Origin of the sequence: Shewanella aestuarii, from assembly GCF_014647215.1 — a bacterium.
In the GTDB taxonomy this organism is placed as follows: Bacteria; Pseudomonadota; Gammaproteobacteria; order Enterobacterales; family Shewanellaceae; genus Shewanella; species Shewanella aestuarii.
In genome coordinates this window covers 1-57,671 of record NZ_BMOT01000003.1, presented here as the reverse complement: position 1 = coordinate 57,671, position 57,671 = coordinate 1, and the positions used below count along the sequence as shown (strand labels likewise).

General features: G+C 42.4%; 51 protein-coding genes and 9 tRNA genes. 34 read left to right on the top strand and 26 right to left on the bottom strand.

Annotated features, from left to right (window positions below; translation table 11 throughout):
* Nucleotides 1-99 precede the first annotated feature (99 nt).
* From IEY03_RS06230 to hemA, 5 genes are all read right to left on the bottom strand, one after another.
* Nucleotides 100-888: a transglutaminase family protein gene (locus tag IEY03_RS06230; RefSeq protein WP_188840498.1), complete on the bottom strand. Its 789-nt coding sequence runs from the start codon at nt 886-888 to the stop codon at nt 100-102.
* 10 nt (nt 889-898) lie between these two features.
* Complete coding sequence (locus IEY03_RS06225; RefSeq protein ID WP_188840497.1) at nt 899-1,294, bottom strand: SirB2 family protein; 396 nt, start codon at nt 1,292-1,294, stop codon at nt 899-901.
* A gap of 87 nt (nt 1,295-1,381) precedes the next feature.
* Nucleotides 1,382-2,236, bottom strand: coding sequence for a peptide chain release factor N(5)-glutamine methyltransferase (gene prmC / locus IEY03_RS06220; protein ID WP_188840496.1), 855 nt, complete (start codon nt 2,234-2,236; stop codon nt 1,382-1,384).
* Nucleotides 2,237-2,245: 9 nt separating this feature from the next.
* Entirely contained in the window at nt 2,246-3,331 is a 1,086-nt protein-coding gene (gene prfA / locus IEY03_RS06215) for a peptide chain release factor 1 (protein ID WP_188840495.1), read from the bottom strand.
* Nucleotides 3,332-3,345: 14 nt separating this feature from the next.
* The gene (hemA, locus tag IEY03_RS06210) at nt 3,346-4,596 is read right to left on the bottom strand and encodes a glutamyl-tRNA reductase (protein ID WP_188840494.1); all 1,251 of its coding nucleotides are present in this window, start codon (nt 4,594-4,596) and stop codon (nt 3,346-3,348) included.
* Between the two features lie 212 nt (nt 4,597-4,808).
* On the opposite strand from hemA, the gene lolB reads away from it, so the two are divergent.
* From lolB to IEY03_RS06190, 4 genes are all read left to right on the top strand, one after another.
* Nucleotides 4,809-5,414 carry a lipoprotein insertase outer membrane protein LolB gene (gene lolB / locus IEY03_RS06205; protein WP_188840493.1) on the top strand — a complete coding sequence of 202 codons (606 nt, stop codon included), beginning with the start codon at nt 4,809-4,811 and terminating at the stop codon, nt 5,412-5,414.
* A 32-nt stretch (nt 5,415-5,446) separates the two neighbouring features.
* Nucleotides 5,447-6,310 (top strand): 4-(cytidine 5'-diphospho)-2-C-methyl-D-erythritol kinase, encoded by an 864-nt coding sequence (gene ispE / locus IEY03_RS06200; RefSeq protein ID WP_188840492.1) that lies wholly within the window; start codon nt 5,447-5,449, stop codon nt 6,308-6,310.
* Nucleotides 6,311-6,392: 82 nt separating this feature from the next.
* On the top strand, nt 6,393-7,340 hold the full coding sequence (locus IEY03_RS06195) for a ribose-phosphate pyrophosphokinase (RefSeq protein ID WP_188840714.1): 948 nt from the start codon (nt 6,393-6,395) through the stop codon (nt 7,338-7,340).
* Between the two features lie 176 nt (nt 7,341-7,516).
* Nucleotides 7,517-9,661, top strand: coding sequence for a M3 family metallopeptidase (locus IEY03_RS06190; protein ID WP_188840491.1), 2,145 nt, complete (start codon nt 7,517-7,519; stop codon nt 9,659-9,661).
* Between the two features lie 72 nt (nt 9,662-9,733).
* Here IEY03_RS06190 and IEY03_RS06185 read toward each other — a convergent pair whose 3' ends face one another.
* From IEY03_RS06185 to IEY03_RS06135, 11 genes are all read right to left on the bottom strand, one after another.
* A complete protein-coding gene (locus IEY03_RS06185; RefSeq protein WP_188840490.1) occupies nt 9,734-10,024 on the bottom strand; it encodes a YkgJ family cysteine cluster protein in 291 nt (96 codons plus the stop codon).
* A 429-nt stretch (nt 10,025-10,453) separates the two neighbouring features.
* Nucleotides 10,454-10,528, bottom strand: a tRNA-Gln gene (locus IEY03_RS06180).
* Nucleotides 10,529-10,570: 42 nt separating this feature from the next.
* A tRNA-Leu gene (locus tag IEY03_RS06175) sits at nt 10,571-10,655 on the bottom strand.
* 91 nt (nt 10,656-10,746) lie between these two features.
* A tRNA-Met gene (locus IEY03_RS06170) sits at nt 10,747-10,823 on the bottom strand.
* A gap of 21 nt (nt 10,824-10,844) precedes the next feature.
* Nucleotides 10,845-10,919 (bottom strand) — tRNA-Gln (locus tag IEY03_RS06165).
* Nucleotides 10,920-10,977: 58 nt separating this feature from the next.
* Nucleotides 10,978-11,052, bottom strand: a tRNA-Gln gene (locus IEY03_RS06160).
* A 45-nt stretch (nt 11,053-11,097) separates the two neighbouring features.
* A tRNA-Leu gene (locus tag IEY03_RS06155) sits at nt 11,098-11,182 on the bottom strand.
* 44 nt (nt 11,183-11,226) lie between these two features.
* A tRNA-Met gene (locus IEY03_RS06150) sits at nt 11,227-11,303 on the bottom strand.
* Nucleotides 11,304-11,592: 289 nt separating this feature from the next.
* Nucleotides 11,593-12,684: a redox-regulated ATPase YchF gene (ychF, locus tag IEY03_RS06145; protein ID WP_188840489.1), complete on the bottom strand. Its 1,092-nt coding sequence runs from the start codon at nt 12,682-12,684 to the stop codon at nt 11,593-11,595.
* Between the two features lie 62 nt (nt 12,685-12,746).
* Nucleotides 12,747-13,334: an aminoacyl-tRNA hydrolase gene (gene pth, locus IEY03_RS06140; RefSeq protein WP_188840488.1), complete on the bottom strand. Its 588-nt coding sequence runs from the start codon at nt 13,332-13,334 to the stop codon at nt 12,747-12,749.
* Between the two features lie 391 nt (nt 13,335-13,725).
* Nucleotides 13,726-14,973, bottom strand: a complete 1,248-nt coding sequence (locus tag IEY03_RS06135; RefSeq protein ID WP_188840487.1) for an FAD-dependent monooxygenase — start codon at nt 14,971-14,973, stop codon at nt 13,726-13,728.
* Between the two features lie 285 nt (nt 14,974-15,258).
* Here IEY03_RS06135 and IEY03_RS06130 point away from each other — a divergent pair, with 285 nt between their 5' ends.
* From IEY03_RS06130 to IEY03_RS06095, 8 genes are all read left to right on the top strand, one after another.
* Nucleotides 15,259-15,645 (top strand): hypothetical protein, encoded by a 387-nt coding sequence (locus tag IEY03_RS06130; protein ID WP_188840486.1) that lies wholly within the window; start codon nt 15,259-15,261, stop codon nt 15,643-15,645.
* A gap of 91 nt (nt 15,646-15,736) precedes the next feature.
* Nucleotides 15,737-17,161: a tRNA (N6-isopentenyl adenosine(37)-C2)-methylthiotransferase MiaB gene (miaB, locus tag IEY03_RS06125; RefSeq protein ID WP_188840485.1), complete on the top strand. Its 1,425-nt coding sequence runs from the start codon at nt 15,737-15,739 to the stop codon at nt 17,159-17,161.
* Between the two features lie 144 nt (nt 17,162-17,305).
* Entirely contained in the window at nt 17,306-18,376 is a 1,071-nt protein-coding gene (locus IEY03_RS06120; RefSeq protein WP_188840484.1) for a PhoH family protein, read from the top strand.
* Nucleotides 18,377-18,378: 2 nt separating this feature from the next.
* Entirely contained in the window at nt 18,379-18,837 is a 459-nt protein-coding gene (ybeY, locus tag IEY03_RS06115) for an rRNA maturation RNase YbeY (RefSeq protein ID WP_373290843.1), read from the top strand.
* A 59-nt stretch (nt 18,838-18,896) separates the two neighbouring features.
* The gene (corC, locus tag IEY03_RS06110; protein WP_188840482.1) at nt 18,897-19,775 is read left to right on the top strand and encodes a CNNM family magnesium/cobalt transport protein CorC; all 879 of its coding nucleotides are present in this window, start codon (nt 18,897-18,899) and stop codon (nt 19,773-19,775) included.
* Between the two features lie 182 nt (nt 19,776-19,957).
* Nucleotides 19,958-21,541, top strand: a complete 1,584-nt coding sequence (lnt, locus tag IEY03_RS06105) for an apolipoprotein N-acyltransferase (protein ID WP_346055629.1) — start codon at nt 19,958-19,960, stop codon at nt 21,539-21,541.
* Nucleotides 21,531-22,052, top strand: a complete 522-nt coding sequence (locus IEY03_RS06100) for a pilus assembly FimT family protein (RefSeq protein WP_188840481.1) — start codon at nt 21,531-21,533, stop codon at nt 22,050-22,052. The genes lnt and IEY03_RS06100 overlap by 11 nt, the downstream gene beginning before the upstream one ends.
* Nucleotides 22,053-22,390: 338 nt before the next feature.
* Nucleotides 22,391-22,681 carry a DUF6482 family protein gene (locus IEY03_RS06095; RefSeq protein ID WP_188840480.1) on the top strand — a complete coding sequence of 97 codons (291 nt, stop codon included), beginning with the start codon at nt 22,391-22,393 and terminating at the stop codon, nt 22,679-22,681.
* An 8-nt stretch (nt 22,682-22,689) separates the two neighbouring features.
* On the opposite strand, the gene IEY03_RS06090 is transcribed toward IEY03_RS06095, so the two are convergent.
* Complete coding sequence (locus IEY03_RS06090) at nt 22,690-23,190, bottom strand: zinc ribbon-containing protein (RefSeq protein ID WP_188840479.1); 501 nt, start codon at nt 23,188-23,190, stop codon at nt 22,690-22,692.
* A 138-nt stretch (nt 23,191-23,328) separates the two neighbouring features.
* Here IEY03_RS06090 and leuS point away from each other — a divergent pair, with 138 nt between their 5' ends.
* The 16 genes from leuS (at nt 23,329) to IEY03_RS06010 (ending at nt 41,109) form a co-directional block, all read left to right on the top strand.
* Nucleotides 23,329-25,908 (top strand): leucine--tRNA ligase, encoded by a 2,580-nt coding sequence (leuS, locus tag IEY03_RS06085; protein WP_188840478.1) that lies wholly within the window; start codon nt 23,329-23,331, stop codon nt 25,906-25,908.
* A 127-nt stretch (nt 25,909-26,035) separates the two neighbouring features.
* Nucleotides 26,036-26,530: an LPS-assembly lipoprotein LptE gene (locus IEY03_RS06080; RefSeq protein WP_188840712.1), complete on the top strand. Its 495-nt coding sequence runs from the start codon at nt 26,036-26,038 to the stop codon at nt 26,528-26,530.
* The gene (gene holA / locus IEY03_RS06075) at nt 26,531-27,562 is read left to right on the top strand and encodes a DNA polymerase III subunit delta (RefSeq protein ID WP_188840477.1); all 1,032 of its coding nucleotides are present in this window, start codon (nt 26,531-26,533) and stop codon (nt 27,560-27,562) included. It begins immediately after the preceding gene.
* A gap of 16 nt (nt 27,563-27,578) precedes the next feature.
* On the top strand, nt 27,579-28,232 hold the full coding sequence (gene nadD, locus IEY03_RS06070; protein WP_188840476.1) for a nicotinate-nucleotide adenylyltransferase: 654 nt from the start codon (nt 27,579-27,581) through the stop codon (nt 28,230-28,232).
* Between the two features lie 131 nt (nt 28,233-28,363).
* A complete protein-coding gene (gene rsfS, locus IEY03_RS06065; protein ID WP_188840475.1) occupies nt 28,364-28,693 on the top strand; it encodes a ribosome silencing factor in 330 nt (109 codons plus the stop codon).
* Nucleotides 28,693-29,163 (top strand): 23S rRNA (pseudouridine(1915)-N(3))-methyltransferase RlmH, encoded by a 471-nt coding sequence (gene rlmH / locus IEY03_RS06060; protein WP_188840474.1) that lies wholly within the window; start codon nt 28,693-28,695, stop codon nt 29,161-29,163. Before rsfS ends, rlmH begins: the two co-directional genes overlap by 1 nt.
* A gap of 98 nt (nt 29,164-29,261) precedes the next feature.
* Complete coding sequence (mrdA, locus tag IEY03_RS06055) at nt 29,262-31,121, top strand: penicillin-binding protein 2 (protein ID WP_188840473.1); 1,860 nt, start codon at nt 29,262-29,264, stop codon at nt 31,119-31,121.
* Complete coding sequence (rodA, locus tag IEY03_RS06050) at nt 31,114-32,238, top strand: rod shape-determining protein RodA (RefSeq protein WP_229778215.1); 1,125 nt, start codon at nt 31,114-31,116, stop codon at nt 32,236-32,238. Before mrdA ends, rodA begins: the two co-directional genes overlap by 8 nt.
* A gap of 9 nt (nt 32,239-32,247) precedes the next feature.
* Entirely contained in the window at nt 32,248-33,243 is a 996-nt protein-coding gene (gene mltB, locus IEY03_RS06045) for a lytic murein transglycosylase B (protein WP_188840472.1), read from the top strand.
* Nucleotides 33,233-34,063 (top strand): septal ring lytic transglycosylase RlpA family protein, encoded by an 831-nt coding sequence (locus tag IEY03_RS06040; RefSeq protein ID WP_188840471.1) that lies wholly within the window; start codon nt 33,233-33,235, stop codon nt 34,061-34,063. The genes mltB and IEY03_RS06040 overlap by 11 nt, the downstream gene beginning before the upstream one ends.
* 121 nt (nt 34,064-34,184) lie before the next feature.
* Nucleotides 34,185-35,399, top strand: a complete 1,215-nt coding sequence (locus IEY03_RS06035; protein ID WP_188840470.1) for a serine hydrolase — start codon at nt 34,185-34,187, stop codon at nt 35,397-35,399.
* A gap of 133 nt (nt 35,400-35,532) precedes the next feature.
* On the top strand, nt 35,533-35,799 hold the full coding sequence (ybeD, locus tag IEY03_RS06030) for a DUF493 family protein YbeD (RefSeq protein ID WP_188840469.1): 267 nt from the start codon (nt 35,533-35,535) through the stop codon (nt 35,797-35,799).
* Nucleotides 35,800-35,898: 99 nt separating this feature from the next.
* Entirely contained in the window at nt 35,899-36,549 is a 651-nt protein-coding gene (gene lipB / locus IEY03_RS06025) for a lipoyl(octanoyl) transferase LipB (protein WP_188840468.1), read from the top strand.
* Nucleotides 36,549-37,514 (top strand): lipoyl synthase, encoded by a 966-nt coding sequence (gene lipA / locus IEY03_RS06020; protein WP_188840467.1) that lies wholly within the window; start codon nt 36,549-36,551, stop codon nt 37,512-37,514. The genes lipB and lipA overlap by 1 nt, the downstream gene beginning before the upstream one ends.
* A gap of 704 nt (nt 37,515-38,218) precedes the next feature.
* Nucleotides 38,219-40,642, top strand: a complete 2,424-nt coding sequence (locus IEY03_RS06015; protein WP_188840466.1) for a winged helix-turn-helix domain-containing protein — start codon at nt 38,219-38,221, stop codon at nt 40,640-40,642.
* A 26-nt stretch (nt 40,643-40,668) separates the two neighbouring features.
* A complete protein-coding gene (locus IEY03_RS06010; protein WP_188840465.1) occupies nt 40,669-41,109 on the top strand; it encodes a hypothetical protein in 441 nt (146 codons plus the stop codon).
* 79 nt (nt 41,110-41,188) lie between these two features.
* Here the strand turns inward: IEY03_RS06010 and rimI are convergent, their stop codons facing one another.
* Entirely contained in the window at nt 41,189-41,632 is a 444-nt protein-coding gene (gene rimI, locus IEY03_RS06005; protein WP_188840464.1) for a ribosomal protein S18-alanine N-acetyltransferase, read from the bottom strand.
* Nucleotides 41,633-41,869: 237 nt separating this feature from the next.
* On the opposite strand from rimI, the gene IEY03_RS06000 reads away from it, so the two are divergent.
* The 4 genes from IEY03_RS06000 to torD all read left to right on the top strand — a co-directional run bounded on the left by IEY03_RS06000 (nt 41,870) and on the right by torD (nt 46,503).
* On the top strand, nt 41,870-42,040 hold the full coding sequence (locus IEY03_RS06000; RefSeq protein ID WP_188840463.1) for a periplasmic nitrate reductase, NapE protein: 171 nt from the start codon (nt 41,870-41,872) through the stop codon (nt 42,038-42,040).
* Nucleotides 42,041-42,079: 39 nt separating this feature from the next.
* Entirely contained in the window at nt 42,080-43,258 is a 1,179-nt protein-coding gene (gene torC, locus IEY03_RS05995; RefSeq protein ID WP_188840462.1) for a pentaheme c-type cytochrome TorC, read from the top strand.
* 12 nt (nt 43,259-43,270) lie between these two features.
* Nucleotides 43,271-45,760, top strand: coding sequence for a trimethylamine-N-oxide reductase TorA (gene torA / locus IEY03_RS05990; RefSeq protein WP_188840461.1), 2,490 nt, complete (start codon nt 43,271-43,273; stop codon nt 45,758-45,760).
* 104 nt (nt 45,761-45,864) lie between these two features.
* On the top strand, nt 45,865-46,503 hold the full coding sequence (torD, locus tag IEY03_RS05985) for a molecular chaperone TorD (RefSeq protein WP_188840460.1): 639 nt from the start codon (nt 45,865-45,867) through the stop codon (nt 46,501-46,503).
* A 203-nt stretch (nt 46,504-46,706) separates the two neighbouring features.
* Here torD and torS read toward each other — a convergent pair whose 3' ends face one another.
* A complete protein-coding gene (gene torS / locus IEY03_RS05980; RefSeq protein WP_188840459.1) occupies nt 46,707-49,829 on the bottom strand; it encodes a TMAO reductase system sensor histidine kinase/response regulator TorS in 3,123 nt (1,040 codons plus the stop codon).
* An 87-nt stretch (nt 49,830-49,916) separates the two neighbouring features.
* Between torS and torT the strand changes: the two genes are divergently transcribed.
* On the top strand, nt 49,917-50,993 hold the full coding sequence (torT, locus tag IEY03_RS05975) for a TMAO reductase system periplasmic protein TorT (protein WP_188840458.1): 1,077 nt from the start codon (nt 49,917-49,919) through the stop codon (nt 50,991-50,993).
* On the opposite strand, the gene torR is transcribed toward torT, so the two are convergent.
* From torR to nagB, 4 genes are all read right to left on the bottom strand, one after another.
* Entirely contained in the window at nt 50,977-51,702 is a 726-nt protein-coding gene (torR, locus tag IEY03_RS05970) for a two-component system response regulator TorR (protein ID WP_188840457.1), read from the bottom strand. The two genes, torT and torR, sit on opposite strands and share 17 nt — an antisense overlap.
* A 173-nt stretch (nt 51,703-51,875) precedes the next feature.
* Nucleotides 51,876-52,625, bottom strand: coding sequence for a TorF family putative porin (locus IEY03_RS05965; RefSeq protein WP_188840456.1), 750 nt, complete (start codon nt 52,623-52,625; stop codon nt 51,876-51,878).
* Between the two features lie 156 nt (nt 52,626-52,781).
* On the bottom strand, nt 52,782-53,132 hold the full coding sequence (locus IEY03_RS05960) for a DNA polymerase III subunit psi (RefSeq protein ID WP_188840455.1): 351 nt from the start codon (nt 53,130-53,132) through the stop codon (nt 52,782-52,784).
* 364 nt (nt 53,133-53,496) lie between these two features.
* Complete coding sequence (gene nagB / locus IEY03_RS05955) at nt 53,497-54,297, bottom strand: glucosamine-6-phosphate deaminase (protein WP_188840454.1); 801 nt, start codon at nt 54,295-54,297, stop codon at nt 53,497-53,499.
* 1,022 nt (nt 54,298-55,319) lie between these two features.
* Between nagB and IEY03_RS05950 the strand changes: the two genes are divergently transcribed.
* Nucleotides 55,320-55,562: a type II toxin-antitoxin system Phd/YefM family antitoxin gene (locus IEY03_RS05950; RefSeq protein ID WP_188840453.1), complete on the top strand. Its 243-nt coding sequence runs from the start codon at nt 55,320-55,322 to the stop codon at nt 55,560-55,562.
* A gap of 345 nt (nt 55,563-55,907) precedes the next feature.
* Here IEY03_RS05950 and IEY03_RS05945 read toward each other — a convergent pair.
* The 3 genes from IEY03_RS05945 to IEY03_RS05935 form a co-directional block, all read right to left on the bottom strand.
* Nucleotides 55,908-55,984 (bottom strand) — tRNA-Trp (locus IEY03_RS05945).
* 97 nt (nt 55,985-56,081) lie between these two features.
* Nucleotides 56,082-57,071, bottom strand: a complete 990-nt coding sequence (dmeF, locus tag IEY03_RS05940) for a CDF family Co(II)/Ni(II) efflux transporter DmeF (protein ID WP_188840452.1) — start codon at nt 57,069-57,071, stop codon at nt 56,082-56,084.
* 303 nt (nt 57,072-57,374) lie between these two features.
* A tRNA-Thr gene (locus IEY03_RS05935) sits at nt 57,375-57,450 on the bottom strand.
* Between the last annotated feature and the right edge of the window lie 221 nt (nt 57,451-57,671).

The window sequence follows — 57,671 nt, the reverse complement described above, 5'->3', positions numbered from 1 at the left end:
ACAAGCTGACCCGTTTCCTTTTTCAAATACAGGGTATTGATACATGTGTATATTGAACCGACGTATCATAACAAATCAGGCTCAAAAGAGCCTGATTTGTTAATGATAAATTTGCGAGTGTTGGCTCAATTCCTTTAATTGCATTTTAACCAATTCGATAACAGGATCATGCGGGCTATTATCAATAAAGTGCTGCAAATCAGACATCGCCACTTTTATGCACCCAAGTTGCTGAGCAATAAAAGCACGCTCGCGATTAAGATGCACGTCATCTGGATGCCATTGCAACAATAAATTACAGCACTCCATCGCTTGCTCAAATTTTTGGCTAACAATACAACCCGCTTTTAATTCATGCAGCATACGACTAATTAAGCGCTTAAGTGTGGCAGGCTTAATATGGCTCGGTTTCAATTTAGCGGCATTACCAAGCTCACCACGCACTAAAGAGTGTAACTGATGTCGGCTTAACTCTTTACCCGTTAATGGGTCAAAGTAGCTGATTTTATCATTCAATAAGCTACGTAATACCGTTTGCCCTGGCAGTAACACTGCATCTAAAGGTAAATCTAGCTGCTTTGCCAAAAGCACCAATAAGGTTGCAAGCGTAGTACTGTTACCCTGCCTTTTTAACACACAAAAACACAGATCTGCGGCTTCCACGCTGAAGTAATCTTCCCGTGCTTGAAAACCTAAATCATTATAAAACCAGTTGAATAGTCTTTGTAAGCGCGCGTTTTGATCCACAACATAATGGCTCAATACTGAGCCAGCAATTTCATACCATGCCCATAAGGCAGGTTGAGCGCGAGAAAAACCTAAATGTTCAGAAAGCTCAAATGCAGTTTCAGGTATAGAAACTGCATCATCAAGTTGAAGTTTTGCCATTAAAAATCAATTAACCCATTAATACGACTTGTTTAAAATGAGCCAGCTTGGCCGCTAACACTAACCAACCGATTGCACCAATAAAGGCAAAAAACTTGAACAGTTTATTTCGGTTAGATTTAAGTGCCATGATCCCTAATACAATGTATGCCACAACACAGATGATTTTTTCGGTCATCCATGGATCCACAAACGGATACTGCTTGATCATAAAGCAAAGGGTAAAGCCTGACACTAATAAGAAAGTATCAATTACATGCGGTGCCACTTTAAGAAATTTTCTGTCCATAAGCGGCGATTGGCGAATATGCAGTACAAAGCGCAAAATAAAAAACGCGACGCTCAAAGCAATAAACATTAAATGAGTATGCTTTACCGCTGGATATAAACTGTAAAATGTTTCCATTATTGTTGTTCTCAGTTGGGCATAAATAAAATAGCGGCTAGTTTACTCGATAAACTAACCGCTTTCCAATAGCATCAGCTACGATCGCTATTCAGTCCATGTTCCTATGGTGCAGCGATCATTGCTGCCAAAGTCGCGCACAGTTGCTACGTCTTGGTATCCTAAATCAATCAATTTCTGTCTCACTTTTATCGCTTGCTGATAACCATGTTCAAGCAATAAGAAACCGCCAGGTAATAAATGTTCACGAGCTTTATCAGCAATATGATAAAGATCGGCAAAGCCTTCGTCCGCAGCAGTTAAGGCACTTTGCGGTTCAAAGCGAACATCACCCATGTGCAAATGCTCGTCTTGCTCATCAATATATGGCGGGTTAGAGACAATCAAATCAAAGTCTCTATCTTTGACCGCACTAAACCAATCTGATTGTAAAATCTCAACTTGTTCAAGGTTAAGATTGGCACGATTGGCTTTGGCTAGCGCTACCGCTTCAGGCACTTTATCAATCGCAGTAATTCGCCATTTAGGCCTTTCATGGGCAATGGATAATGCAATTGCCCCCGTCCCTGTGCCTAAATCCAGCACTCTAGCATTAAAACGCACGTCAAGATTAAGTGCTGTTTCAACTAAAATCTCAGTATCTGGGCGCGGAATGAGTGTCGACTCATTAACAATAAAAGGTAACGACCAAAATTCACGCTCGCCAATAATATGCGCGACAGGCATGCCTTGTTGACGTTTTTTGACCATTTGCTGAAAGTTTTTAAATTGCTCGACCGTCAATGTTTTTTCAGGCCAAGTATATAAGAAACTACGCGATTTATTGAGACAATGAACCAGCAATGCCTCTGCATCTACGTGGGCAGATTCAGAGGTTGCTGCTAGTTGTGAAAAAGCCCATTGTTGGGCTTCAACTATGGTTGAATAAGATGACTGGGGCAAAAGATGTCCTTAGTCGCCAGACAAGGCTGCAAGTAAGTCCGCTTGATGCTCTTGCATAATCGGATCTAGTAATGCATTCAAATCACCTTCCATCACTTCACCTAAGCGATAAAGCGTTAAGTTGATGCGATGGTCACTGACTCGACCTTGTGGGTAATTGTAAGTTCTAATACGCTCAGAGCGATCGCCACTAGCCACTAGGCTACGACGCGTCGATTCTTCTTCACTGCGACGTTTTTCATCTTCAACGGCTTGAATTCGAGCCGCCAAAACACTCATCGCTTGCGCACGGTTTTTGTGCTGCGAACGTTGATCCTGACACTCAACAATAATACCCGATGGAATATGGGTAATACGAATCGCGGAGTCAGTTTTGTTAACGTGCTGCCCACCGGCACCAGATGCGCGGAACGTATCTACTTTTAAATCAGCTGGGTTAATTGAAATCGCTTCGGCTTCAGGCACTTCATGCATCACAACCACGGTACATGCTGAGGTATGCACACGCCCCTGAGATTCGGTTTCAGGAACACGCTGTACACGGTGTCCACCAGATTCATACTTCAAGCGGCCGTAAACGCTTTCACCACTGACTTTAACGATTATCTCTTTAAAGCCGCCATGTTCGCCTTCGTTGACGCTCATGATTTCCATCTGCCAACGATTTGCTTCTGCATACTTGCTGTACATACGATATAGATCGCCAGCAAAAATAGCCGCTTCATCACCACCTGCTCCGGCACGAATTTCCATAAACGCATTGGTATCATCGTTGGGATCTTTAGGCAGTAACAGAATTTGCAATTCATCTTCTAAACGGACTAATTCAACTTTCGCCTGTTTGATTTCTTCTTGGGCCATTTCACGCATTTCGGCGTCATCTTCTTCAAGCATTTCCTTTGCAGACTCAAGGTCTACTTGGGCTTGTTGAAAATCTTTGAAACCTTTTACGACATCTTCAAGTTGAGAATATTCTTTTGATAGTGCGCGAAAACGCTCTTGATCGGCGATCACGCCAGCATCAGATAATAAAGCCAGTACTTCTTCATTTCGCTCAAGCAAGCCTTCAAGCTTGCGGATAACGGATTCTTTCATTTAGCTCGCTAACCTTAATTTTTATCGAGTCCGAGCGCTATTCTTAATTGTCCTAACGTATTCAAATCGCCTTGACGGCTTGCTGCCGTTAACGCTTGTGTGGGTGCGTGGATCAGGCGATTGGTTAATCTATTCGCTAATTCCAATAATACTTGCTCGCCATCGCCACCTTGAGCCAATTTGTTCAAGGCACGTTCAACTAACTCGTCTTTAATTGCCACACTTTGGCTGCGATACTCACGAATACTGTCAACAGACTCTAAAGAACGAACCCATTCCATAAATATATGGGATTGTTCTTCAGTTATTAATTCAGCTTGCTCGGCCGCTTCCTTTCGGGAAGCCATGTTCTGTTCAATGATACTATGTAAATCGTCCACAGTATAAAGGAAAGCGTCGTCTAACTCACCGACTTCCGCTTCAATATCTCTTGGCACAGCAATATCGACAAGCAACATAGGTTGGTGACGACGTTGTTTGAGTGCCTTTTCGACCATACCTTTACCTAAAATGGGTAATGGGCTGGCGGTAGAGGATATCACAATATCCGCCTTTGCAAGGTAATCAGGAATTTGCTGCAGTGTAATTGCAGTCGCATTGAACTCTTCACACATGGCCTGTGCGCGTTCAATAGTTCGATTGGCGACAACAATAGAGGCAACTTCATTATCTTTAAGGTGCTTAGCCACAAGTTCTATTGTCTCACCAGCACCAATTAACAGGACTTTTGTGCGACTTAAACTGGAGAAAATATGTTTCGCCATGCTCACTGCGGCGAATGCAACCGATACTGCTGCCGCACCGATTTCTGTTTCTGTACGAACTTTTTTAGCCACTGAGAAGGTATTTTGAAACAATCTGTCGATGGTAATTGCGGTTGTGCCCGCCTCTTTGGCTTTGGCAAAAGCTTGTTTTACCTGGCCGAGAATTTGCGGTTCACCCAACACCAAAGAATCTAAGCCTGACGATACTCGCATCAAATGTTTTACCGCAACTTGCTCTTTATAGGCGTAAATACAGGGCATCAATTCTTCATGGCTTAAACCATGATAATCCTGCAGCCATTCAATAATGTCTGTTTCGCTGGCGTTATTGCAATAAAGTTCGGTACGGTTACAGGTAGACACGATCACAGCTTCACCCGTTGAGGTGCGACTGGCCAAGCTTTTCATCGCATCGTGTATTCTGTCTGGCGAAAAAGCGACTTTCTCACGCAAATCTACCGTGGCGGTTTTATGGTTTATCCCGATTGCTACTAGGCTCATCTGACTCGTTCTAAGTTCTTCTCGGTATCGTTAATTAGGCCATTCTACTTAATCAGCCCGATTAAAAACACAATAGGGTTAACAAAACCGAATATATGTCTAATTTTTTCTTTCTGGTAACAGTATCTTAATTTGAATCGCAAAAGCATTTTTACAACTTTGCTAATGAGCAGTATTATAGAGACATCCTCTGTTTTGTATACGAGCCTCTTTTGCCACGTTTTATAAAATCATACTATTTTGCCTTAGCCACGGCTTTACTGCTGTTAAGTGGATGTAGCACCTTACCGACTCAAGAATACCAGCCAATTGAAGTCACAAATACTCAAGAAGCGAATAACTGGGAGCTTCAAGGCAAGATTGCATTCAAGTCTTCAACTGACAAATTCAGCACTAACCTATATTGGTTTCATCATCTTCAAGGTAACGAACTTCGTCTCACAACGCCGCTAGGTACCAATGTGCTTACGTTAAAAAATATTCAAGGTCTGGCGACACTGGAGGTAGAGGGTAAGACCTACCACGATAATGACGCCCAAGCCTTACTAGAAGGTATCAGTGGTATCACCATTCCCTTTAGTGATATTCCTTTATGGCTGACAGGAAGAGTCGGCAAGAACGATAAAGTTATCAGCTATGATTCACTAGGCCAAATTAAGCAGTTCAGCAGTCCTGATGCGCAATCAGACTGGAAGGTAAGTTTTATTAACTGGCAGCAGCAAAGTGGTACCTTAGTGCCAAGGCAGTTAAAGATAGAACGTGATGACATTCAGATCAAAATACAAACCAATTTATGGCAGGCTTTGACGCCAAAATAAAAAGCCCACATGAGAATAAATAGGATAATAATGTGAAAACCTCTTTTCCGGTCTCCAAGCGCTGGCCTGCGCCTGCAAAATTAAATTTATTTTTACACGTTACCGGCCAACGTGAAGACGGTTATCACGAGTTGCAAACCCTGTTTCAATTTATCGATCGCTGCGACTACCTTGATTTTCAAATTACTGAAACCGCAGAAATTCAACTGCATTCAAATATGTCTGATTCTGTCCCTGACAGCGATAACTTAATTCTTAAGGCTGCAAAATCGTTAAAAGATTACAGCGGATATCATGGTGGCGCTGTCATCTGGTTAGAAAAATTATTGCCAATGGGTGGCGGTCTTGGTGGCGGTTCATCGGATGCTGCAACCACACTCGTGGCGCTAAATGCACTGTGGAATACGCGCCTATCGAATGCAAAACTGGCCGAACTAGGATTAGCGCTAGGTGCTGATGTACCTGTATTTATTAATGGTTTAGCCGCTTTTGCAGAAGGTGTGGGTGAAAAACTTCAACGCGCTACACCAGAAGAACATTGGTACTTGGTGATTACCCCCGACACCCATGTTTGCACCCGCAGTATTTTCCAACACCCAGATTTGCCCCGTTGTACACCAAAGCTTCACTTGGACACATTAATGTCCAATAAATGGACAAATGATTGTCAAAATTTAGTTATCAAAGAGCACCCTCAAGTTGCCAATGCCTTAAGCTGGCTGGTAGAATATGCGCCGTCGAGAATGACCGGAACAGGCGCATGTGTGTTTGGGGAATTCAAGCATTCGCAACAAGCATTTGACGTATTAGCGCAATTACCGGCTGACATGAAAGGCTTTGTCGCAAAAGGGCTCAATACATCGCCGCTATTAGCGCGATTAAGTAAGCTCGATTAATATTCTTCTGAGTCAATTTTGAGTGCAAACACGTAAAATTGATTTAGCCACTAATTTTAAGCAAACACCTGAGGTTCATAAAGTGCCCGACATCAAGCTCTTTGCTGGTAACGCTACCCCAAATCTAGCCGCCAAGATTGCCGACCGTTTATTTTGCAAACTTGGAGACGCAGTTGTAGGCCGTTTCAGCGACGGTGAAATCAGTGTTCAAATTAACGAAAACGTGCGTGGTGCAGATGTATTTATCATCCAATCTACCTGTGCACCAACCAACGATAACCTAATGGAATTAATCGTGATGGTTGATGCACTACGTCGTGCTTCTGCTGGCCGTATTACCGCAGTAATTCCTTACTTTGGTTACGCTCGCCAAGACCGTCGTGTACGCAGCGCTCGTGTACCTATTACCGCTAAAGTGGTTGCCGACTTCTTATCAAGTGTTGGTGTTGACCGTGTTTTAACCTGTGATTTACATGCAGAGCAAATTCAAGGTTTCTTTGATGTGCCTGTCGATAACGTATTTGGTAGCCCAGTGTTACTAGAAGATATGTTAGCGAAGAAATTAGACAACCCAGTTGTGGTGTCGCCAGACATCGGTGGTGTTGTGCGTGCCCGTGCTGTTGCTAAATTATTAGATGATTCAGATCTAGCGATCATAGATAAACGTCGTCCACAGGCAAACGTTGCTCAGGTAATGCATATCATTGGTGACGTTCAAGGCCGTGACTGTATTATTGTCGACGACATGATTGATACCGGTGGCACCTTATGTAAAGCGGCTGAGGCACTAAAAGAACATGGCGCTAACCGCGTGTTTGCTTATGCGACTCACCCAGTTTTCTCTGGTAATGCTGCTCAAAACATTGCTAACTCAGTGATTGATGAAGTCATAGTAACTGATACTGTACCATTAAGCCCTGAAATGCTTAAAGTTGATAAAGTTTCACAGCTAACTATGTCAGCTGTACTTGCTGAAGCGATTCGTCGTGTAAGCAACGAAGAATCGATCTCAGCAATGTTCCGCCACTAAATACGACGCGAATCATTTACTGATACCGCTTTATGAATGCCGTTTGTATAACTACAAACGGCATTTTTTTATACTCTAAAATCCAAATATTCGACCGATTAAGTCACTTTTAAGATTGGATTGCTACCTTGTCAGCACAAAAATAATAGGCACTATTTATTCAAGGTATAGATAATATGCGTAAAGCATTACTGGCGGCATCAATAGCCACATCGTTAATGGCAACAGGTTGTTCAATCGCGAATGACACATCAACAGCTCAAACCACTCTCACTCAAAATATCCAAATGCAGAACCCGCTTCTAACACCCAGTTCATTGCAGTACCAAGCGCCCGACTTCAGCATTATCAAGGATGCACATTTTCAGCCGGCATTAGAACAAGGCATAAAAGAGCATTACCAGCAGGTTTTAGATATTGCAAATAATCCGGAAGAAGCAAGCTTCAATAACACCATTGTCGCGTTGGAAACCAGCGGTGAATTACTTACCCGAACCTCACAAATTTTCTATAATTTAACGGGTTCAAATAGCAATCCCCAATTACTTGAAATACAAGCCAATATGGCACCAGTTATGGCGGCGCATTCAGATAATATTCATCTCAATAGTGCACTGTTCAACCGTATTGACAGCCTTCATGTACAGCGTCACGCACTTAACTTGACCGCCGAAGAAGTGAGATTGATTGAAGTTTATCATCAACGCTTTGTGCTGGCAGGGGCAAAGTTAACCGACTCACAAAAAGCTAAAATACGCTTATTAAACGAAGAACAATCGACTTTAACCAATGAGTTTAGCCAGCGTCTGATGACATTAACTAAGCAAAATGCGGTAGTCATCGATTCTGTTGAAGAATTAGCTGGGTTATCAGATAGCAGTATTCGAGCCGCTAAAGTGGATGCTGAGGCACAAGGCTATCCTGGTAAGTACTTACTCAATATCACAAACACGACTCGCCAACCGGTATTAGCGAAACTTGAAAACCGTCAACTGCGTGAGCGTATCTGGTTAGCCTCTGCTAATCGCGGTTTAAGTGGTGAAAACGAAACCGCATCATTAGTTTCTCGATTAGCACAACTTCGCGCCGAACGAGCAGCATTATTAGGCTTTAAAAGTTGGGCCGATTACCAATTAGCGCCGCAAATGGCAAAAACGCCTGAAGCAGTTTACAGCATGTTTGGGTCTATGGTGCCTGCGGTTGTCGCGAATACCGAAAAAGAAGCTGCCGACATACAAGCGATGATCACCAAAACCGGTGGTGACTTTACGCTAGCCCCATGGGATTGGGAGTTTTACGCAGAAAAGGTACGCCAGGATAAATTTGATTTAGATTCAGCGTCCATTAAACCGTACTTCGAATTTGAACGTGTGTTACAAGATGGGGTGTTTTTTACCCTTGAAAAACTTTATGGCGTAACCCTGAAGCCGCGTCCAGATTTACCTGTCTATCATGAAGATGTCAAAGCATATGAAATGTTTGATGTTGATGGTAGTTCAATGGCCATTTTCTACGCCGACTATTTCGCCCGTGAAGGGAAACGTGGTGGCGCATGGATGAGCTCTTTCGTCGGTCAATCTACATTGTTAGAGACCAAGCCAGTGGTGGTTAATGTGATGAACATTAAAAAAGCCCCTGACGGTGAGCCAACGTTTGTCAGCTATGATGAAGTCACGACTATGTTTCATGAGATGGGGCATGGCACTCATGGTATGTTCTCCAAAGTGACATATCCAAGCTTAGCTGGCACGTCTGTTTCTCGTGATTTTGTTGAATTTCCATCAACGTTTGAAGAAGACTGGGCAGCTCATCCCGAAGTGCTAGCTAACTATGCTAAACATTATCAAACAGGTGAAGTGATCCCAGAACCTCTGCTGCAAAAGTTACTTAACTCACGCAGCTTTAACCAAGGGTTCGATACCTTGGAATACATGGCTGCAGCTTTAGTGGACCTAGAATGGCATTCATTGCCCGCTGATGCGCCACTGCAAGATGTCGCCAGCTTTGAAACCGCGGCTCTCAAAAAGCATGGCGTTGATATTGCTGCGGTTCCACCACGTTACAAATCAAGCTTCTTTGCGCATTCATTCCCTGGTGGGTATTCTGCCAGTTACTATGCCTATATGTGGAGTGAGATCTTAGCGGCTGATGCTTTCGCTTATGTACAAACACAAGGCGGTTTAAACCGTGAAATAGGCATGAAGTATCGTAAAACGATCCGCGAAGTAGGCAATAGCGTGCCACCAATGGAAGCTTACCAATCCTTTAGAGGACAAGCTCCTACAACAGATGCTTTGCTAAAGCGCCGTGGTTTAAACTAGCACTCATCAAAATGACAATGCCGCTAATAATTAGCGGCATTTTTTATTTTGATACCAATGAAACAGTGAAAATTAACTCACCTCGGCTCTTTGAGTGACACACTCATATGAACCCATTTCAAATTCACGGCAAATCCAGGGGCGATTTTCATAAATGGTGCACATCATAGACTCTCTATCTAATGCAGAGCACCAGCCATCAGACAAACGCAACATGGTTTCTCCTCCCCACTTATCAAATGCTATATATTTCTTCGGTACACCCGTGTCAGAAATAATCATCACTTCTAAGCGGCAGCAACACGCCTGGCAATTTGAGCAGCTCACAGTTTCAGTGGTAATGTCTTTTATTTCAATTTTCATGTCAGTCTAAGTTTAAACTCGTTACGCAGCATTAAAAGCATCAAGCTGGGTATTAGCGCTATATTTAGCTATCTCGCACGGCATTTACTTGAAGCTTACACCTAAACACCATCTTCTATGTTGAATCAACCGGTCAAAAACACCTAAAGCAGAAAACTGAATCACCAGAAAGTATGGCAACAGGATACTGGAAAAGCTGAATCATTATCACATGTTTTATTCGAATGGGGTTTTTATACCAATCACAGTAAATAAGTGGCCCGAAATAGCGTAGGAAAAATGCGTGATAACAAGGCAGATTTTTTTGATAAGTAGTTATTCTACAATCAAAAATCTAACGCCGTTATCAGGTATTATCACAAGCTAGAATGATCAGTTATTTATTACGATTGATATTAATACGATTTGAGAATAGCAAGACAGAGTAAATGGCTGGGGTACCAGGATTCGAACCTGGGAATGCCGAGATCAAAACCCGGTGCCTTACCACTTGGCGATACCCCAATTATTTTAATTTCGAAAGGAAGTACTTTTAGAAGAATTTGATGGTACGGGAAGAGAGACTTGAACTCTCACACCTTGCGGCACCAGAACCTAAATCTGGCGTGTCTACCAATTTCACCATTCCCGCATCAAACTTTTACGAGTATACCCTAATTTATATTAGAGTAAACTTTGATATTAACTAACTGAACTGGCTTTACCATTCCACCTAGAAAATATGGTAGCAATGGCGGGACTTGAACCTGCGACCCCAGCATTATGAGTGCTGTGCTCTAACCAGCTGAGCTACATTGCCACATTTTTTCTTACAAAAAAATGGCTGGGGTACCAGGATTCGAACCTGGGGATGCCGAGATCAAAACCCGGTGCCTTACCACTTGGCGATACCCCAATAATCTTCAAAGATTATCAAACTAACTTTTAAACTTTTGTAACTGTACAGCTTAATATGGCTGGGGTACCAGGATTCGAACCTGGGGATGCCGAGATCAAAACCCGGTGCCTTACCACTTGGCGATACCCCAAACAAACTTTTTGAAAAACCCGCCTTAGCCAGTCTTTCTAATAAATGGTACGGGAAGAGAGACTTGAACTCTCACACCTTGCGGCACCAGAACCTAAATCTGGCGTGTCTACCAATTTCACCATTCCCGCACAACTGTTCATGTTTTACATCTTGAACTCACTTAAAGTGAAGATGGTAGCAATGGCGGGACTTGAACCTGCGACCCCAGCATTATGAGTGCTGTGCTCTAACCAGCTGAGCTACATTGCCACTATATTTTCGCTGCCCTCTTAGCGAGGAACGGGGCGTATTATGCTTATTCGATGTATCTAGGTCAACTGCTTTTTTTCGCTATTTTCATCATTCTTGCTTATTCGGCTATTACTTCACCAAACTGAATAATGTTCCAACGAATTATTACCCTAAAAAGCACTTTTTTATAGCAAACCCCAAAATAGCAATTCAATTTCATATTGTGGCGTAGCGATTTCAGCTTACTTACGACGTATAAAATCTATACAAACAAGCAAATTAATGAATAAGCTACGCCAAATATTTTTTATACGTTGAACAAGAAATGCATTACATCGCCATCTTTAACGACGTATGTTTTACCTTCTACACGTAATTTACCCGCTTCTTTGGCACCCGCTTCACCTTTGAAGGTAATAAAGTCTTCGTACGCCATCACTTGAGCACGAATAAAACCTTTTTCAAAGTCAGTGTGAATCACGCCAGCAGCTTGTGGCGCCGATGCTCCTACAGGCACTGTCCAGGCACGCACTTCTTTTACACCTGCGGTAAAGTAGGTTTGTAAATTAAGTAAGCTATAGCCGCCACGAATAACGCGATCAAGGCCTGGCTCTTCAATGCCTAAATCAGCCATAAACTCTTCACGTTCATCCGCTTCCATTTCAGCAAGCTCTGACTCAATCGCAGCACACACTGCCACGACGACTGCGTTTTCTTTTGCAGCAATCGCTTTAACAACATCTAAATGCGGATTGTTTTCGAAACCATCTTCCGACACGTTAGCAATATACATGGTAGGCTTTAAGGTCAAAAAGTTTAAGTAAGCAACGGCTGCTAACTCTTCTTTTGCCAAGTCTAACGAACGTAGCATATGGCCTTCATCTAAAGTTGGACGCATTTTTTCTAATACTTCCACTTCAAACTTAGCGTCTTTATCGCCACCTTTAGCTTTCTTTTGCTGACGGAATATCGCACGCTCTAAACTGTCTAAATCCGCTAATGCTAATTCGGTGTTGATCACTTCAATATCGCCAGCTGGATCAATTTTATTAGCCACATGGACAATGTTAGGGTCTTCAAAACAACGAACAACATGACCAATCGCATCGGTTTCACGAATGTTAGCCAAAAACTTATTGCCTAAGCCTTCACCTTTCGATGCTCCCGCAACCAAACCAGCAATATCAACAAATTCCATTGTGGTCGGCAATATACGCTGGGGTTTAACAATGGCGGCTAACGCATCAAGACGCGGATCCGGCACTGGCACAACACCTGTGTTTGGCTCAATAGTACAAAACGGAAAGTTTGCCGCTTCGATACCTGCTTGTGTAAGTGCATTAAACAGCGTTGACTTACCGACGTTTGGCAAACCAACAATGCCGCATTTAAAACCCATATGCATACCTTTATATGTAAAATTATCACATTGATAATGACGTTCGAATTGGTATCGTTCAGCTATTCAGCTTTAAACGAATGTAGTCTGGTCATGGCTTTCGCCATGTTTTCTTTATATAAAATATCTGTTGATCGTACAGCTTCATCTATCGCCGCAGTGATTAACTCTTGCTCACTTGCTGGCGCTTTGCCTAACACATACCCAGAGACTCGATTTTTATCACCAGGATGGCCAATGCCAATCCGTAAACGGTGGAAGCCTTTGTCATTAGCAAGGCTCGATATAATGTCTTTCAACCCATTATGGCCGCCATGGCCGCCACCTAATTTAAATTTAGCCACGCCGGGGGGCATATCTAACTCATCATGGGCGACTAGAATTTCTTCAGGCAAAATTCGAAAAAAGTTCGCTAATGCAGATACAGATTTACCGCTGAGATTCATAAAAGTGCTTGGAATTAACAAACGCACATCGCGATGATTAATCGTCGCCCTTGCGGTTAAGCCAAAATATTTACTTTCAGCCACCAGTGGCACATTATAAACTCGCGCGAGCTCTTCAACATACCATGCACCAGCATTGTGGCGGGTTTGCGCGTACTCAGCACCCGGGTTTGCTAACCCTACAATCAGTTTAATGTGACTCATGACTACCTAAATCTTGTATGGATAACCTGTAATACTAGTTGTACTACAGCCTTAAAACGCGGCATTTTAACACTCAATTTGGTCAGCAACAAACACCCATTCACATCAGCATTTTTTTAACGCTAATCTTCTAGGGGCTGCTGACCTTTGCAGGTTGAATTTCGTGCTAATTAAAAATTTTAATTGAGGCTGTGAATTGATGCCCACTCAATCTAAGTAACGCTTTCTCCATGAAGGTAAATTCAACAAAGCGTAAAACGTTTTCGCCGATCTAACGCGTTTCGTTTACAGCCGATTTTGCATCGTTATCAGATTTTTAGCTTGAATAACCACGCCACAAAGCCTCTGTCTGATCTAAACGGCCAACAAGGCGCTGTAAATAACGCACCCCCTAGTTTAAGCCTAACGCATACCTGAGCACTTTTTGCTTCAGTGGGCTGTCAAGGTTGGCTAGCTTTAATGCGCCATTACGCAGTAATTTTAGCGGCAGTAAATCATTGCTAAAACCTGCATAAAACATGTCCATTGCGCTCATCATTAATTGATTATCTAAATATCGTGCATCTTGGTAACGCTTTAATACCGCATCATCCCACCACACTTCACCATTACCGATTGCGCTGGCGATTTGAGTAATCAATACATCTACATCTTTAAATCCAATATTCACCCCTTGCCCAGCTAAAGGGTTAATGGTGTGAGCCGCATCGCCCAGGATCACCAAATTTTCCTGATAATATTGCTGTGCATGGCGGCGGGTTAACCCAAAGCTTCCCTTGGCTTGAACGCTAAAGTTTGGATCCAACCTTTTTGGGAAATGCGTTTTAATTTGTTCCGCTAATTGCAAATCACTCAGTTGCATCAATTGCTTTATTTTGGCCGCTGAGTCATACCAAACTAAAGAAGCATGGTTACCCGGTAGGGGTAATAAACTTCGCGGGCCTTGCGGGGTAAATTGTTGCCAGGTAACGGATTGCTGAGGTGTTTGTGTCTCAATATTTATGAGCATAGCGGATTGAGCATAATCCCATCCGGTGATACCTATGCCAGCCCATTGTCTGACCTGTGAGTGTGCTCCATCGGCACCAACAAGTAACGACGCACCTAAAATTGTGCCGTCATCGAGTAACACTTCAATAGCATGACCATTATCATTTGAGGCGGTCACTCGGGTAAACTTTGTTACCTTAGCTGGGCACAATAAGGTGACATTTTTTAACGCATCGATTTGCTGCCATAAACATAATTGAATTAATCGATTTTCAAAAAAGTAGCCCAAAAGAGGCTCACTCACCTGCTCAGCCGTAAACTGAGTCATGCACCCCTCCATCTCCCAGGTTTCGAGACCGGTATAAGGAACATGACGATATGTTAGCAGTTCGTCCATCACACCAAGGCGTGATAACAATTGCGCCGATGCAACACTAATCGCAGATACTCGTACATCAAGAGGTTGTTCAACATCAAACGCTTGTGGCCGCCTTGCTTCAATAACGGCCACAGATAACCCTAGTTGGCCTAAGCCTACGGCGACAGCTGCACCCACCATACCGCCCCCATTAATCACGACATCATAGTGATGAACAGAGTTATTCGTGTCAGAGCTATCTTTGACGGATGAAGATTGAGTATGCGACATGACACTTCCTTGAATAAAAAACTTCAGTCCAATAGGCACACACACCTAAACTGACTAAATTGTGAACAGATATTGCTATTACAGGGTTTAGCCACACTTGGTTACAAAGGTGACATATTTAACACGTACTTTAGGCATAAAATTAACCTATCGACTTTCACGAGTATGACAAAATACTCAAAGTAGATAACCAATGTTTCACGTTAAATCAGCCAATGATGGCTAAATTAATGCGCGATAGCTTACAAACCTTAGTTTACAAGCGATGCGCTAAGCGAGGAAGTCATGAAACGTTATCAAAATAGAATCAATCGATTTTCAACCACGCTAAACATATGCGTTATTGCAACAGGTATGATGTTAGCAGGCACAGCCATTGCAGAGAGTAATATCAACCCAACCACACAATCGGCAACAAGTCCGAACATTGAAATCATTACGGTAACCTATCGCAATGCGTTCGATTATGCCTTATATCAACAAACCACGGAAATGCTGGTAAACTTTAATCGCGATCTTGAGCAGAAAATTGTACTCGAGGCGCGCAACCAGTCACAGGATATGGCGTCTGAATTTGGGGTATTTATGGTGCAAACGGCACCGAAATTTACCCTATCTCAAGATGAGATTAATTCATTAGCAAAAGCAAGGGTATTGTCTCAGCCAGAGTAATATTAGCGAAACTCGCACAAAGGCTAGCCACAGGGGCTGACAACAGGTAAAATATCGCGCTATTTTTACTATAGGTTACCGGCGAGCAGTGATGAGTAAAAAACTTCATATTAAAACCTGGGGCTGTCAAATGAATGAGTATGACTCTTCAAAGATGGCTGATTTATTAGACGAATACCAAGGCTATACCTTAACTGAGGATGCCAGTGAAGCAGACGTATTGCTGCTAAACACTTGTTCTATTCGCGAAAAAGCGCAGGAGAAGGTTTTCCATCAATTAGGCAGATGGAAAACCTTAAAAGACAAAAATCCCAATTTGATTATTGGTGTAGGGGGCTGCGTAGCGTCTCAAGAAGGTAAAGCCATTAAAGATCGCGCCCAATGCGTTGATATTATTTTTGGCCCACAAACATTACACCGTCTTCCTGACATGATTGATCAAATTCAACGTGGTGAAAAAGCGGTTATTGACATCAGTTTCCCTGAAATTGAAAAATTTGACCGTTTACCAGAACCACGAGCTGAAGGTCCTACGGCTTTCGTATCAATCATGGAAGGATGTAGCAAGTATTGTTCATTCTGCGTAGTGCCTTACACCCGCGGAGAAGAAGTCAGTCGTCCTGTTGATGATGTGATTCTTGAAGTTGCGCAACTTGCTGAACAAGGTGTACGTGAAGTCAACCTTTTGGGCCAAAACGTTAACGCGTTTCGAGGTGCAACCCATGATGACCAGATTTGTACTTTTGCTGAACTGTTACGTTTAGTTGCCAGCATTGATGGCATCGACCGCATTCGTTTTACCACAAGTCATCCTATTGAGTTCACACAAGATATTATCGATGTGTATGAAGATACACCTGAATTAGTCAGCTTCTTGCACCTACCTGTGCAATCAGGCTCTGACCGTATTTTGACTCAAATGAAGCGTGGCCATATGGCGATTGAATACAAATCGATTATTCGCCGTTTACGTAAAGCCCGTCCCGATATTCAAATCAGCTCTGACTTCATTATTGGTTTCCCTGGTGAAACTCAGCAGGACTTTGAAGACACTATGAAGTTGATTGAAGATGTCAGTTTTGACCACAGCTTCAGCTTTATTTACAGTGCCCGTCCAGGTACACCTGCAGCTGACTTACCTGATGACGTCTCAGATGAAGAGAAAAAGCAGCGTTTAGCCATTTTACAAGACCGTATAACCCAACAAGCGATGCGCTACAGCCGTCAAATGTTAGGCTCGGTGCAACGTGTGTTAGTTGAAGGCCCATCGGTTAAAAACCCAATGGAATTACGTGGCCGAACGGAAAACAATCGCGTTGTAAACTTTGAAGCACCACATTCCAGCATCGGTGGTTTTGTAGATGTTGAAATTGTTGACGTATACACCAACTCTTTGCGCGGTAAATTTATCCGCGGCGAAGCAGAAATGGACTTACGTCGCAGCTTACGTCCTTCAGAAATTCTTGCCAAACATAAGCAAGATGATGATATAGGCGTGACCCAATTTAAACCTTAAGCATAGTTTAAGCGTATTGACATATTATAAAAGGTGGCTGGTCCACCTTTTATTTTTTACCTATCAATATCGGGTGCTAGAAAAAAGCTGAGTACCTACGTACACTGTTTTTAATTACCCAAATAATTGTTATCGGAGCCTTATTTGTCCACTAAAGTGACCACCATGAACTTGTATCTTGAACCTTCAGATACACGCCGCTTAGTTTCACTCTGCGGCCCATTTGACGACAATATTAAACAAATCGAACGTCGCTTAGGTGTGGAAATTATTCATAAAAACAATCATTTCACCATTGTAGGCTTACCGCGTAATGCATTAAGTGCAAACAACTTGCTTAAACAGCTTTATATTGAAACGCAAACGGTTAAAGGCAGTACCCCAGATTTAGAACCCGACATGGTACACTTAGCCATCCAAGAGGCCATCGCGCTTGAAGCTGATGACGGTATGGATGATTCAGGCATTAACATCAAGACCAAGCGCGGCGTCATTAAGCCACGTACCCCGAATCAAAGCATGTATATGCACAATATCACTCGCCATGATATTAGTTTCGGTATTGGTCCTGCTGGTACAGGTAAAACCTATTTAGCGGTCGCTGCGGCTGTTGATGCTTATGAACGCCAAGAAGTTCGTCGAATTTTATTGACTCGGCCTGCGGTTGAAGCGGGTGAAAAACTGGGTTTTTTACCTGGTGATTTGAGCCAAAAAGTCGATCCCTATTTACGTCCACTCTATGATGCATTATTTGAAATGATGGGCTTTGAAAAAGTTGAAAAACTGATTGAGCGCAGCGTGATTGAAGTCGCTCCATTAGCTTACATGCGCGGCCGCACATTAAATGATGCATTTATTATTTTAGATGAGAGCCAAAATACCACGGTAGAACAAATGAAAATGTTTTTAACCCGTATCGGCTTTAACTCGCGGGCGGTAATTACCGGTGACATTACTCAAACCGATTTACCCCGTGGGCAAAAATCAGGCTTACGTCATGCTATCGAAGTGTTAAGCGAAGTACCTGAAATCAGTTTCAATTTTTTCATGGCACAAGACGTGGTTCGTCATCCGGTAGTGGCGCGAATTGTTGAAGCTTATGAAGCATTTGAGCAAAAAGAACAAATTGAAAAAGCGGCAAAAGAAAAAGCTTACCAAGAACGTGAGCAAAAACGCCAGCTCGCAGCCCAAGATAACCTGAGCCAACAAAAATGAGTATGATAGGTTTAGATTTAGATCTGCAAATAGCGGTTGATGCTAAAAACCTGCCCACTCAAACACAGTTTGAGTCGTGGGTGCGCGTAGCTGTAGGGCACACAATGCCAGAGGTTGAACTGACTATTCGTTTAGTCGAATCCACTGAAAGCCAACAGCTAAACTATACTTACCGAGGAAAAGACAAACCCACCAATGTGCTGTCTTTTCCTTTTGAAGCACCAGCTGAAATCGATTTGCCACTATTGGGTGATTTAATCATCTGTGTTGATGTGGTAGAAAAAGAAGCACTGGAGCAGAATAAATCGTTAGAAGCCCACTGGGCACACATGGTCATACATGGTTGCTTGCATTTGCTGGGTTATGACCATATTATCGACGAAGAAGCTGAGGAAATGGAGTCTCTAGAGACTCAACTCCTTGAACATTTAGGTTTTTCAGACCCCTATAAGGAAGCATAAATAAATAGCTTGCCTGGCGATGGCTCAATGCCTGCCCTGTTAACTATTTAGGAACTATTATGAGTGACGATATCCCCCCGAGTACAAACGCCTATAAGAAAAGTTGGTTCGACAAATTTAACCAATTATTCCAGGGCGAACCTCAAAATCGCGAAGACTTAGTGGACGTGATTTCAGGCGCAGAACAACGCGACTTGATCACCGAAGACACCCGCGAAATGATCAAAGGTGTGTTAGAGGTTTCTGACCTTCGCGTGCGCGACATTATGATCCCACGCTCACAAATTGTTACTCTCCAAATCGACTGCTCCGTCGATGAGCTGTTAGAAACCGTTATCAGCTCTGCTCACTCTCGTTTCCCTGTGGTCAATGAAGACAAAGATCATATTGAAGGTATTTTGCTGGCAAAAGACCTCTTGAAATATGGATTTAAAAATTCTGATGTGCCTTTCACTCTATCTCAAGTTATCCGCCCAGCGGTGGTTGTGCCTGAAAGTAAGCGTGTCGATGTGTTGTTAAAAGAGTTCCGTTCACAACGTTATCATATGGCCATCGTAGTTGATGAATACGGCGGTGTATCTGGCCTGGTGACCATCGAAGATATTCTTGAAGAAATCGTCGGTGAAATTGAAGATGAATTTGATCACAGCTCAGTTGAAGACACTGAAGTGAAAAAAATTAGCAACACAGTGTTTATCGTTAAAGCGTTAACTGAAATTGATGATTTTAACGAAGCATGCGGCACTCATTTCAGTGATGAAGAATTTGATACCGTTGGCGGACTCGTTTCTCATGCATTTGGTCATTTGCCAGAGCGAAATGAAACCATCATGATCGATAATATTGAATTTAAAGTGACCAATGCTGATACGCGTCGCTTAATACAACTCAGAGTTAAGCTGCCCGATCCAGACAGCCAAACTAGTTCTGACGATTAAGCGAACATCACCTAAACATGTCACTTAAAGCAGCTTTAATATTAATTAAAGCTGCTTTTTTATTACGATCTCATTTAAAATTAGCCAGCTTTGATATTTAACCGAAAGCCAATCAGGCATAATCTACAAACAACATTTCAAAAACGATTATTTGTTAAACCACGCGATAAATAAGGCAAGTTGTGCTGAATAAATTATTACCTCATTCTCAATCAAACTTAATCAGCTTAATCACAGCATTTGCTGCCGGTGCAAGCACTTCACTGTCATTTGCTCCCTATGGTTTGTGGCTATTTATGCCTGTCGCACTGACATTTGCGTTATGGCAAAGTCAGCAACTCATTGGTAAGCATGCGTTTCGCTACTGGCTCAGCTTCGGTTTTGGTAGCTTTGCCGTTGGGATCAGTTGGGTACATGTCAGTATGGCTACTTTTGGCGGCTTACCCTTAGTCGTATCGCTAGCATTAATGGCAGTATTATCTCTGTATTTAGGGCTTTATCCGGCATTAGCGGGTTATTTACTCAATAAAATAATTGCCCCTAAATCGACTTTTGCCAGCTATGGAAAATTAACATTTAAATATTTAGGTCTATTCCCAGCGTTATGGGTACTCACCGAATGGCTTCGCGGCTGGGTATTAACCGGTTTTCCATGGTTATGGATTGGTTACAGTCAAACCAATGGCCCACTAAGTGAACTGGCGAGCTTAATTGGGGCGCTTGGGCTCAGTTTTGTGCTAGCAATTGTCGCTGGCGCGGTAATGCTAACAACACAAAAACGCGTATTACCTTTAGTGGTAGTGTTATCGGTTGTCATTATGACCACCATAGTTACCCCATATATCAACCCTGTCGTCGCTACTGGAAAATCGGTAAAAGTGGCGTTAGTACAAGGTAATATCGCTCAAAGCATGAAATGGGAACCAGATGCATTATGGCCAACCATGCTCAAATTTATGGATTTAACCCGTAATCATTTTGACGAACAATCAAGTGTGGATATTGTGATTTGGCCTGAAGCGGCCATCCCAGCACCGGAAGCCATGGTTGAAGACTTTTTACTTAATGCCAACCAAGTTGCTAACTTAAACAATACCGCTATTATCACAGGCATTATTAGCCGTGAAGAGCATGACTTTTATAATTCTTTAATCGTCCTAGGCAACCATCACAGTAAGCAACAACCTAGCGCAGATTATCAAATTAATGGTGATAATGAATTCAGAAAACACCACTTATTACCTATAGGTGAATTCGTCCCGTTTGCCGAACTACTAAGACCCCTCGCACCTTTTTTCAATCTGCCGATGAGCTCTTTTCAACGAGGTGACTTTATTCAACCTAATCTAACGGCTACGGGATATAAAGTGGCTCCGGCAATTTGTTATGAAATCGTGTTTCCTGAACAAGTCAGAGACAACACCCACGCCGACACGGATCTCTTGTTAACAGTTTCCAATGACGCTTGGTTTGGAACCTCTAATGGCCCATTACAGCATATGGAAATAGCCCAAATGCGTGCAATTGAAATGGGCAAACCTTTACTTCGAGCAACCAACAATGGCGTAACAGCTATTGTTGATCCCTATGGCAACATCACTGACAGTTTGCCACAGTTTGAAACTGCGGTATTAGTCAGTGAAGTCGCGCTTTATCACGGTGATACCTGGTTTAAACGTATTGGACAATTGCCCTTATTAATTTTATGCTCACTGCTAATCTTCTGTGCAATATCATTAGGATATCGAGGTAGCCGTGCCATTTAACCCTAACTTACCTACACGCTTAACCAATAACAATCAGCAAGGATTTACTTTAATCGAACTGGTTGTTGTGATCATTATTTTAGGTATTTTAGCTGTCATCGCGGCACCTAAATTTATTAATATCAGTACCGATGCGCGTATCAGTACCCTGTCCGGGTTATCTGCTGCGGTCAAAACAGCCAACTCATTGGTGTATGCCAAATCACAAATGCCGAGCCTTCAAGTTCAACCCGTTGCTGGGCGCGATGATTTAATCGATATAGATTTGGATGGCGATGGCATTTTTGAAACACGTCTGAAATGGGGCTATTTAGATAATACTGACATTGAAAAATGGATTGACCTTGATGACAGTTTCACCGTTCAATATCAAGGCATAGCCAATACTTATATTGGCTATGATAAAGATGAAAATGGTCAAGTCGCCAATGACAACTGCTATTTTCACTACACTCAAGCGGCTAATGCCACTACGCCACCAAGTTATGCCATCATAGACAGCGACTGCTAAAAAGATATCTAACAAGCTATCTTACATCAGTTGTGTCACTCTAGAAGTTGGTGGCGTATCGTGAGTATTTTCATATACTTGAGTGGATATTCATTGTCACTGCTTTCTGGCAAAAAATATATCTTTATTCGCCAATCATTGCTCAAGGTTGTGGATTGCAGCGCTCTATGAGCATCAATTCAGTTTAGCTCAATAGCGTATTCCCGCAGAGTTGCAGCATAAATAAAATATCCCCTAATTTGGTTGCCTGGCTAAATATTTTGTATAAAAATGAACTACCCAATAATTTACTGCGTACTGAAAGAAGATATCGACGCCATGTTATTGGGGAGCTCAAAATGCAATTATCGGAAATAAAGCAAGCTATCGAAGCGCAGCCGTTACACCCAACCATCATCAGCTATGCGGATTCAAATCATTACTTACTTGGGGTCAAAGATGATGATGGCAATTTTCGCAGTGCCCGCAGTAAAGATGGCAAACTGTTAAGTTTAAACTCAATAAAACAAGCAGAAGAGTTACTAAAGTTACAAGGTATTCGCTACGCCATCATCGAAATGCAAACCGCCTATGATGAAATGATTGGCAATAGCAGCAACAGTCCTTGCCACTATCGCGTCAATTTCTAGTGGTGGAATTAAGGTGACAATGGCTCTCGTGAAAATGAGTCACTGTCACATTGCGGGCAATCAGGTATGACCCCTGGAAAATCAATGCGCATTTGATGACCGCAATTATCACAGGTCAGCATGCCCTGATTGATAATTTCGCCAGATTTATAACAACCATGATGCTTAAAATCCTGTTGTAACTCGTGCCACTGTACCTGACTTCTGTCAGTGATTTCACTTAACCACTGCCATAACGTGTTTTCTAAGGCAATTGCCGTAGGACTAAAACTAATATCCTCAGCCGTTTGCTCTTTTAAATAGCTTGCGATGTCACGCTTTAAAAATTCTTCTACTAAAGCTAACTCTTGTTCGTTGGCCTGCGATTTGAGCTGTAAATAGTTTTTTCCTTGGGTAATAGACTTAAACAAACTTTTAGCAGTCAATGAGTTATCATGTTCAAACTGCTGTTTAACTTGTTCAATTAATGCCTGATACAAGGCCAATAATGCTGAACTTCTTCCACTCATATTCAATACTCCTTAAGACGAACCTTTTTAAAGCATCACTTCTAGTTTATTCTATGCAGTTATTCATCACGCGAATGCGCGTTAGATCAAACAATACGTGCAAATCCAACAATGGGCGGCATGGCCGGAAATAGATTGATGCAAGAGCAATATAATCCTTTAGAGATTGAAGCCTTAGTGCAAAAGCACTGGCAAGACCAAAAAACCTTCGAAGTTACTGAAGATGAGACCAAAGAGAAGTTTTACTGCCTCTCTATGTTCCCTTATCCGTCAGGCCGCCTTCACATGGGACACGTCCGTAACTACACCATAGGTGATGTTGTCGCTCGTTACCAACGTTTACAAGGAAAAAATGTCCTGCAGCCTATTGGTTGGGATTCATTCGGCCTGCCTGCAGAAAACGCAGCGATCAATAACAAAACCTCTCCAGCACCATGGACTTATGAAAACATTGAGTACATGAAGAACCAGCTTAAACTACTGGGTTTTGGTTATGACTGGAGTCGTGAAATTGCCACTTGTACCCCTGAATACTATCGCTGGGAACAATGGTTTTTCACTAAACTGTATGAAAAGGGTTTAGTTTATAAAAAAACCTCATCGGTTAACTGGTGTCCAAACGACGAAACCGTACTGGCCAATGAGCAAGTACAAGACGGTTGTTGTTGGCGCTGTGACACCGAAGTTGTTCAAAAAGAAATTCCACAGTGGTTTATTAAAATCACTGATTACGCGGAAGAGCTATTGAACGATATCGACACACTAGATGGCTGGCCTGAACAGGTAAAAGCCATGCAGCGTAACTGGATTGGTCGCAGCGAAGGTATTGAGATGACCTTCCAAGTGGAAAATAGCCAACAAAGTTTCGATATCTACACTACCCGACCAGATACCGTTATGGGCGTGACCTATGTAGCAATTGCTGCAGGACACCCTTTAGCCGTTCAAGCTGCGACCAATAACCCTGCTTTGGCTGAGTTTATTGAAGAATGTAAAAATGCTGACACCACTGAAGCTGCGATGGCTTCGATGGAGAAAAAAGGCGTCGCCACAGGCTTGAACGCTGTGCACCCGATCAGCGGCAAGCTTGTACCTATCTGGGTCGCAAACTTTGTCTTAATGAATTACGGCACTGGCGCTGTCATGTCAGTTCCAGCACATGATCAACGCGATTATGAGTTTGCGAAAAAGTTTGGTTTAGACATTGAAGCTGTGATCAAGCCTGTTGATGGCGAAGTTGATATCAGTGAACAAGCTTTCACTGATAAAGGCGTGTTATTTAATTCTGGTGAGTTAGACGGTTTAGATTTCCAAGCGGCATTTGAAGCAATTGACACTAAACTCACCGCAGAAGGCAAAGGTAAGCGTCAAGTGAACTTCCGTTTACGTGACTGGGGCGTTTCTCGTCAACGTTACTGGGGCGCGCCGATTCCAATGGTGACCTTAGAAGACGGGACTGTCATGCCTACGCCTGAAGACCAGCTTCCGGTTATTTTGCCAGAAGACGTGGTGATGGATGGTATTCAAAGCCCGATCAAAGCAGATAAAGCTTGGGCTGAAACCACAGTAAATGGTCAAACAGCTTTCCGCGAAACCGACACCTTTGACACCTTCATGGAATCATCTTGGTATTACGCTCGCTACTGTAGCCCGCATGCGGACCAAATGTTAGACCCAGCTAAAGCCAACTACTGGCTACCGGTTGATCAGTACATTGGCGGTATTGAACACGCATGTATGCACTTACTGTATTTCCGTTTCTTCCATAAATTGTTACGTGATATGGATTTAGTGAACTCGAATGAGCCAGCTAAACAATTACTGACACAAGGTATGGTATTAGCTGACGCTTACTACTACACCAACGACAAAGGCGCACGCGTGTGGGTTTCACCACTTGATGTGGTTGACGTAGAAAAAGATGACAAAGGCCGTGTAACCAAAGCGGTCGACAAAAACGGTAACGAGTTGGTTTATACTGGCATGAGCAAAATGTCGAAGTCTAAAAACAACGGTATCGACCCGCAAGTAATGGTAGAAAAATACGGCGCTGATACAGTTCGCTTATTTATGATGTTTGCGTCACCACCAGAATTAACCCTCGAATGGCAAGAGTCTGGTGTTGAGGGAGCGCATCGCTTCATCAAACGTTTCTGGAAACTGGCGAGCGATCATATTGCTGCAGGCAAAACAGAAGCATTAGATATTAAAGCATTAAGCGGTAGCCAAAAAGCACTGCGCCGTGAGTTGCACAAAACGATTGCTAAAGTCAGTGATGATATTGGCCGCCGTCAAATGTTCAACACGGCTGTTGCTGCGGTAATGGAATTAATGAACCACTTGCTAAAAGCGCCGCAGGAGTCTGCTCAAGACCGCGCGTTAATGGCAGAAGCATTGTCAGCAGTAACACGCTTACTTTACCCTATCGTGCCACACATCAGCTTTAACCTTTGGAAAGAGCTAGGCAATGATAGCGATATTGAAGATAGCCGCTGGCCTGAAGTGGATGAGTCAGCCCTAGTTGAAGACAGCAAACTGATTATTGTGCAAATTAACGGTAAGTTACGTGCAAAAATCACTGTCGCAGCGGATGCAACTCAAGAACAAGTTCAAGCCATCGCCATGGATGATGAGCATGTTCAAAAACACTCTGAAGGACTCACCATCCGCAAAGTGATTTATGTTCCTGGTAAGCTACTTAATATTGTTGCTAACTAGCATAAACAACACTCATTAGCGGGTTCGCTATTGAGTGTTATTGCCCATCTTATATGAGCAGCATAAGATGGGCATTCATATTAATTGCCATGACTCTCATGGATGTAAAAGGATGTCGATAACTCTTATGTTGGCAAAACGTATTGGCTTAGCTTTACTCTCTCTCACTTTACTTGCCACTGCTGGCTGTGGTTTTAAATTGCAGCGTAGCTATTCGATCCCTGTTGAATTACAACAATTGCATGTAAGCAGTACCGATCAATACAGTGAACTGACCCGCCTAGTTAAAGACAGATTACGTATTAACCGTATCACCATGGTCTCTGCTGCCGAAGATACACCTACGCTAAGGCTCGTAAGTGATTCATTAGAACGCGCCACCCTATCTCTTTACCCAACAGGTAATGTCGCTGAATACGAGTTAATCTACTTAGTGACCTTCACCGTAGCGTTACCTGAAGAAGATCCTGTGGAATATCAAACCGAAGTTCGCAGGGACTATCAAGACGATCCGCGCACTGCTTTAGCCAAAAGCCGTGAAATGGAATTATTAACCCGCGAAATGCGTGTTCAAGCTGCTGATAGTATTATTCAAATCCTTGCCTCAATCGGTAACGAATAAATGCGGGTTTATCCTGACCAGCTTAAAAACAATCTCGCCAAAGTACCGTCTGTTTGCTTACTCTTTGGTGATGATTTGTGGTTGGTTGAAGATTGCAAAAAACAGCTCATTAACGCCGCAAAAAAACAAGGCTTTGACGAGCGAGTTCAGCTTATTCAAGATCCTCATTTTAACTGGCAAGATTTAATCCAAGAATGGCAATCAATGAGTTTATTTGCCAGTAGACGCATTATTGAACTGCACCTGCCTAATGGCAAACCAGGTACCGATGGTGCTAATGTCTTTCAATTACTCTTGCAGCAACCAAATCCAGATATAGTATTGATTATTCAGGGGCCTAAGGCTGGATTGGAACAAACCAACAGTAAATGGTTTAAGTCATTAGATAGCCAAGGGTTGTATATTCCTTGTGCCACCCCTGAGGGTAAGCAATTTGAGCGTTGGCTGGACAACCGTATACAAAATTATAAATTAACCTTACATCATGATGCTAAAGCCATGATGTTCAATCTCTTTGAAGGGAATTTATTGGCTGCTGAGCAAGCCATGCAAATACTGCAATTAGTTAACCCTGATAACAATATCAGTGCCGAACAACTGAGCAGCTATTTTGAAGATCAATCACGATTCAGCGTGTTCCAATTAACTGACGCCATTTTAAATAATCATCAAAAACAAGCGCAGCACATGCTAGCCCAATTGCAGGGTGAAGGCACTGCAATGCCCATTTTAATGTGGGCCATTTTTAAAGAAATCACCCTGTTACTTAACCTTAAATTGGCACAAAATCAGGGTGAACCATTAACCAAACTCTGGGGACAATACCGCATTTGGGACAAACGTAAGCCTCTCTATCAAGCCGCGTTAACCCGTTTAGAGCTACATCATATTGAACACATGCTGGGTTTAGCCTCAACCTTAGAGCTGAATTTAAAACAACAAGGTATTGAAGATTGGGTGGGCATGAGCCACTTATGTATTTTATTTGACCCGCGTGCCCATAATCGTCTCGCTCATATAGAGCTTAGCTAACCGTTAAGGATTGATTATGCGCATCGGTATTTTAGGTGGCACTTTTGACCCAATCCATTTAGGCCATATTCGTCCAGCCCTTGAAATTAAAACTCAGCTGCAATTAGATGAAGTGTGGCTAATGCCCAATCATGTCCCACCCCACAAGCAATCTACTAATGTCGATAGCCAACATAGAGTCGCCATGGTGGAGCAAGTTTGCCTGCAGTACAGTGAACTAAAACTCTGCGACATTGAAATTAAACGCCACACGCCATCATACACAGTGGTGACCCTGCAACAATTAACGCAAACTTACCCGCAGCATCAATTTTATTTCATTATGGGAATGGATTCATTTATCAACTTACCCAGTTGGCATTTATGGCAACAGCTGTTTGAACTGTGTCATATTGTGCTGTGTAAGCGCCCAGGCTGGCATCTTGAAACAAGCCACCCAATGCAAAAAATATTAAATAAAAAAGCGATTAGCAGCGCCACACACTTAGCAAAATCTCAGGTTAGCCAAAGTCATTCTACTTTCGGCTCAATCATTCCCGTTGAGATAAATTTACAGGATATTTCTTCTACCCAAGTACGTAAAAAGTTGCAAAGCAATGAAGATGTGTCGAACTTGATCGCGCCTTGTACTGAAAACTATATTCAGCAACATCAACTTTACCTGCCCTAACGCAAATTCTGCTGCTGATTTACACCTCAGCCAAATCTAAAAGGATTACCATAAAGCACTTTGCTTAATTGCTTCCAATGGATGAAATTGAGTATAATGCTCCGTTAATTTTGACTAGTGAGGTAATTCGAGTGCAAAGCACCGAACTGAAAGATTTCGTCGTCGATAAAATCGAAGACTTAAAAGCAAAGAACATTGTTGTATTAGATGTTAAAAATCAATCAACTATCACCGATACCATGGTGATTTGTACTGGTACATCTAAAACCCACGTTCGCTCAATTGGTGAGCATCTTGTGGTAGAAGCGAAAAAAGCTGGCATGCAACCATTAGGTGTTGAAGGCCGTGATAGCAGCGAATGGGTACTGGTAGACTTAGGTGAAGTCATTGTTCATGTGATGCAAGAGCAAACTCGTGAATACTACGACCTAGAAAAACTTTGGGCTAACCCTAACGCCTAATGAAGTTACAACTGATTGCCGTAGGCACAAAAATGCCCGATTGGGTTACCCGAGGCTTTGAGGAGTATCAACGTCGTTTCCCTAGGGATATGCCGCTTGAACTTATCGAGATCCCTGCGGGTAAACGGGGCAAAAATGCTGATATTGCACGCATTTTGCAAAAAGAAGGTGAGTTAATGCTCGCTGCGATAGCAAAAGGCAATCATATTGTAAGTTTAGATTTGCCCGGCAAAAATTGGACAACGCCCGATTTAGCAGAGCAAATGACAAAGTGGCAATTAGATGGGCGTGATGTAAGTTTGCTGATTGGTGGGCCAGAAGGACTTGCCCCTGCCTGTAAAGCCGCAGCAAATCAGAGCTGGTGTTTGTCAGCCCTAACATTACCGCATCCACTTGTACGTGTACTGATAGGGGAAAGCCTCTACCGTGCATGGAGTATCAATAATAACCACCCTTATCACCGCGAGTAATCAAGGTGAAAATTCATTAAAAGAATTTCATGGTTGTTGACATAACAACACCATTAAAGCGACGCTAAGGTTTCGCTTTACCAAAGCTGGAGACCCAAGTGCCGCCAAAGAAGCGCATCACCATGCATGACCATGCCGCCGAGGCCTCGTTATTCAAACGCCGTGCATTTTTCACTTTTATTTGCGTCTTCATTTTACTGAGCGTGCTATTTTCCAACCTGTATCAATTACAGGTCGTCTCCTATAAAGACTACGAAACCCGTTCGAATGACAACCGCATTAGGGTTGTTCCTACCGCACCAAGCCGTGGACTTATCTTCGACCGTCATGGTCAACTTCTGGCAGAAAATCAGCCATATCATTCGTTAGAAATGATCCCAGAACGTATAAAAAATCTTGATGAAACCTTCGATGAACTCAATGGCATTATTGAAATTGACGCTGATGAGCGTGAGCAAATTAAAGAAACCCTTAAGTTTCATCGCCGCTTCAAACCACTCACGATCAAAGGTAAATTAACCGAAGAACAAGTGGCGACATTTTCAGTGAACCAGCATCGTTTTCCTGGCATCTATGTTGAGGCTGGTTTGAAACGTTATTATCCCTATGCGGAGTTAATGACTCATGTGCTGGGCTATGTAGGCAAAATTAACACCCGCGACAAAGCCCAATTAGAACAAAGTAATAACTGGAAAACCTACGCAGCCACTAAAGATATTGGCAAGCAAGGTGTTGAAAAGTTTTACGAGGGCTTATTACACGGTTTACCTGGGCATTTAGAGGAAGAAGTCAACAACCGCGGCAGAGTGATTCGCACTTTAAAAGTCACCCCGCCCACGCCGGGAAAAGATATTTATTTAACCTTAGATTTAAAACTACAGCAAAAAGCCATGGAGCTACTAGCGGGAAGGCGTGGCTCAGTGGTGGCTATGGACCCTCGCGACGGCGGAATTTTAGCTATGGTATCGAGCCCGAGTTATGATGCTAACTTATTTGTTCATGGTATCAGTAGCAAAGGCTATAGCGACCTTCTTAATGATAAATCTCGTCCACTGATTAATCGCGCTACCCAAGGACAATATTCTCCAGCATCGACGATCAAACCTTTAGTGGCTTTATTGGGTTTAGAAGAACGCGTTATCAACGATAAAACGCGAGTGTGGGATCCTGGTTTTTGGCAGATCCCTGGCGTTGAGCGTAAATGGCGAGATTGGAAACGATGGGGCCATGGATGGGTGGATGTTTACCACGCGATTGTCGATTCCTGTGATATTTTCTTTTACGACTTAGTCTATAAAGTTGGCATTGATAAAATGGCCAACTTTATGGGGCAATTTGGTTTTGGCGAGCGCACCAACGTCGACATTTATGAAGAAGTCGCAGGCATTATGCCATCAAGGGACTGGAAACGATTACGTTACAACCAGGCCTGGTACATTGGTGACAGTATTTCAGTGGGAATTGGCCAAGGCTATTGGACAAGTACCCCGCTACAACTGGCTAACTCAACTGCTATTTTGGCCAATAAAGGGCGTCGTTTTACGCCACATTTACTCAAAACCTTCAAAGACGATACGGTAAAAATTGATGCGCCTATAGATGAGCATCAGCCGATTATTCTTAAAAACCCGAAAAACTGGGACATCATTAACGAAGCCATGCGCCAAACCGCAGACAAATCTCGCTTCACCGATGCCACCTATACTGCCGCGATGAAAACCGGTACAGCCCAAGTGTTCTCTGTTGGTCAGGATGAAAAATACAATGCCGATACAGTTGCCGAACATTTAAGGGACAATGCGTTAATTGTGGCTTACGCGCCATATGAAAACCCACGCATAGTACTTGCCGTCGTGCTAGAGAATGCGGGTTGGGGTGGCGCCAATGCCGGGCCGCTCGCGCGTGCGTTATTAGACGAATATATGCTTAGAGACGAATGGATGCTGCCAAATGAATAACCAAATGCATAGTAATTCGCATCATCAGAAAAAAAATATCTGGCAAAGACTGCACATAGATTTACCCTTGTTATCGGGTATTTTGATATTAATGGCCTTTGGCTTATTTGTCATTTACTCCGCCAGTGGCGAAAGCGTTGCCATGATGGAGCGCCAATTAACCCGTATTGGTTTGTCATTAGTGATCATGTTTTCCGTTGCACAAATCAACCCTGAAGTACTTAAGCGCTGGGCATTACCTATTTATATTGCTGGAATTATTTTACTGCTTGGGGTGCACTTTTTTGGCACCATCAATAAAGGGGCGCAGCGTTGGTTAAATCTTGGTTTTATGGAGTTTCAGCCGTCAGAGTTAATGAAACTGGCCTTCCCCATTATGATGGCTTGGTACATCAGTAAATTCCCCCTACCGCCCAAAAAGCGCTATCTCGCTGGCGGCGCAGTCATTTTATTAATACCGACTCTACTGATAGCCAAGCAACCAGACTTAGGCACATCGATTTTAGTGGCGGCATCTGGGGTATTTGTGCTGTTTTTGTCTGGAATGAGCTGGCTGATTGTCGGTGGCATAGTCATAGCAGGGTTAATTTTCTTGCCTATTCTATGGTTCTTTTTAATGCACGACTATCAACGTACCCGCGTACTGACATTATTTGACCCAGAAAAAGACCCCTTGGGTGCGGGTTATCATATTATCCAATCAAAAATTGCTATCGGTTCTGGTGGTGTTTGGGGTAAAGGTTGGTTAGATGGTACTCAATCTCAGCTTGAGTTTTTACCAGAAAGACACACAGATTTTATCTTTGCAGTTATCGGTGAAGAGTTTGGCTTAATCGGCAGCTTATTTCTATTAACCATATATCTGTATATTATCGGACGCGGACTCATTATTGCTTCCCGCGCACAGACCAGCTTTGCTCGTCTGCTTGCTGGCAGTATTACATTGACATTTTTTGTGTATATCTTCGTTAACATTGGCATGGTTTCGGGTATATTGCCTGTGGTTGGCGTGCCGTTACCCCTGATCAGTTATGGGGGAACGTCAATGATGACACTCATGACAGGCTTCGGCATTTTGATGAGCATTCAAACTCATAGACGATTTATAGATCGATAGGATTCATTGATGAAATTATCAACCCGCTTTTTTAGTACCGTCGCGTTAATTGTTTCAGCTCACATCGGCACCGCCTCAGCCAGCACAGATGTTGATGCATTGAAAAAACAATTTATGGCAGACCAGATTAAGCAAGGTTTTAGCCTGCAGGAAGTCGAAGCATTTTTAAACCAATCGACTTATACCCAAGAAGTTATTGACGCAATCACCAAGCCTTGGGAAGCCAAACCTTGGCATCAGTATTATCCAATATTTTTAACTGAAAAACGTTTAGCCAAAGGCTTAGAGTTTTGGCATGAAAATGCTGACACCATAGCGAAAGCCGCCGATAAATTTAATGTCGACCCACAAATCATCGTCGCCATTATTGGCATTGAAACCTTTTACGGCGGTTACATGGGTAACTACCGTGTTCAGGATGCCCTATATACCCTAGGTTTTTATTACGCACCGCGCGCCACCTTTTTTAGAAGTGAATATGGCAATTTAATGTCATTGATAAAAGAAGAGCAACTCGATAATGATACCTTGAAAGGCTCTTATGCCGGCGCTATGGGTTATGGTCAGTTTATTCCATCAAGTTACCGTCATTACTCGGTCGACTTTAGTGGTGATGGACGCCGTGACTTACTCACCAGTAAAGCGGATGCGATTGGCAGTGTGGCGAATTATTTTCATCAACATGGTTGGCAAAGAAATGAGCCAGTGGTGCTCCCCTTAAGAAACAAAGCCAATAAAGCGCCCAAAGCCAAAGTGTGGACTAACGAAAGATTACATTACAAAGCTTCTGATATTTTATCGACTAACCTCAGTCTCGCGTCGGCAAAAGATATTGATGTGTCACAAAAGGCTATGCTGGTAAAATTAGAGCAACCTAATGCTGACGAATACTGGCTAGGGTTGAATAATTTTTACGTGATTACCCGATACAACCGCAGCCCGTTATATGCGATGGCCGTTTATCAATTTAGTGAGCAATTAAAAGCCCAATACAATGCAAAATAAAATATTCTTCAGTGCCATTAGCTTAATTTTGATTATGCTTATCACGGCTTGTTCCTCACAGCCGGAAACCAGTCATAAGAAAACAGCTCATAAGCCGAAAAGCCAGTTTGGACGTTATCACATGGCTGATGATCGTTATCCAGATAACGCCCCCGATGTAAGCAAAGTGCAAAATGCCGTGCCTAAATTTGAACATTACAGCCGCCAAGGTAACCGTAATTACACTGTGCTGGGAAAAAGCTACAAGGTATTATCAACAGGAAAAGGTTTTACCGAAACGGGCCATGCATCATGGTATGGAGCAAAGTTTCATGGTCATTTAACCTCAAATGGTGAGACCTATGACATGTACACCATGTCAGCGGCCCATAAAAACTTACCGTTACCCAGTTACGTGAAAGTCACCAACCTTGAAAACAATAAGCAAATTATTGTTAGGGTCAACGATCGTGGCCCCTTTCACCATGGCCGTGTCATTGATTTATCTTATGCTGGTGCATACCATCTTGGCATGTTAGGAAAAGGGACAGCGAAAGTGCACTTAGAGGTGATCCACGTTGAATCGAATGAGCAACGTGCAATTAATGACGTGACCGATGTAGAAAACCACTACATTCAGGTAGTCGCCTCTCAAGACAAGTTAAAAATAAACACCTTAGCCAAAGAACTTGAACGTAAATACGGTGTATCGTCACGTATTGTCTCTGGCAATGGCTTACACCGAATTCAGTTAGGCCCTATTGGGAAAATATACTTAACCAATAAACTATTAGATAACCTGCATAGTAGCGGATATCCGCAGAGTTTTATTGTACCCTAAGCATTTTTTTAGGTAATGAATGAACCTTAATGAGATTTCATTGCCTATTAATGATGTGACTAATGTTATAATCGATTTCTTATTGTCTTATCTTCGAATTAAATAGAGACTTGCTAATTTCATGATGAATATTGCCAAAGCCCCAATCGCTACCGCCCTGCTGCTTTCTTTTGTGTCGTTTAGTTCTTTAGCTAACACACCGCAGCCCGATGCACGCCCAACACCTAATCGTGCCCCAATGGTAACCCCGGATGCACCTAGTGTTGCAGCCAAATCTTACGTACTTATGGACTATTATTCAGGCAAAGTGATCGCCGAACAAAATGCATACGACAGCTTAAACCCTGCCAGCTTAACCAAAATGTTAACCAGTTATGTGATTGGGCACGAAGTGAAAGTGGGCAACATCTCATTAGATGACGATGTGCTTATCACTCAGAATGCTTGGTCAAAAAACTTCCCTGACTCTTCAAAAATGTTTATTGAAGTCGGTAAAACGGTAAAAGTTGCTGACTTGAATCGCGGTATTATTATTCAATCAGGTAATGATGCTTGTGTGGCTATGGCTGAACACATCGCTGGCACAGAAGGCGCGTTCGTTGATTTAATGAACTCTTGGGCCAAGCAATTAGGCATGAATAACAGCTACTTTGAAAACTCCCACGGTTTAGATTCTGACAATCACAAAACAACCGCTTATGACATGGCAATTTTAGGTGCGGCACTTATCCGTGATGTGCCCGAAGAATATCGTGTCTATTCAGAAAAATCTTTTACCTTCAATGGTATCACCCAATATAACCGTAACGGTTTATTATGGGACAACAGCCTAAAAGTTGACGGCATTAAAACCGGCCATACTTCGGGCGCTGGTTATAACTTAGTGTCATCAGCAACAAACGATGAAGGTATGCGCTTGGTCACTGTTGTGATGGGCACCAGCAGTGAGTCTGCTCGAAAAGCCGAAAGTAAAAAGCTGCTTAACTATGGTTTCCGCTTTTTTGAAACGATCACGCCTTATAAAGCCGGTGATACTTTTGTTAGCCAAAAAATTTGGTACGGCGACGTTGATAACGTAGACCTTGGTGTGATGACTGACACCCCAATTACCATCAGCCGTGGTAAAGCAAAAGATTTACAAGCAAATTTTGAGTTAACCAAACCACTCACCGCGCCACTGGAAAAAGGCGAAACTGTGGGTCGTGTGTTCTTCCAACTTGACGGCAAAGACATTGCTCAATTCCCGCTTGTCACGCTAAATGCCGTAGAAGAAGGCAGCTGGATAAGCAAACTTATGGATTACTTCAAACAGATGTTTGCCAGCTGGTTTGAGTAACTATAATATTTTGATTTAAATCAATGCATTAAAGCCGCTTACATAGCGGCTTTATTATTTCAGATCACAATGCACTTGAATCAGGTATAATTGCCACCATATTTAGTGTTAACAATCACCAAAGAGTAATCCGATGTTAAATACCACTTTTGATGAAGTCATGACTTTCCCTAATGCTTGTCCGTTCAAAGTGATCGGCGATGCCGATGATACTTTAGCAGATCGCGTTGTTGCTGTTGCCCAGCAATTAGCACCAGGCGACTATGTACCAACAGTAAAAGCATCCAGCAAAGGTAGTTACTACTCAGTGACAATCCGCATTACCGTCACCAGCAAAGAACATATCGAAAAAGCGTATATTGATCTTGCCGCCATCGAAGGCGTAAAACGCGTTCTCTAATGGTTAAAAAAGTACGTTAAATAGATAAAACTTGAGTATAATACTCGGGAATTATTTAAGTCGTGCTTGAACAGTCCAACCTTTGGGGAGACGTTGCCCTTGTCAGCTTCAACATTGCACATTCGCCACCTTGGCATGCAAGACTACGAGTCTGTTTGGCATGCCATGCAGACATACACAGACACGCGTGATAGCGACAGCCAAGATGAACTTTGGGTTGTTGAACACCCGCCAGTGTTTACCCAAGGTCAAGCGGGTAAAAGTGAGCATATTCTAAACCCTGGTGAGATCCCGGTTATTCAGGTTGATCGCGGTGGGCAAGTCACCTATCACGGCCCAGGGCAATTAGTGGTTTATCCACTTATTGACATAAAACGTAATAAAATGGGTGTTAGACAGCTAGTCAATAACATCGAGCAAAGTATTGTCGATATGCTAGCCCAATACGATGTTGAAGCTTATGCCAAAGCTGATGCGCCAGGCGTATATGTGCAAGAGCGAAAAGTGGCCTCATTAGGCTTACGTATTCGAAAAGGCTGTTCATTCCACGGTTTAGCATTAAACGTCGACATGGATTTAGCGCCATTTCAGCGCATTAACCCGTGTGGGTATGCCGGACTTGAAATGGTGCAATGTAAAGCACTTGGCGGTCCGCAAAACGTTAAAGAAGCTGGCGACAAACTCATTCAAACATTTAGCCAGGTTATGGGCTATCAACAACTTGTACATCATCAAGGATTAGCAAAATAATGAATAGGCCTGAAAGATTACAACCGGGAGTTAAACTACGTGACGCCGATAAAGTTTCACGCATTCCTATCAAAATTGTACCCTCAGAGCGCGAAACCATGTTGCGCAAGCCTGATTGGTTACGTGTAAAACTGCCCGCTTCTAACCAGCGTATTCTTGATATTAAATCAGCGTTACGTAAGAACGGTCTGCATTCAGTGTGTGAAGAGGCCTCATGCCCTAACCTTGCTGAATGTTTCAACCACGGTACAGCCACCTTCATGATCCTTGGCGCGATTTGTACCCGTCGTTGCCCATTTTGTGACGTTGCCCATGGACGCCCATTACAGCCTGATGCGGAAGAGCCTAAAAAACTGGCCCAAACCATTGCGGATATGAAGCTTAAATACGTAGTTATCACCTCGGTTGACCGTGATGATTTACGGGATGGCGGCGCACAGCATTTTGCCGATTGTATCCGTGAAATTCGTATTCTCAATCCAGAGATCAAAATCGAGATTTTAGTACCTGATTTCCGTGGTCGTATTGATGCAGCATTAGACATCTTAGCCACTGAGCCACCAGATGTGTTTAACCACAATCTTGAAACAGCGCCAAAACACTATCGTAAAGCGCGCCCAGGTGCTAACTATCAATGGTCGCTAGACCTGTTGAAAAAGTTTAAAGAACGTCATCCAGATGTACCGACCAAATCAGGTTTGATGATGGGCTTAGGTGAAACCAACGAAGAAATCGCAGAAGTATTGCGTGACTTACGTGCTCATAACGTTGAAATGCTGACATTAGGTCAATATTTACAGCCAAGTAAATTCCATTTACCGGTTGAACGTTACGTGCCACCAGCTGAGTTTGATGAACTTAAAGCTTTGGCTGATGAAATTGGCTTTACCCACGCAGCCTGTGGCCCGCTTGTTCGTTCAAGTTACCATGCAGATTTACAAGCTCAGGGTAAAGAAGTGAAATAACTTCTTGCTGTGGTTTTGAATAAAAACGGCGCTTATTGCGCCGTTTTTGATTTAAAAGCATCACCTACGAGCCATGAGTTCCAATAGAGATATCCACCATCACGCTCAATAGATTATTTGTATTGGCTTGTATCAATAAGCGATGTAATTCACTCTAATTAATTTCCTGTAGAAGTGATGTTTAAAATATACCAAGGCTGTAAATAACAACCTTACACAGTAGTGAAACACTGCAAGTACGCCCATAAAAGCTCTAGGATGGCACTCCAGCCATCGATGTTCACTTCCATGCTTACGCTCAAAAATTTCGCATTTTCGATTTAGCCTTTGGTATCACTAACAGTAAAAATAAATATCTTGCAGCGAAACATAATATATCGCTTTCAGGCTCAACTTGAGAACTCCCATATTCTTGGTTCAAACTCTAAATTTGCTTTTGTTGGCTAGTCACTCTCAGCCATCCTAAACTTTGCCTTGCGAAACATTTATTCATTTACAGTTGTTGGGAATGACCAAAGTCGCTGGGAATGAATGGTAATGCCACTTTCGTCTCTATTATTGGCCGCGGCAAATTGCGGATTAATCAAATTACTCCTAGACTAAATTCTGATGCAAAAGGTCTATTTTTAAATCAATAGTGCTATTTTTCAACAAATTCTTTTTATTCAATTAGTTGTAATTCGTCACTCTAGGAATGATTGTTCATGGAACATCGAGATAGACGTAAAAGCGATAACCCCCCTATTAATGCTGATCTGTTAGGCGGTTTTTTGTTGGCGAATGTAGTGGTATGTCCAATTGATAGTGAAGTGATTGTCAGTGGCCAGAAACGCCATCTGACCCCAAAAGCGATAGAAGTCTTACTTTTCATGTGCAGTCGACCAAATCAATTGTTATCGACACAGAAACTGCTGATATTTGGCTGGGGAGAGATTAAAAATAAGCGACAATGTTTAACTCATATCATTAGCGAAATTAGACACGCATTAGATGACCACAAAGAGTCCCCTGAATTTATTCAAACTATAAATAAAAGAGGCTATCGTTTAATTGCTCCGGTAACACGACTTGACGGCTCTGCAATTACTTCAACTCCCCAGGCACCACAAGAGTACACTGCACAGGTTCCAACCGCAGTAATCAGCGACAGTAAATGGCACTTATCATTCGCTTTACTCAAGAACTCTAAGTTATTCAAAGTAAGTGCGGCATTCTCGATTATAACTTGGTTAATCATTCAAATTATTGCAATTGTTTTTCCCATTTTTAATGTCCCTCAATGGGGGATGAAATTAGTTGTGCTGATGTTGGTTATTGGATTTCCTCTCATCTTATTATTCACTTGGTTGCATGAGCTGAAAGAAAAGAAAAACTTATTTAAGGAACAAAACAATACCCCTAGAAAAAAACGTTTCTTTAAACAACTAGCTGTGGATTTTTCATTTATTGGGGTGTTATCGACACTGGTTGGATTTATTTCGTTGCACCTAATAGAAACCATTGAATTAGAACAAGCCATTGCCGCAACCGCCGCACCAATGAGCCGAATGACCTTAACCATTCCCGTGCAAGACAATTTACTTGCTGTAACCCCTTTTCAATTTGATAACAGTACAAGCTTGCCAGAATATTTTAAATCGACCTTGCAAGGAGAAATTATTGCGGCTTTAAGTAAGCAAAAACACTTCAATCTAGTTTCTGAACGGGCAGTAAATGAAGTACTGGTTTCAAGTACATTAAGTGATTATGCACATAAACTCGGCGCAAGATATTTACTTGACGGAAAAATTGTCGACCAACTTGACGAATTTTGGGTAATGCTGAATATCAGTGACACAAAAACTGCATTGCAAGTCTGGTCAAGTGTTGTCAAAGGTAACACTCAAAATTTATTGTTTGTGCAAAAAGAACTTTACCGACAAGCGTTTAATGCCTTAGCAATGATCGCTGAAGGTAACCAAGAGGAAACCGAAGGCAATGTCCAATTGGTGATTAGTACGAATGATTTCAAAGCCTATGATCAGTATATTCAAGGCAAGAATGCCTTATCTCAAATCCCAACAAAAGAGAATAGAAACGAAGCTGAAGTATTTTTCTTAAACTCTCTTAATTATGACCCAAATTTCTCTTTGGCTAGCGCGGGTTTATGCCAAACCTATTTAGACCAATATGAACTTTCAAAAGAACCTTCTCATTTTCAATCGGCTAAACGTGTATGTTACTCACTCACGCAACTTACAGCCTTAAAAGAGGAAGGCTATGTCGCCTTAGGAAATCTTAATCTTATCAGCGGGGAATATGTTTCATCGGTTGACTATTATCGACAAGCATTAAAATTGAATGATAAAAACTTACAAGCAATTGTTGGCATAGCTAGGAGCAAGAGTGCACTAGGGCAATCCGCAGAAGCTGAAATTTTATTGGCAAGAGCTGTCCAGTTAGAACCTGGCTATTGGAAAAATTATCAAAGTTACGGCGATTTTTTATTCTCAAGCGGCAAGTATCTACAAGCAAGCGAGCAATATGCCAAAGTCACTTTATTAAAGCCAAATTACGATCTAGGATTTAGTAATTTAGGCGCTTCCCTCTACCTAGACAATCAGTTAGAGGCTGCTAGTGAAGCTTGGCAACATTCGCTAAGTTTAAACCCAAATGCCATGACGTATTCGAACCTCGGCACCGCCTATTTCTTTAGGCAACAATTTGAACTTGCTGTCGATAACTATAAAAAAGCCACTGAATTACAACCTGCTAATCCAGTATTGTGGGGGAATTTAGGCGATGCGGAAAAATTTGCAGGCCAACATAAAATGGCCAGAAAATCCTATAAAAAAGCTCACAAACTTACCGTAGAACAGTTACTTATTAACCCAAACGATATCACCACCCATGCCATGCTTGGTCGATATCAATCTGAGCTATCACAGTGCAGTAATGCCTTGTCGACGGCAAACCGTTTAGATACAGAAAACAGCTCAGATCCTTATCTATATTATGACATTGCAATCATTGCAATAAACTGTCAGCAACCCCAAGTAGCCCGTGAACGCATAACTAAAGCAATTGATTTAGGTTACTCAAAAAAACTGCTCGCCCAGGATATACAGTTTTCTACTATTTACCCTTAAGTTCATCAACCTCAAAGGAAACGAACATGAAAAAGACATTGACCGTCCACGTCAGCCAAATAAAAGTTGTGGTTGCGACCATATTAATTATCTTTGCAGCCGCAGCTAATCCCGCAGACTATATTGTCGAGATCACGCCCCAGAATGAAGATACCTGTGCAACAGATGTCTATGTGGTCGGTGATAACGGCTGTGAAAATAACCAATGCGGTTCAGATGCTGCGTGCCTCTGTGCAAAACAAAAAGACAACATCAACTTTATGTTAACCCACTTCGAAGAGAAAATGTTTAAACTGAAATTTTCGAATGATTCCCCACTTGCTAAAAACTGTGGAAAAAACTTCAAAAAGGGTAGTGAAAACTGCAAAGTAAAAGATGAAGTTCTACCTGGGGATAGCTATGATTATGAAGTAGTTATGGAAGGTTGTGGCGCAGGTACCGATCCGAAAATTATTATCAGTAATTAATTTATAGCGGTAATTTGTAAATAACCTTTGGATCTGAAAGCCGCTGTGTATTTAACATGGCGGTATCAAACACCAAAAGTTATACACTCAAATCCATCAAAATAGCATCTTCATAACCAATATCCGTTGGGTAATATCCTTTACGACGACTGGTTTCAACAAAACCTGCTGTTTTATATAAACTTATCGCACTCAAGTTCGACTGGCGCACCTCTAACATAATCACCACAGCATTTAATGCCTTTGCCTGTGCGACTAACGAAGTTAATAAGCGCTTACCTAGGCCTAAACCTTGAGCTGAGGGGGCAACGCAAATATCCATCAAGGTCACTTCATCAATCACTTGCTGAACAATACTAAACCCCAACAATTTTCCATCTGTCATCACCCCCTCAACACGATATAAATGCCCAAAACAACTGGCTAAGGTAGCAGACGACATTGGCGAATGATGGCACGACTGTTCAATCACTGACATTTCAGCAAGGTGATCTTCAGTTAACGCAACCAAGGAATAAGTCATAAATATTTCCACAAAATGGGCAATTACAGGTTGATGCTACCTAAGATAGCAAACAGATATACCCAAATCATATCAGCTAGTTAAAACAATTGTTATCGGATTTAAAATGTCATCTGCGGATTTGTTCATATTCTTTCATAAGTTGTCTAAATTCATTCATCCACAGTCTGACTGTCATTAACAACTCTTATCTATGATGGACTTCATCGGTAGAAGTCATCATTAAGAGAGTAAATCATGACCGCAAAAGAATTATCTGAAACACCTAAAAAAGTGAAGTTCAATGAACTTAAGGCGCTGGGATTTATCATTTTTTTGTTATTTCCCATTATTACAGCCACCAGCATTAGTGCCTATGGCTTTGTTATATGGATGATCCAAGCCTTTGGTGGCGTGGTCGCTCACTAATCCTTCTCACTTTGGGTCAATATCATTAAGGATGTCGTTATGAAATGGTTTATTAATACCTGGCGCACACTCAACCAGCCAGCTAAATACCTCACTTTAGGCACTATTAGCCTTTCAGCCTTTTTAATGGGCATTATTTTTTGGGGCGGTTTTAATACCGCTTTAGAGCTGACTAACACAGAAGAGTTTTGTATTAGTTGTCACAGTATGGAAAGCAAGCCATACCAAGAGTTACAGCAAACAGTGCATTGGTCTAATCACTCGGGTGTGCGTGCTACGTGTCCTGATTGTCATGTGCCGCATAATTGGAGCCGTAAAATCGGCCGTAAAATTGAAGCATCACATGATATGTGGGGCTGGTTAATGCAAACCGTGAATACCGAGGAAAAGTTTGAAGCGAAACGTCTTGAAATGGCAAGCCGTGAGTGGAAACGTTTCGACCGTGATAATTCATTGGCCTGCAAAAACTGTCATAACTACGACTCGATGAAGTGGGAAGACATGTCAAAACTGGCGCAAAAGCAAATGAAACGTGCGGCGGAAACTGACCAAAGTTGTATCGATTGTCACAAAGGGATTGCCCATAAACTGCCAGAAATGGGGACCTCACGCGCACCTGAATTAATTGCCCAAGTCGGTGCTGGCGAATCTAGCCTTGAAGCAAACAGCAGTTACTTTACCGCATTAACCAAACCACTTTATTTCAACGAAAAAACTGACGTTGAAGCGGGTACCTTAAACATTGCCACTAAAGTGACCGTGTTAGAAACCAAAGGGAATCGCGTTAAAATTGGCATTGATGGCTGGCGTAAAAAAGTCGGCGCGGGCCGAGTGATTTACTACGATTTTGGCCTAAACATTTTATCGGCACAATTGTCAAAAGATGCCGCGCTTGAAGAAGGTGTAATGGAAGTCTTCGAGCAAAAAGAAGACCCGATGACAGGACTTATTTGGCAACGTGTTGAAGCCAAAATTTGGACCGACGCAGATTACCTTGTAAAAGACTTGCAGCCACTGTGGGACTATGCAAGAGACACATATACCAACAGTTGTAGTGTGTGTCATACCCAACCAGCTGAAGCGCACTTCGATGCCAACAGCTGGCCTGGTATGTTTCAAGGCATGATAGCGTTCGTCAACATGGACCAAGATACCCAAGCTCTCGTGCAAAAGTATCTGCAGGAACATTCATCTACTTTCGACAAGTCAGCGCACTAATAGGACATCATTATGAACAGAAGAGACTTTCTTAAAGGCTTAGCAGCAACCTCATTTGTTAGCCTAAGCAGTGCATCTGTGCTGGCGCCATTTAAGGCTTTGGCAGCAGGAACCATGACTAATGATGACTGGTTAACCACTGGCTCACATTTTGGCGCATTCAAGATGAAGCGTAAAAATGGTGTCATTGATCAGGTGATCCCATTTGATTTAGACAAGTACCCAACCGACATGATTAACGGCGTAAAAGGGTTAGTGTATAACCCATCTCGCGTTCGTTACCCTATGGTACGTTTAGACTTTTTATTAAAGGGTCATAAAAGTGATACTTCACAGCGCGGTGATTTCCGCTTTGTGCGCGTCACTTGGGACAAGGCATTGAACCTGTTCAAAGACTCATTAGATGAAGTACAAACCAAGTATGGTCCATCAGGCTTGCATGCGGGGCAAACAGGTTGGCGCGCAACGGGGCAATTGCATTCAAGCACTAGCCATATGCAACGCGCTGTTGGTATGCACGGTAATTTTGTTAAAAAAATTGGTGATTACTCTACCGGTGCTGGCCAAACCATTTTACCTTATATTTTAGGCTCAACTGAGGTATACGCCCAAGGTACATCATGGCCGTTAATCCTTGAGCAATCGAACACCATTATATTATGGTCTAACGATCCTTATAAAAACCTGCAAGTGGGTTGGAACGCTGAAACCCATGAATCATATGGCTACCTTGCGCAGCTGAAAGAAAAGGTAAAGCAAGGTAAGATCCGCGTGATCAGCATCGATCCTGTGGTCACTAAAACGCAAAAGTATTTGGGTTGTGAGCAACTGTATGTCAACCCACAAACTGACGTAGCATTAATGCTTGGCATTGCTCATGAAATGGTGACCCAAAACCTGCATGATAAAAAGTTTATCGAAGGATACAGCCTAGGCTTTGAACACTTCCTACCTTACCTTTTAGGTGAGTCTGATGGCATTGTAAAAACCCCTGAATGGGCCAGTAAAATTACCGGCGTGACTCCTGAAATCATTCGTGATTTAGCCAAGGTAATGACTAAAGGCCGTACTCAAATCATGATGGGCTGGTGTATTCAGCGTCAACAACACGGCGAACAACCTTATTGGATGGCCGCTGTATTAGCCACTATGATTGGCCAAATTGGTTTACCTGGCGGCGGTATCAGCTACGGTCACCATTACTCAAGTATTGGCGTCCCCTCATCAGGAGCGGCTGCGCCTGGGGCATTCCCACGTAATTTAGATGAAGGCCAAAAGCCGCTGTTTGATAATAATGATTTCAAAGGCGCAAGTAGCACTATTCCTGTAGCACGCTGGATTGATGCCATTTTAGAACCGGGTAAAACCATTGATGCCAATGGCACAAAAGTGACGTATCCAGATGTCAAAATGATGGTGTTTTCAGGTAACAACCCATGGAACCATCATCAAGACAGAAACAAAATGAAGCAAGCATTTAAAAAGCTTGAATGTGTGGTCACCATAGATATCAACTGGACGGCGACATGCCGTTTCTCTGATATCGTACTACCTGCCTGTACCACGTTTGAACGCAATGACATTGATGTCTATGGCAGTTACGCTAACCGCGGTGTCTTGGCGATGCAAAAGATGGTTGAACCATTATTTGAAAGCCTTTCTGACTTTGAAATCTTTACTCGATTTGCCAAAATCATGGGTAAAGAGCAAGAGTACACCCGCGGTATGTCTGAGTTTGATTGGCTGAAAAAGCTGTATAACGAGTGTAAAGCCGATAACGCTGGCAAGTTTGACATGCCAGATTTCGATACCTTCTGGAAAGATGGTTATGTTCACTTTGGCGAAGGTCAACCTTGGACGCGTCACGCTGATTTCAGAAACGATCCAGAAATGGCACCACTGGGTACACCATCAGGTTTGATTGAGATATTCAGCCGTAAAATTGCTCAGTTTAACTATGATGATTGCCCAGGCCATCCTACCTGGATGGAAAAGTCTGAACGCAGCCATGGCGGCCCTGGCTCAGATAAGTACCCTGTGTGGATGCAATCTTGTCACCCAGATAAACGTTTACATTCGCAAATGTGTGAGTCTGAAGAATATCGTGCAACTTACACAGTAAAAGGTCGCGAGCCAGTTTACCTAAACCCAACCGATGCCCAGCAACGAGGTATTAAAGACGGCGACATAGTGCGGGTATTTAACGACCGTGGCCAATTGCTTGCTGGTGCTGTGGTATCAGACAGTTTCCCACGCGGGGTTATTCGTATCCACGAAGGCGCCTGGTACGGACCTATTGGCAAAGATGGCAGTAAACAAGGCGGAAATGAAATAGGTGCATTATGTAGCTATGGAGACCCAAATACCTTGACTCAAGATATCGGCACTTCCAAGCTTGCCCAAGCCTGCGCTGCCTATACTTGTTTAGTTAACTTTGAAAAGTATCAAGGCAAAGTCCCAGAAGTCAGCTCATTTAGCGGCCCGATTGAAGCGAAAGTGTAATTATAGTGGGCCGTTAATTTAGATTATTTAGCGCCACGCCCCATTGGCGCTAAATAATCACCAAGATAAAATCGACCTGAATAGGGTCAAAGGAGAATACATAGATGATTGATAAGCAAATATATGCCACCCCAATGAACCAGGGCCGCGCTATGGTATACAGACTGCTCTCATCGCTTTTTGCTAAAGAGCTTGATCATCAGCTATTGCATGAACTGACATCAAGTCAGGCTCAAGCCTTCTTTGCTCAACTGGCCAGCGATCCCTTATTAGCACAAGATATCGCTAGCTTAAATTCAGTGCTGAATACTCTCAATTCTGACAGGGCGTTATTAGAACTCGCGGCTGATTATTGTGGTTTGTTTTTAGTTGGCACTAAACATAGCGCAAGCCCCTATGCCAGTTTGTACCTCGGCGATAATGACGTTGGGGATGAAGTATTGTTATTTGGTGAGCAGCACCAGCAAATGAAGACTTTTTTACAACAAAGTCAACTGATGGTGCAAAGTGAGTTTCCAGAACCCGCTGATCATATCGCGGTCATTTTAGCTTACATCGCTCACCAAGCCTGCTGCAGCGACGATAAAACACAACAAGCCTTTATCACCCAATACTTGCATGCTTGGTTACCCCGGTTTACAGATAAGGTTGTTGCGGTTGATAGCGGTAATTTTTATGCCGCCTTAGCCCGCCTGACTCAAGCCTGGGTTACCAGTGATTGTGATGCTCTTCGAGCAAGTTAGTTTTACCCTTTCCCCCAAAGACCAAAACACCGAGCTTGCTCGGTGTTTTTTTATTCACGTAATCAATTACCTTAATGCCCTGACTCACTATCAATAGAACTGATGAACAAGGGGACGTCCCTTGACTCAAGGCTTGCCCTTAGGTTTGAATCAACAATGTTGAACAACCGCTTGGCTCAACAAGATATTAGCTGCCAATAGCATTAACCGGCGGTTTCAGCTAACTTAAGCGACACGGCATCAATCGAATCCTGCCATAGTTGTTGTAGCGCTTGATACTCTTCAATGGTAAACGTACAAGATTCCAATTGCTGACAACGCCGCGTTAACGCAACTAATCCCATGCTAGCGCTGCTGCCTTTAAGTCCGTGTAATAAGTCGCTGCTATGAGCGGGTAAACCAGCTAATGCTGCTAACTGAGCGCTGCTGCTTACTTTAAACAAGCTTAGCATTTCGTTTAACACATCTGCCCCTAGGTATTGTAAGTCCTCAGTAATTTGTTGCTCATTGAGCAAACACACCGCTGGTTTAGCATTTGGAGGGAGATTAGCCTCCGTCTTGATTATGCTTGTATCATCTGTAGTATTGAGGCTCAATTCATCATGTTCAAGCGTTGTCATATTGCTCGTACATGCAACTTCCACGCTGTGATTGCCAGTTGAAAATGCCTCACTAGCAACACCAACCCATGCAGCTAAAGCCTGCATGTTGAGGGGTTTTTCAAGTACTGAATCAAATCCTGCAGCTTCATAGATTTTCATATCATCTTCTTGCACTTGCGCGGTAAACGCGGCGATATTAGCGCTTAATTGTGCCGCTTGCGCAATCTGGGTTAACTCAGCTAACAACTCAATGCCCGAGCCATCACCTAACTGAATATCAAGCATAATCGCGTCAAACTGTGCAGCGTTATCCTGCCGATAAACCGCTCTTGCCTCAGCGCAGCTTTCAACTAATATCGACTGATGCCCAAGGTGAGCTAAAAAGCCCTGAGCAACCATGGCATTAACTTTATTATCTTCAATCACCAGCAGGTTTTTAGGCGCCACTTTGGGCAGGTCAATATGGCTTGACTCATCGGCTTGATTACAAATAACCAGCGGTAAACTAAAACTGAATGTTGAGCCCTTACCCACTTGGCTATCTACGCGAATACATTGACTGGCATTGTCTAGTTTGTGTTGGCTGTTATTGTCGAAATCATTCATTAACGCGACCAACTCTTTACAGATAGCCAGCCCTAAACCTGTACCGCGGGTGCGTCCTTGATTGGGTTGAGCACTGTAAGCAATGAATAATTGCCCCATTGCCGTTTCACTTATGCCGACGCCAGTATCAATAACGGCGAAAGTGAGCTGCTGTTCCACCACGGCAACCTGTAATTCAATCCCGCCCTTTGCGGTAAATTTAATGGCATTTCCCAACAAATTAAACAACACCTGACGCAGCTTAGGGCCATCGACAAACACCCAATGCGGCAAATTTTGACGGTTTAATTTTAAAAATAATCCCGCTAAGCCTGCCCCCGGCATCATCACAGCCATCACTTCATCTAACAGATCATTTAAGGCAACAGGTCGCGGTTCGTTAGTTAACTTACCTTGTTCTAAGCGCGAAAAATCTAAAATGTCGTTCAACACGGTTTGCAGTAATGTGCCGCTATATTGAGACAAGGCCAGCATTTGCTTTTGAGCTGGCGGTAAGGGCGAATGACTTAATAAGGTTAACGAGCCTAAAAGCCCATTTAATGGTGTGCGAATTTCATGACTCATGGTGGCTAGAAATAATGATTTTGCATTGCTGGCCTGCTCAGCCATCTCCCTTGCTGCCGAGTGCCCTTTGGCCTCAGCATCTAGTTGACGATTAGTTTCGGCTAATTCAATGGTGCGAGCCTGAACGGTATTTTCTAATGAGGCTTTATGCACAATCAGTTCTGAAGCAGTCGCTTGTAGCTCGGCTTGCAACGCTTGATTTTGGCTGGTTTTTTGCTTGAATGCCTCGATGGCCGATGCCATAGCGGTGAGTTCATCATCGCCATGGGGGTCAAGCACAACCTCGGTATTACCTAGGCTTAATTGAGATAACGCGGCGGTTGCTTCATTTAGGCGCAGGGCAATCCCTTTATAAATCACCCAATATACCACCAGCATAATGATAATGAACATTAACACACCTGTTGTCCATAGGCCGGACTTTGCCCAAAACAACTGCTGTAAAAAATCGCGCCTAGCATTGTCCGCTTGGGTTTGCTGGGCTTTCATCGCCCCATCGACCGACTTATTCAATTGGCTTAATTTGTCGGTTAACTGCATTAGCTGGGTATTTTGCTTGGCGAGTACCACCGCGTATTGCTGCTGTAAACGTAAACCTATATTCACTTCCCTCAGCAAAACTAATTCTTGCTCAAGCTCTGTCGCCCTCACAGGATCGCGAATAAGCCCCTTGAGTAATTCAAGTGGCATTAAATCAATTTGTTTATCCATAGCGTGATTTGCAACATCAAATCCTGAGACTGAATTGTTGGGGGCAGCTGTGACATTTTGACCACTGACTTTAGGGCGAAACCCTGATTGATAAAGCACCCGCGTCATGCTGTCTAATACTTTATTCAACCCAAGTTGTTGCTCGGGTGACTGTAATAGTTGACCCACTAATGCGATATGATGGATCAAGGCTAACGCCCTATTTAAGCGTTCTCTGATATCTAAATCTTGCTCTATGATGGTATCGAGCAGATGGGCACTTTGTTTGTCGCCGGCGACTTGCGGATAAGCGAGGCTTAATTTGGCCAAAATAGCTGAGTCAACTACCGCTTGCTCTGCTTCAAGCAATACTCGGCTTCGACTGGCCGCTTCGGCTAGATCACTGCCTTTGTCATCTAATAGTGCGGTTAATGCTAAACGCGCGCCAACCTGTCGTCCTAAAACAGATAGATCATGGATAATGTCTCCCGCAAGTAAAGCCAAGTGATTATCTTTATTGTTATGATTATCTTGCACATTTAACGCGTTAAGTCGTTCAATTGCCGCTAATAAATTAGTGCTTTCTAAAGATAGTTTACGTCCTAAAAATGCTCGTTGGGCTTCTTCCTCCACCCGTTCAAGCCCTTGAGCATTGTCGAGTAATGCATTCGACGACTGCATAAGTTGCCTGGCGGTTTCCGAGGCAGGTAAGGCTTCTTCGTATAAATACTGATCGGCTAATTTTACCCAATACAAGGATAAACTGCCTAGGCTGACTAATAATAGTAATAGCAGTCCTAACAGACTAAATGCCAACATGAGGCGACCAACTAAGCTCTTACCTGATAGTGATAAAGCACTCACATTCATTCCTTAAACTGTTACAATCTACTCGACAAAAACCACAGTGTTTTCACCTAACGGCTTAGACACCCTAATAGAGACAATAAGATGCGACAACTCATTTATATACTCATTTGTTGTTTAGGGACAATTTCATCATTGGTTGAAGCAAAAAACGACACTCACTGGTCATTAGAACAACGCACGCCATTTAACCAAAAAATTCAAACCACTGAAAAAATCCATTATAACGCCTTAACGTCTGTCCAAAAAAACTGGCGCATTTGTGCACTCGTCCCTCACCTTAAAGATGCTTATTGGATAGGGATCGATTATGGTTTAGTGTCTCACGCCAGCCAATTAGGGATTAACCTTGAGTTATTTGAAGCGGGCAGTTATTACCGTAAAGACCAACAACTAAAACAGCTGGATCACTGTTTAACCGAACCTTTTGATGCCATTTTGCTTGGCACTGTCAGCCCAGATCTGCTTAAACATTATAAAGGGACTATCAATAAGCCAATTATTGCGTTGGTCAATCAGCTCAATAGCCCTATCATAAATACCCGCGTTGGTGTGAATTGGTATCAAATGGGTTGGATTGCTGGCAATTATATTAGTCAATCGCAACCTAAGGCCCCAACAGATAAACCGCTCAAAGTTGCGCTTTTAACTGGCCCTGAAGGTGTTGGCGGTAGCAGTTGGGTTGAGCTTGGAATCCTTGATGCCATAGCAAACCGTCCGATAGAAGTATCATCTATCCGCCACACTGATAATAATCGCAATCTATACCGTGATCAGTTGCATCACTTACTGAATGATCATATTCCCGATTATATTTTAGGTAGTGCGGTGGCCATTGAGGCTGCGATTGGCTCTTTACAACATAAACAGCTGACCAAGCAAGTAAAGTTGGTGAGTAGTTATCTATCTCCCGCCACATTACGGGGACTGTATCGAAATAAAGTGGCTTTTAGCACAGATGATCAAGTGGTGTTACAAGGCAAGCTGGCCATTGATGTGGTAGTCAAAGAACTTGAAGGTGCCGCCCCCTTTGGTGACATAGGCCCACAAATACTGAAGCTATCACAAGGTAAAGTATCCTTTAATGCTCTTGAAAATAGCTTAGCGCCAGCTGATTTTTATCCAGTCTATCGTGTGGTCTCAGCTAGTCTTCAACCTTAGTGGCAAATAAGTAACCTTCACCATGTACGGTAACAAATAAATCAGCCTGAAGCTTGTTACGTAAACGGCGAATAATGACGTCTATGGTTCTGTCATTGACATCTTCATTACGATGACTTGTTTGCTGCATTAAACGTTCGCGAGATAAAACCTGTTGTGGGTGTAAAGCAAAAGCCGTCAGTAGCTCAAATTCCGCTTTGGTGAGTTTAATCACTTCATCACCGCGAGATAACTTACGGCTATTGAGTTCTAAAACATATTGGTCGAAAACAATTAAGTCATCACTTTTTTCAAATTGCTTAACCACTTCCTGCTGAGCTTTTTTAACTAACGAAATCCGCCATAGCAAGTTTTTCACCCTAACCAACAGCTCTCTAAGTTCAAAGGGTTTAGTCACATAATCATCGGCGCCCATTTCAAGGCCGACAATTTTGTCGATAGTTTCATCTCTGCCTGTAACCAAAATAATCCCGACATCGGAACGGCTGCGTAAATCACGGGCTAAGCTTAAACCATCCACACCGGGCAAATTCACATCTAACATCACTAAATCTATGTGTTGTTTAGCAAACTGTTGCCACATTTGCTCACCATCTGCGGCTTCAAGTACACGGTAGCCCTCTCGCTCAAAGTAGCCTTTTAGCCGAGCACGGATCACTGCTTCATCATCAACAACGAGTACAGTACTTGCTAACCCAGTATGTGCCATTTCATTTTCCAGTTAGTGTGGAATCAATATCCATTATTATTCATAATTTTTCATATATGGATATAGCAACAATCAACTAATGTGGGTGAAAGCGATAAAGTAGCGATAAAAAAGGACCTGTTCAGCACAAACTCAGGGTGCCAAGCAGATCCTAAAATATATTTTATCTAGATTTAGAAGCTTTTGCTGATGCCTACAACGAGGCGATCATCAAAAATTTCGGTTTGGGTGCCATACACTTTATGATCAGAATCAACTGTGCTGCCATGGTAACGCACGTCAAAATTAATCCCTGCATAGGCTTTACTGACGCCAAGATTCCAATGTCCCCAACCTTCTGCACCCTCGCCATCTAAATCCTGGTATCCAACACTGCCTGAAACTTTCCAGCCGCTATCGAATTGATAACTAGGATGTACCGCATAGTTCACCCCTTGCCAACCATCAACACCAAACCAGTCTTCCACCGTTGGTGTCACTTCAAGTTGCAGATTTGCACGGCCAAACTGTTTACCCACTTTAATCCATAATTCGGTGTAGTTTGAATACGACGCTCCCGGATAAAGGTAAGAAAAGACCATTACATCATAGGTAATGCCGCTATCACCAAACTCGCCTGCCTTACCAATGTATGGCGCAGTAACGATTTCTAAATTAGGATCGGCAAACTTAATATTTGAAGCAAAAACGCCAGTATACCAGCCATCATCGTTAGCCCAACCTAACGTGCCTTGTACCACGGGAACGTCGCCGTCCATGGTTTCAGATTCACCCCGAAAAACATAATCAGATGCGAAAGTCATGTTACCGCTAATTTTACCCCCTAACACCTCGGTATCATCGGCGGCAAATGCGAATGGCATTGCGGTCAAGAGTAAGCTGCTAAGTAAAGCTGATTGAGTCAGTTGATGTATTTTGTTCATAATTATCACCCTATATTTACCACTTATTGTTGATAGGATGACTATAGGGAAAACTTATGAATGGCTATTAGGATGTATATGAACTGACAAGAAATAAATATGAAAGAATATGAACACAAAGGTTAACGAGTGTGTCGTGGTATGAGTGCCAGCCACTTACCTCTCTTTTTGCTGTTTATTAACGACCTTACAAATTTGCTGCCAAAGCTGACGTTTTTCATCACCATTTTGCATCACATCATCAAGTGGAGCGGTAACAAGCCAAGCGACACGTGGACGACGTTTGGTTTTACGCATATCCCAAACAACCTGTGGGCCTCTATGTGTTTCACAGTCAAAGTCACATTGGTCAAGCGATACATTAACTAGCCCAAGCACCTGTTCAATAAAAGGCTGCGCAGACAAATCAGCATCAATATCATGCAATACTAAAAAAGGTTTACCCGGCTTATCGGCACTGCGCCAACGAGTAATGTTCATCGCATCAAGAAACGCTGATTTTTCCATGTTCACTATCTAAAAACCCATTGTGAACTAAGAATATCAGGTTAGCGGGGATGAGGGAAAGCCAAAGGCAAAATCCTACCGACATTGTGCTTGTTAGCTGCATTGAGTCCAACACAGCAAACCGACTGCAATTGAATGAGTGAGCCGCCATTGCGTATGGCAACTTAGAAAGGCTAGCGAATATGAATACGTTCAAGCCATGCGGCCAAGATTCAATTAAAATGCCCATAACTGCGAACTTAGTCAGCCTGCTATGTAATACGCATAAAGGCGGCAGTCAAATTGTGGCATAAAAAAGCCATGTCAATCAACATGACTTTTTAGAGGAAAAATGTCAGCTTAACTCCGACATTGGTCAAACCGATTAAATGAATAATCCGAAGGTTTGGTTAATTTTTTGGTGTTCTTGGTTTGCCCATTGGAAGTATTCTTGCTCAGTTAATTCGCTCGCGGCGTCTTTATCAATAAGAATAATTGCATTTTCATGCATTTGTAAGGCAGATGCTGGACACATAGCCGTTACTGGACCTGTGATCATTTGCTTAACCGCTGCAGCTTTATTCTTGCCCGTTGCCATAAGCAATACATAACGTGCATCAAGAATAGTTGCGATCCCCATGGTCATTGCCATAGTAGGTTGGTATTCATCTTTTTTAAATAAGCGACTGTTATCTTGTAACGTTTGCTTGGTTAAGGTTTTAATACGAGTACGCGACGCTAGGCTTGACGTTGGTTCGTTAAAGCCGATGTGACCATTGGCACCAATACCTAAAATTTGCAAATCTACGCCACCTGCATTTTTAATTTGCTCTTCGTATGCAAGACCTTGAACGCGAGGATTTTGATCACTGCGACAAGTTGGCAAATATGTCTTTTCTTGATCAATGTTGACATGATCAAACAAATTTTCTTTCATGAAGGTACGGTAGCTTTGGGCATTTTCCGCTTCAATATTATGATATTCATCAAGATTAAATGTAGTCACATTTTCAAAGCTTAATTGAGCTTGTTGATGCTTTTCAACAAGCAGTTTGTATAAACTAATCGGCGTGCTACCCGTTGCAAGACCTAGAACCGGATTTGTTTTTTGTTTGATGACTTCTGCAACCCATTGCGCTGCATTGCTCGCAACTTGCTGAGCATTTTCTAAAATAATAATTTGCATAAATATCCCAATAAAAAAACAATAATGAACGTTAATCAAAGACCCATGCATATTAGCATAAATTCAAACGGCAAAAAGCTCTGCATTGCCCATCCATGCTGGTGAAATAAATTCAACTCGATAATTTTTAGCTTAAATGACTCACTGAGTATGCTCTTAATCAATAAAGATAATCCCCGCGATTTTTAACCCTGTTGAAGATTTATCATCGGAGTTATTGATGATTAAATTCTCAATGAATTCGCTTAAAACGCCCGCAATATGGGCGCTAATAACTTATGTGATATTCGTTGACGTAACAAGACGCACACCTAAAAGCTAATGGTTACTTTATAACTAAACTGAAAATTAATCACTCATTGACGTTCATTTTTTGTCTCGATTTGGGTGGTTTAATTCGACAATACGGAATTGAAGTGAAAATCAGAAAACAGATATTTTGGGTTTACCGAGTCAATTTTAGCGCCCTTTAAGCCAGTGATGGCCATACACTTAGGAATATAAATTAACTTGTCACTTTTTGATGAGCGCTTTTAATATGGCAACCAATAAAGATTCCAGCCTATTGAATCTGATTGCAAAACACCAAAACATCCACTCTAAGAAAGAATCTTGATTATTGGCTGCACAGCCGTTGGTATTAGACGTAAATAACTGCCGGGAAATATTTAACCCTGCTATGCAACTTGGCAACTGTGCCAAATTGATGTAAAAAAGTATAGATACCACGAGCGCAGCCTAATGTTTAATTATTTTTATTACAACTAATACAATGCCTTAAGCTGACTCCACAGTTTGAGATTTTGATTTAAAAATCCCATTAATTGAATTACTTGATTAGTGCATTAATTCTTTTAGTGCAAACGCAGATCTGTAAAAGTCATTCAATCTGCTTTACTTAGGTAAACTGACTGATTTGTTGCGGTGGTCAAATGTCATTATTGAACATTGTATAATTGCACTCATTTCACACTTTAGTTGAACCTAGTTGAACCTAGTTGAATCATATTGAGGGGTTAAAAATGCAGGTTAATTTGCACGTTGCCAAAGCCACGCTCTCATCACTTATTGTTGAAGCATTAAACGGTAATGAGGTTGTGATCACAAAATCGGGAAAGCCACTTGTAAAGATAGTTCCTATTGATGCAGTAATGCAGCCAAGAAAATTAGGCGCATATAAAGATCAGGGCTTCAATTTAGGGGCGGAGATCAACGCTGGCGATAATGAAGTTGCGACCTTGTTTAATGAGGAGGGCATTTATTGAAACGTCTATTACTCGAAACGCACACCTTTATTTGAGCTACATGGACTCCTATTTGTCAAGCAATCGTAATCCCACAACTACAGAGGATCTAACAGCAGCTCTACACTCGGCGTTTGATTAAACCCCACCAAATTTGGAACTTAAACATTTCTTAATATAAATTAAGAATCAATAGAGAAATTACAGATAAAACAACTATATCTAAATAGTTGTGGTCACCATTTTGTCACCTCATAGAAAATACTGAAGAATATGAGTATGAGTTTAAAAGTGGTTTTAATATAGAAAAATGAATAAAAGTCAGAAAAGACAAAGGCCTAGCATTTCTGCTAGGCCTTCTAAATTTGGCAGGGGTGGCAGGACTCGAACCCGCAACCATCGGTTTTGGAGACCGCTGTTCTACCAATTGGAACTACACCCCTGTTGACGAGGGGCATTATGCTAAAACCACTGTAAAAGGTAAAGCACTTTTTCAATATAAACCGTTAACTGAAGCATTTTCAAACAAGTTACAGATTTTTATGGATTGAATGATGCCGCTTGCCCACAGTCAGGCAGATCACATAGATGGATTTCCAAAGTGACATGCTTAATCTGTGAAAATTTATCAGTGACTAATTTCTTTAAGGCCAGACAGTCAATATCATCATGAGTAACAATAATCGCTACCAAAATAAAATCAGATGAATTTACTCTCATTAAATGAATATCAACAACATGCTTATCATTAAGTTGTAAAAACGCTGAAACTTTTGTTTGTAAAGCTACGGCTTGATTATCATCTAATAACAGCGGACTTGTATGTTGTATTAACCCCCAGGCCCATTTAGAGATAATGACAGCTCCGACTATCCCCATTACAGGGTCTAACCAATACCACCCCATATACTTCCCAAATAATAGAGCGAAAATCGCTAATAGAGAGGTCAGTGCATCCGCAAGTACATGCATGTAGGCAGCAGTAAGATTATGGTCATGATGATCATGATGGTCATGATGGTCATGATGGTCGTGATGGTCGTGATGGTCGTGATGGTCGTGATGGTCGTGAGTATGATGATCCTTCAACAGAAATACACTAACGATATTGACCGTAAGGCCAATAACAGCAACTAAAATAGCCTGTTCAAATTGAATATTATGGGGATTAAATAAACGGCTTATTGATTCTATTAGCATGACTAATGCGACTAAACCTAATGCGATCGCACTGGTAAATCCACCCAAAACCCCGACCTTACCTGTTCCATAGGTAAACTGAGGAGAATTGGCATGTTTACGCGCATAATGGTACGCAAAAAGAGTAATCATGAAAGCTGCGGCATGTGTCCCCATGTGCCAGCCATCAGCGAGTAATGCCATAGAACCGTATATTGTTCCTGCAACAATCTCGATGATCATAGTGACTAATGTAAGATACAGCACATATCGAGTATTTTTCTCACCCTCAAAATTGTGCTGTTGGAATCGGCTAGGTTGTGACCATTTACTGATTGAATGTAGAGACATAGGTAAAAAGTGCTATCTAAGTGGATTGGGTATCTACATGTTATAACCAGCTTTATTCGTGACAACAAGCATTAATGAAACAATAATCAATTTTTATAATGATATTGCCTCTAATCAAGAAAATGAATAAATCAGTAACATAGTCCTGATTGATAAACTTAACACGAATAATGCAGACACAAAAAAGCCCGTTACGTTAGTAACGGGCTTATTGCTCTCTTAAAGAGAATTTAGGAGTTTGGAAATGAAAGCTCTATGGTTTCCAAACAAATTTTATACTAGGACGTTTCACTAGTTTGTTCGTGGTGCTGATACCCAGAATCGAACTGGGGACCTCATCCTTACCAAGGATGCGCTCTACCGACTGAGCCATATCAGCAAAACTGCTTTTATGTTTCTGAAATGACTACTGAGTAGATACAATTTCATTACTTTTGCTATTTAAAGCGTATTAGGCGCCTGGAAATGAAGCTCTATGGTTTCCAGACAAATTTGGTTTATCTAACGTCACTCGACATTAAATAATAATTCGAAAAGCTGATTGCTTTGAGTTGCTCTACACTATTTAAGCGCTTCATTCTAATACTAAGTCGTGCTCCC

Coding starts and splice junctions, on each gene's coding strand:
- IEY03_RS06015 (WP_188840466.1), top strand. CDS start 38,219: ATGGAACATCGAGATAGACGTAAAAGCGATAACCCCCCTATTAATGCT.
- nadD (WP_188840476.1), top strand. CDS start 27,579: ATGCGCATCGGTATTTTAGGTGGCACTTTTGACCCAATCCATTTAGGC.
- IEY03_RS06000 (WP_188840463.1), top strand. CDS start 41,870: ATGACCGCAAAAGAATTATCTGAAACACCTAAAAAAGTGAAGTTCAAT.
- torT (WP_188840458.1), top strand. CDS start 49,917: ATGCGACAACTCATTTATATACTCATTTGTTGTTTAGGGACAATTTCA.
- leuS (WP_188840478.1), top strand. CDS start 23,329: ATGCAAGAGCAATATAATCCTTTAGAGATTGAAGCCTTAGTGCAAAAG.
- pth (WP_188840488.1), bottom strand. CDS start 13,334: ATGAGTCACATTAAACTGATTGTAGGGTTAGCAAACCCGGGTGCTGAG.
- IEY03_RS06185 (WP_188840490.1), bottom strand. CDS start 10,024: ATGAAAATTGAAATAAAAGACATTACCACTGAAACTGTGAGCTGCTCA.
- torC (WP_188840462.1), top strand. CDS start 42,080: ATGAAATGGTTTATTAATACCTGGCGCACACTCAACCAGCCAGCTAAA.
- IEY03_RS06190 (WP_188840491.1), top strand. CDS start 7,517: ATGCGTAAAGCATTACTGGCGGCATCAATAGCCACATCGTTAATGGCA.
- miaB (WP_188840485.1), top strand. CDS start 15,737: ATGAGTAAAAAACTTCATATTAAAACCTGGGGCTGTCAAATGAATGAG.
- IEY03_RS06080 (WP_188840712.1), top strand. CDS start 26,036: ATGTTGGCAAAACGTATTGGCTTAGCTTTACTCTCTCTCACTTTACTT.
- torD (WP_188840460.1), top strand. CDS start 45,865: ATGATTGATAAGCAAATATATGCCACCCCAATGAACCAGGGCCGCGCT.
- rodA (WP_229778215.1), top strand. CDS start 31,114: ATGAATAACCAAATGCATAGTAATTCGCATCATCAGAAAAAAAATATC.
- IEY03_RS06090 (WP_188840479.1), bottom strand. CDS start 23,190: ATGAGTGGAAGAAGTTCAGCATTATTGGCCTTGTATCAGGCATTAATT.
- IEY03_RS06040 (WP_188840471.1), top strand. CDS start 33,233: ATGCAAAATAAAATATTCTTCAGTGCCATTAGCTTAATTTTGATTATG.
- hemA (WP_188840494.1), bottom strand. CDS start 4,596: ATGAGCCTAGTAGCAATCGGGATAAACCATAAAACCGCCACGGTAGAT.
- corC (WP_188840482.1), top strand. CDS start 18,897: ATGAGTGACGATATCCCCCCGAGTACAAACGCCTATAAGAAAAGTTGG.
- IEY03_RS05950 (WP_188840453.1), top strand. CDS start 55,320: ATGCAGGTTAATTTGCACGTTGCCAAAGCCACGCTCTCATCACTTATT.
- IEY03_RS06230 (WP_188840498.1), bottom strand. CDS start 888: ATGGCAAAACTTCAACTTGATGATGCAGTTTCTATACCTGAAACTGCA.
- IEY03_RS06010 (WP_188840465.1), top strand. CDS start 40,669: ATGAAAAAGACATTGACCGTCCACGTCAGCCAAATAAAAGTTGTGGTT.
- IEY03_RS06130 (WP_188840486.1), top strand. CDS start 15,259: ATGAAACGTTATCAAAATAGAATCAATCGATTTTCAACCACGCTAAAC.
- ybeY (WP_373290843.1), top strand. CDS start 18,379: ATGATAGGTTTAGATTTAGATCTGCAAATAGCGGTTGATGCTAAAAAC.
- IEY03_RS06035 (WP_188840470.1), top strand. CDS start 34,185: ATGATGAATATTGCCAAAGCCCCAATCGCTACCGCCCTGCTGCTTTCT.
- torR (WP_188840457.1), bottom strand. CDS start 51,702: ATGGCACATACTGGGTTAGCAAGTACTGTACTCGTTGTTGATGATGAA.
- holA (WP_188840477.1), top strand. CDS start 26,531: ATGCGGGTTTATCCTGACCAGCTTAAAAACAATCTCGCCAAAGTACCG.
- dmeF (WP_188840452.1), bottom strand. CDS start 57,071: ATGTCTCTACATTCAATCAGTAAATGGTCACAACCTAGCCGATTCCAA.
- IEY03_RS06225 (WP_188840497.1), bottom strand. CDS start 1,294: ATGGAAACATTTTACAGTTTATATCCAGCGGTAAAGCATACTCATTTA.
- rimI (WP_188840464.1), bottom strand. CDS start 41,632: ATGACTTATTCCTTGGTTGCGTTAACTGAAGATCACCTTGCTGAAATG.
- ybeD (WP_188840469.1), top strand. CDS start 35,533: ATGTTAAATACCACTTTTGATGAAGTCATGACTTTCCCTAATGCTTGT.
- mltB (WP_188840472.1), top strand. CDS start 32,248: ATGAAATTATCAACCCGCTTTTTTAGTACCGTCGCGTTAATTGTTTCA.
- IEY03_RS05960 (WP_188840455.1), bottom strand. CDS start 53,132: ATGGAAAAATCAGCGTTTCTTGATGCGATGAACATTACTCGTTGGCGC.
- IEY03_RS06135 (WP_188840487.1), bottom strand. CDS start 14,973: ATGTCGCATACTCAATCTTCATCCGTCAAAGATAGCTCTGACACGAAT.
- rlmH (WP_188840474.1), top strand. CDS start 28,693: ATGAAGTTACAACTGATTGCCGTAGGCACAAAAATGCCCGATTGGGTT.
- nagB (WP_188840454.1), bottom strand. CDS start 54,297: ATGCAAATTATTATTTTAGAAAATGCTCAGCAAGTTGCGAGCAATGCA.
- prfA (WP_188840495.1), bottom strand. CDS start 3,331: ATGAAAGAATCCGTTATCCGCAAGCTTGAAGGCTTGCTTGAGCGAAAT.
- IEY03_RS06095 (WP_188840480.1), top strand. CDS start 22,391: ATGCAATTATCGGAAATAAAGCAAGCTATCGAAGCGCAGCCGTTACAC.
- IEY03_RS05965 (WP_188840456.1), bottom strand. CDS start 52,625: ATGAACAAAATACATCAACTGACTCAATCAGCTTTACTTAGCAGCTTA.
- torA (WP_188840461.1), top strand. CDS start 43,271: ATGAACAGAAGAGACTTTCTTAAAGGCTTAGCAGCAACCTCATTTGTT.
- ychF (WP_188840489.1), bottom strand. CDS start 12,684: ATGGGTTTTAAATGCGGCATTGTTGGTTTGCCAAACGTCGGTAAGTCA.
- lipA (WP_188840467.1), top strand. CDS start 36,549: ATGAATAGGCCTGAAAGATTACAACCGGGAGTTAAACTACGTGACGCC.